Source organism: Mesorhizobium sp. ISC11 (assembly GCF_037162595.1).
Classification (GTDB): Bacteria; Pseudomonadota; Alphaproteobacteria; order Rhizobiales; family Rhizobiaceae; genus Mesorhizobium; species Mesorhizobium ciceri.
In genome coordinates, this window is sequence record NZ_JAVSPW010000001.1 from 1,572,497 (window position 1) to 1,627,315 (window position 54,819).

A 54,819-nucleotide genomic window follows, 5' to 3' on the forward strand; every position below is an offset into this window, starting at 1 on the left:
ATTACACTTCTGCTCAGCCTCGGTAGCCCGCTGGGTGCCGTCGCTGCCATCTTCCACATGATGAACCACGCCACGTTCAAAGCCTCGTTGTTCATGGCCGCCGGTATCATCGACCATGAGACCGGAACGCGCGACATGCAGCGGCTGGGCGGGCTTTTCCGTGTCATGCCCTACACCGCGACGCTCGCCATGGTGGCAAGCGCGGCCATGGCTGGCGTCCCCCTCCTCAACGGATTTCTCTCCAAGGAAATGTTCTTCGCCGAGGCGATCGAAACGCACGCCGATTCCATTCTCGATACCGCCGCGCCCTATGCTGCCGTCCTGGGCAGCGCTTTCGCTGTTGCCTACTCGGCACGGTTCATCCACAGCGTGTTTTTCCGACCGCTGCCGGCTGAGCTGCCTCGCGAACCTCACGAACCGCCGTTTTTCATGCGGTTTCCGATCCAACTTCTTGTGCTTGCCTGCCTCCTGGTTGGGACCGTTCCCGGCCTGACCATCGGTCCGTTCCTCCACACCGCCGTCACCTCCGTCCTGGGACCCGCGACGCCACAGTACAGTCTGGCTATCTGGCACGGGTTCACAATTCCTCTGTTCATGAGCGTGTTGGCGCTTGCCGGTGGCGCAATCCTTTATCTGCTGCTGAAGGACTATCTGGCGCGCTGCGAGGACGGCCCTCCCTACTTCCGCCGTCTCAGGGGCCAGCGCGTCTTCGAGCGCGTGTTGGTGGTGGTTTCGTGGAGAGGTGCCCGCTTCCTGGAAAGGTTTCTCGGAACGCGTCGGCTCCAGCCGCAACTTCGCTTGCTGGTCGTCGTGGCCTTCATCGCCGCCGCTTGGCCGCTCTACAGGCTAGGTTTCGATCCTGGTCGACTGACAGTCCAAGGCGTCGACGTCACCTTCGCCGGCATCTGGGCAGTCGGCGTCGTGTGCGCCCTTGGCGCCGCGTGGCAAGCCAAGTTCCACCGGCTGTTCGCCCTTGTCCTGCTCGGCGGAGCCGGACTTGTCACCTGCACCACCTTCGTCTGGTTTTCGGCGCCGGACCTCGCGCTCACTCAACTGCTCGTGGAGGTGGTGACCACGGTTCTCATCCTTCTGGGATTGCGCTGGTTGCCCAAGCGATCGGCAGACGTCGCCCCCGGCCTGGCCACGACTGGCGCAAGACTACGTCGCTACCGCGATCTGGCCATTGCGGTGGTGTGCGGGACCGGCATGACCATTATCGCCTATGCGGTTATGACACGGACCCCGCCCGTCACTATCGCCGACTTCTTCCTGAAAAAGGCCTATTCGGAAGGAGGCGGCAAGAACGTCGTCAACGTCATCCTGGTGGACTTCCGGGGTTTCGACACGTTCGGCGAGATCACGGTTCTCGGCATCGTCGCGTTGACGGTGTTCGCCCTGCTTCGCCGGTTCCGGCCGGCGCCCGACAATGTCGAATCCCCTGAACAGCAACGCGTCCAGAGGGCATTCGACGAAGCCAGGCCCGACCGTGAGGCGGGCGATACGGTGAGCGACTATTTGCTGATCCCGGCGGTGATCATGCAATGGCTGTTCCCGGTCATCATCGTGTTCGCCGCCTATCTGTTCATGCGCGGCCACGATCTCCCCGGCGGCGGCTTTGTCGCCGGAATCGCATTGGCCGCCGCCTTCATCTTGCAATATCTGGCGGCGGGCACACGCTGGGTTGAAGACAGGTTGCGGGTCCTGCCGGTGAACTGGATCGGCTTCGGCCTTCTCCTGGCGGCCCTCGTCGGGGCGGCCTCCTGGCTGTTCGGATACCCTTTCCTGACCTCGTATTCCCGTTATGTCGAATTGCCACTGATCGGTTCGGTGCCGGCGGCTACCGCGACCCTTTTCGATCTCGGCGTCTTTTGCCTCGTTCTCGGTGCGACCGTGCTGATGCTGATCGCTCTCGCCCACCAGTCCATCCGCCGACTGCGCGCATACCGGATCGTGGCGCAAAGCAACGAGGAAATCGCGTAGTGGAGCTTATCCTTGCCATCGGGATCGGCGTACTGACAGGGTCCGGCGTTTGGCTGTTACTTCGGCCGCGGACCTTTCAGGTCATCATCGGCCTGTCGCTCATCGGCTATGGGGTTAATCTGTTCATCTTCTCGATGGGCAGACTCAGGGTGAATACGCCGCCCGTTCTCGAATCCGGCGCGGTGGTCAACCCAGCGGACTACGCCGACCCCATCCCGCAGGCGCTTGTTTTGACCGCCATCGTCATCGGCTTCGCGACAACGGCCCTGTTCCTCGTGGTGCTGCTCGTATCGCGTGGCCTGACGGGCAGCGACCATGTCGACGGCAGGGAGCCCAATTGATGGAAACGGCAGGTCATCTCATGATCATGCCGATCGTCCTGCCGCTCGCGGCAGGGGCCGTGCTGCTGCTGCTGGACGAGCGTCGCCATGTCGTCAAGGCAGTGATCAGCATCGTCTCGGCGCTTGCGCTGGTGGTCATCGCCATAGCTCTGCTTCGCTCGGTCGACAATGCCTTTGCTTCGTCAGCAACCACCGGCGTCTATCTGCTCGGCAATTGGCCGGCGCCGTTCGGCATCGTGCTCGTGCTCGACAGGTTGTCCGCCCTGATGCTGGTTCTGACCAGCGTACTGGCGCTCGCTTCCCTGGCCTTCTCGCTGGCGCGCTGGCACAAGGCAGGGCCGCATTTCCACACGCTCTTCCAGTTTCTGCTCATGGGGCTGAACGGGGCGTTCCTCACCGGCGACCTGTTCAACCTGTTCGTCTTCTTCGAGGTGCTTCTGGCTGCATCCTATGGTCTCGTTCTGCATGGCTCGGGGCCGCTCCGCGTCAAGGCGGGCCTGCACTACATTGCAGTCAATCTCGCTGCTTCGTCGCTGTTTCTGATCGGGGTCAGCCTGATCTACGGCGTGACCGGCACACTGAACATGGCAGATCTTGCGCAGCGAATCCCGGCGGTGCCGGCGGCGGATCGAATGCTGCTCGAAGCAGGCGCCGCCGTCCTCGGCGTCGCCTTCCTGGTCAAGGCGGGGATGTGGCCGCTGAGCTTCTGGCTGCCCGGCGCTTATTCGGCGGCAGCGGCCCCGGTCGCCGCGATCTTCGTGATCATGACCAAGGTCGGCTTCTATATCCTGCTGAGGCTTTCCCTGTTGCTGTTTGGCGTGGACGCCGGCGCCACAGCGGGCTTTGGCGACTCGTGGCTGCTGTTCGGCGGCATGGCCACCATCGCCTTCGGCGCTATCGGCGTGTTGGCGTCGCAGGCAGTGGGCCGGCTCGCCGGCTTCAGCATCCTGGTCTCATCCGGCACACTGCTGGCCGCGATCGGGATGGCCGATGCGAGAGTCACTGCCGGAGCCCTCTTCTACATGGTCAGTTCAACACTGACGATCGGCGCGTTCTTTCTCTTGATCGAACTCGTCGAGCGGGTGCAGGACCCAGCCGCGCATGTTCTATCGGTGACCATGGAAGCCTATCGCGACGACATGGAGGAGCCGGTGCCAGAGCAGGAGGAAGTCGGCGTTGCCATCCCCGGCACGCTGGCCGTTCTCGGCATCTGTTTCGCGGCATGCGGCCTCTTGCTCGCGGGCCTGCCACCGCTTTCGGGATTTGTCGGAAAGTTCGCGCTGCTGACCGCGATGGTGCGCCCCGATCCTGTGGCGGGTGGCGGCCTAATCGCGGGCTCGACATGGATCCTGGTCGCGTTGCTGATCCTGTCCGGCCTCTGCGCCCTGATCGCCACGATGCGCGCTGGCATCCAGATTTTCTGGGCGCCGATCGAAGGCACCGTACCTCGCGTGCTGCTCCTGGAGATCGCGCCAGTAGCCTTCCTCCTGACGCTCTGCCTGTTGATGACGGTCCAGGGTGGACCGATGATGCGCTACATGGATGCGACCGCCCAATCGCTGCATTCGCCAGCGGACTACTTGCGAGATGTTCTGTCCACCCAGCCGATACCAGGGCCCAACGCGCCGAGGGACAAATGAGCGCCCTTCTGCCTTATCCGCTGCTGACAGCTTCGCTGCTCGCGATGTGGATACTGCTCAATGGGCTGTCCATCAGCCAGGTGTTTCTCGGCGGCGTCATCGCTCTCGCAGCGTCCTTGGCCATGGCAGCGCTTCAGCCCGCTAAACCAAAAATACGACGCTGGGACCTGATCCCGCAATTGGTCCTGGTCGTCCTGGCGGACATTGTTCGCTCCAACATCGCCGTGGCGGGGATCATCCTGCAAGGCGGGCGGCATACGCGAACATCCGGCTTCGTGATGATCCCGCTCGACCTGCGCGACCGGACTGGGTTGGCCGTACTCGCTTGCATCATCACCAGCACGCCCGGCACCGCCTGGGTCGAATATCATGCCGGCAGCGGCAGGCTTCGGATCCATGTTCTCGACTTGACCGACCAGCAGGCGTGGATCGAGCTGATCAAGCAGCGTTATGAACGGCGGTTGATGGAGATTTTCGAATGAGCGGCGTCATAATCGCATGGTCCGTTACCATCGCTCAATTGCTTCTGGTCGCCGCCATGGCATGCGCTCTGCTGCGCCTCGTTCGGGGGCCGCGCGCGCAGGACCGGATCCTGAGCTTCGATGCGCTCTATGTAGGCGCCATGCTTCTCCTGCTGACCTTCGGCATCCGTGCCGGCAGCACGGTCTATTTCGAGGCTGCCCTGGTGATCGCGCTGCTTGGCTTTGTCTCGACCGTGGCGCTGGCGAAATTCCTTATGCGCGGCGAGGTAATAGAATGACCCCTCTCGCCGACCTGCCGGTCTGGGCTGCTCTGCTCACGGGGTTCTTCCTGATCGTGGGGTCGACGCTGACTCTGCTCGGGTCGGTGGGGCTCCTGAGGTTCAGAAGCTTTTACGAACGAATCCATGCGCCGACGCTGGGGACCACCTGGGGCACGGGCGGTGTTCTGATCGCCTCGATCATCTTTCATTCCGTGCTTCAGTCGAAACCTGTCCTGCACGAGATACTGATCGCACTGTTCGTGACTGTCACGACACCCGTCTCGCTTATCCTGCTGGCGCGCGCGGCGCTTTACCGGGACCGCAGCGAGGGCAACGATGGCGTCCCGCCATTCGAGACGGCCGCGCAATCCCAAGACGAACAACCACGACCACCTGGCGCTTAGGCCTCGATCAACTTCGGATCGGCGGCACCGCGAAAACATCCACGTCGACCGATCGCAGAATGCTTTCCGTCACGCTTCCCAGAAGGACCTTGATGATGCCCGAACGACCATAGGTTCCGATGACCAGAAGGTCGGGCGCCACCTCCTTGATCGCCTCCATGATTGCTTCGACGGGGCCTGCTTCCTTGATACGCAGCGACCAGTTGTCGACGCCAAAGTCGTTCGCTTCCAGAAACGCGACCAGTTCCCTGCCCGCCTGCAAACGTTCTGCCGCCACGTAGCGCGCGATATCGTCCTTGCCTATTCCAGCATTGGACATTTTTCCCTTGGCGAACGCATCGTAACCATGGACCAGCGAAAGACTGGCGTCGCCTATGAGCCCACTTTCCCTCGCCGTCCTGATTGCGCGCGCGGACGGCTCGGACATGTCCACGGCGGCCATCACCTTTTTGTAGGAATGTTCCACCTCGGCATTCACCATGAGCACCGGACGTGGTCCCGTTCGGATCACGCGTTCGATGGTCGTTCCGACAAAGATATCGCGGAGCAACTGCTTGCGGTGCGCGCCCATGACAATGAGATCCGCCGAGCTCGCTGCGGCCGCTTTCAGGATGCCGTCGAACGGGTCGCCGGCGACAACCGTGGACCTGCAGCGGAGCCCCTGCAGTTCGGGGATCGAGGCCATTTGTTCTTCAAGATATCGCTGTGCTTCGCGTCTTTCGAGCTCGAGTATATCTGCGGGCTGGTCGTCGTCGACGACATGGACAAGCGTGAGTTCGGCGCTGACGTCCCGCGCCACAAGGCCAGCTCGCCGCAATGCACGTAGCGAACGGGTGGAAAAATCTGTCGCGGCAAGGATTTTCATGGCAGCTCCTTGTTCCTCGTCCCTGAAATCATAACCGCCGGTCGTTGGGCGTACTTTGGCTAGTAATCTGGTTGACGATGCTATCGCGTATTCGAAGTGGCATCCTAGGCGGCGGCTCTACTGTGCTGCAAGGCCGCCGGAAATGCTTGATCGGCTTCTCTTGCCGCAGGCCTGGCTCCCGCGCGGCTTGACTTCGCAGATTGCTTCCCCAACTATAGGGTATGAGCACCGTCGCCAAAATCCGTCGCGATTTTCTTTTCCGGGTTTGCCCCATAGCGGGATCGTAACCCCCGGCTCGGCTGCCATGCGCGCCCCGAGCCGAGGGGTGAACATGTAAAAATTGAACATGTAACATTGGCGCAGGGTTGCATCAGTCCCTGCGGCATCGGCGCATTCAGCAACAAATTTCCGTCGCACTGACAACCGCTGACGATCCCTTGCCGGGCTCGGACGCGAGGCAGAAACATGAGTACTCAAATGCAAGACATCACGAAAAGCCGGCGCAAGCCGAACATCCGCATTTCGAAGTCGGACCACGCGCGTCTGTCGGCGCTCGCGAACACCGTTGCCGCCCGAAATCCGGAGGCGGCAGATGAGCTGTTCGCCGAACTCGAGCGCGCCCGCATCGTCGCTGATGGCTGGGTCTCCGCCGGCACCGTCCGGATGGGTTCGACCGTGACTTTCAAGCCCGATACCGGCGATCGGAAAACGGTGACGCTGGTTTTCCCTGGCGATGCGGACATCTCCGAAGGCAAGGTCTCAATCCTCACGCCGATTGGCACGGCCCTGGTCGGCCTCTCGGCTGGGCAGTCGATCATGTGGACCGCCCGAGACGGGCGTCGGCATGAACTGCTGGTGCTTGATGTGAGCCAGCCCGCTCCGGCAGGCGATGTGGCCGATCGGCGCGCGCCAGCGTCTTCGACAATCGCTGCGGGCGTCTAGACATGGGCGTTGGCATCCGTCTCCTCAATCACGCGGGCAGCCTCATCGCGGGAGTGTGACCCCTGCGCCGGCCTATCCTGGCCCGGCACAGGGGTAGCTTTCCAAACCCGATCAATTGCCTGACGCCGGACCCCTTGCACAGGGCCGGCTGGAGACGTGCCATGCCCACTATCGATAGCTGCCAACTGACCACCAAGGACTACACCATTCTTGAGGTGATGCAGGAGCGCCGACCTGCCCTCGGCGATGCCTTGTCGGCGATCCTTCAACGGAAGATTTCGAGCGCAGTTGTGATGTTTCGGGAAGACATCCCGGCAAACGTCGTGACGCTCAGCAGCCGCGTGGCTTATCGGGTAAACGACGGCCCTGCCGAAACCCGCATCGTCGCCCATGACCACATGCGCGGTCTGGTTGGCATGCTGTTGCCTATCACCAATCCGCGCGGTCTGGCGCTGCTCGGTCTGGCCGAGGGTCAGTCCATTTCCATTCCGACCTCGGACGCCAGCCTTGAAACGCTGACCGTACATGAAGTGGTTTATCAGCCAGAAGCCGCAAGGCGCGAGAGGCTGAAGCTGGCGGGCGTTGCCGAGCCGGGTTCGTGGCGACCGGACGGACCGGTTCTGCGCGTCGTCCATCGTTCCGATGAACCGCACGACGAAGCTCAGAGCAAAGTCGCGGCGGCATTCGATGCCGGGTTCGACGACCCGGGTCCATCGGCCGCCTGAGAACTCGACTGTCCCGAAGGCTGTGAAGGCGGGTGGACAAGCGTCCCGTCGGGCCTTGCCCTGTATCAATTGAGGCCAACAAAGTAGGGTCTGATTATGGATGATTACAACAACCAGAAGGGCGCCAAGCCTGAAGATGTGCGAGCCGCGTTGAGAGGCTGGGCATTCTTCGCCGTTCTAATGACCGGAATCTTTGGCCTGGCCTACGCTTTGATCGAAATGTAGATGAACCGGCGAAGCCGACCAGCTTGCCGTTGCAGTCTTTGCGATCAAACGCGAACCATGGCTTCGCGCCGGGAGCGACGCTCAATTCACAACTTGCTTCAGGCCGCGCAGCGCCTCCTGTACGTCGGCTCGCGCCTCGCTTGCTTCCGAATAGACGGCATAGGCCGGATAGGTGAATTCCGGCGCGCCTTCTACTACCTCCAGTTGCCCGGCCTCGATATGGGGAGCTGCTGCGCCCCTGCGGAAATAACCCATTCCGCCGGCGCGCAAGATGTAGCTCAGCCCCAGCGGTCCCAGGCCGACCATCAATCCCGGCTCGCCGAAGGCAGAGGAACTGGCACCATGCTGGGCCGCAAACAGCGGCCCCCAGTCGACATAGACATAGTCCTTGGAGCCGCCGGGTTCCCCGTCTCGGTCCATGGTCCGGACCAGAACGAGTTGCTCCTCAACGAGAAGCTCCACCCTGAATCCCGGCAACAACCTCGGCGCATAGAGCACCGCAATGTCAAGAACACCGGTCCTGAGTTGCTCGATCAGTTGGTCCGGTACGCCGACCTGGGCTTGGATGGCGATTTCCGGCCTGGCGTTCTTCATCCAGACCAGCCAGTCGAGCAGCAGCGGGTTCCACAAGCTGAGCTCTCCGCCAAGGGCGACGACGCTTGTCCGTCCCGATGGGATGGCGAGTTGGTGGCGGGCGCGCTCCCAGATTTGCACGAATGACTGGGCGAACCGCTCGAACTCCCGGCCCGCCGGCGTCAATTGCGCGCCGTTGCGGTTACGGATGAAGAGCTGACGTCCGAGCTCCTCCTCCAGCGTGCGAATGCGTGCGCTTACGGTGGTCTGCGTGACATGAAGGCGATCCGCAGCCTTCAGGAAGCTGCCCGAATGGACGATTTCCAAAAACGTGCGAGCGCGGTCGATGTCCATTGGGGCTTCTCGGTTCAGTGCAATAATCTTGCACCAATACAGCATTTAATTCCGTTTGCCTTCCTGTTTTACACAGCGCAACCTTGATGAGGCCGAGCGGTTTCCGCTGCGACGGTTAATGGAGCGCGCAATGCCAGATCAGGAGGATGGTCCCTTGGAAACGCAAGAGTACGCCTCTCCGCCGTGCTACATGCACGAACTTGTTCCGGGATATGGCGCGGATTCGATCGCGCAGGACACTTGGTCGGATGTCTGTCGGTGGCGCAAGGCGGAACGCAAGCGCCTGATCGACGAGCGTCTAGCCGTAGACCCCGAGGAACGCCTCGCGAAGTCTTTGCGCATCGCTTCCGCTCTCGATCTGGCTGTCGGCCGGGTGAGCGGCCGCATCGTTAGTGGCTATTGGCCTTTTCGAGGGGAACCGGACCTTCGCAACTGGGCGATCCGGGTGATCGAGCGCGGCGGGCGGATCGCGCTGCCGGTCGTCATCAAAAAAGGCTGGCCGCTCGAGTTTCGTATTTGGGGACCGGGAGACCCACTGGAACGCGGAATGTGGAATATTCTTGTCCCGTCACACGGGCCTTCGGTCCAGCCGGATGTGGTCATCGCGCCCGTAGTCGGTTTCGACCAGGCGAATTATCGCCTGGGCTATGGCGGCGGCTTCTTCGACCGGACCCTGGCCGCCGCGCCGAAGCGGCCTCTCGTCGTGGGCGTCGGTTACGCCTGCAGCAAAACCCAGACCATCTATCCGCAGCCACATGACATTCCGATGGATGTGATCGTCACGGATGAATGAATGAGCGCAGGCGAGGCTAATCCTTTGTGACGGCGGATCGCAGATGCCGTCCATTGTTGAGGCCGTCTTGCCAGCCAGCAGTGAAAGCAGGAAGCACGTCATGTCCAATCCCGCCACAACCTTGGATGATCACAAGCCCCGGTTTCTCGTCAGGTGGCTGTTTTCGACCAACCACAAGGATATCGGGACGCTTTACCTGCTGTTCTCGATCATGGCAGGCGTCTTCGGTACCGCGCTTTCCGTGTTGATCCGCATGGAGTTGCAGGAACCGGGCCTGCAGATATTTGGCGATCCGGGTGTCTACAACGTCGTCGTCAGTTCCCATGGGCTGGTCATGATCTTTTTCGTCCTCATGCCGGCGCTGATCGGTGGCTTCGGTAACTGGATGGTGCCGATCATGATCGGCGCGCCCGACATGGCCTTTCCGCGCTTGAACAATATCTCGTTCTGGCTTCTGGTGATGTCGTTTATCCTCTTCATCACCTCAATGTTCGTTCCGGGAGCACCCGGCACGCTCGGTCACGGCGGCGGCTGGACGCTCTATCCGCCCTATTCGACGGACGGCCAGCCGGGTCCCGCCGTCGACCTGGTCATCCTGTCGATCCACCTTTCGGGCGCCTCCTCTATTCTCGGCGCGATCAACTTCATCACCACCATCTTCAACATGCGCGCACCGGGCATGACGATGCACAAGATGCCTCTGTTCGCCTGGTCGATGCTGGTCACCGCGTTCATGCTTCTCATGTCGCTGCCGGTGCTCGCCGGTGCCGTCACCATGCTTTTGACTGATCGCAATTTCGGGACGACTTTCTTCGCACCGTCCAGCGGCGGTGATCCGATCCTATACCAGCATCTGTTCTGGTTCTTCGGTCATCCCGAAGTCTACATCATGATCCTGCCTGGTTTCGGCATCATCAGCCATGTCATCTCGACCTTCGCCAAGAAGCCGATCTTCGGCTACATCGGGATGGCCTATGCGATGGTGGCAATCGGTGCGATCGGCTTTGTTGTCTGGGCACACCATATGTATACCACGGGCCTGTCCCTGGACACCCAGCGCTACTTCGCCTTCGCCTCGATGGTCATCGCCGTTCCAACTGGGGTGAAAGTGTTTTCGTGGCTGGCTACCATGTGGGGAGGATCAATCGAGTTCAAGACCCCCATGCTCTGGGCTCTCGGCTTCGTCCTGCTCTTCACCATCGGTGGTGTCACTGGCATCATGGTTGCCAACCCCGGTATCGACCGCGTCTATCACGACACTTACTTTGTGATCGCCCACTTCCACTATGTGCTGTCATTGGGCGCGGTCTTCGCCATCTTCGCCGGCTTCTACTACTGGTTCCCGAAGATGACTGGTTACATGTACAACGAAACGCTCGGCAAGTTGCATTTCTGGCTGATGTTCGTCGGCGTCAACCTCGTCTTCTTCCCGCAGCATTTTCTCGGCATGGCTGGCATGCCTCGACGTTATGCCGACTACCCCGACGCTTTCGCCGGCTGGAATTTCGTGTCGTCGATCGGTTCCTACATTTCTACGGCCGGACTTATCGTCTTCTTCATCGCGGTCGCGGAGGCCTTCGCCCGCAAGCGTCAAGCTGGCGCCAATCCATGGGGCGAAGGTGCGACCACGCTCGAATGGCTGCTGCCGTCGCCGCCGCCATTCCATCAATGGGAACGGCTGCCGCGCATTGTCTAAAAGTCACCTCCGGTTCTGAACCGGCGCCCGCTTCGACATTTTGTCGGGAGAACTTCATGAACGAGACCACAGACCCAAACAACCAGATACTGCTCATGGCGATCATCGCGTTTTATTGGGCGTTTCTAGGCAGTTGGAGCAAACGTCAGTCACGTCCGGGCGATGACAAGGCAAAACCGGACGATGCGCCGACTGAGCGTCTAGCCGGAAGTAACGAAATCACGTCTTCCGGCGACACGCCCTTGGAGGTTATCCGAAAGAGCGATCCGAGTTTTGACCCTGCCACGTTTCTGGCCGGCGCCAAGGCGGCTTATGAAGTTGTCCTGTTGGCCTATGCAAGTGCGGACATCCAGACATTGAAGCGCCTTGTCGGACCGGAAGTGCTCGACATCTTCGAACGGGCGATTGCCGGGCGCCGGGATCGGGCGGAGATGCTGCAACTCACCTTTATAGGCACGAACGACGCAAAGGTCGTCGACGCTCTTGAGGAGAATGGTACCGCTGAGATTGCCGTTCGCTTCGTTTCCGACGTGGTCAGCGTTACACGCTCGGCCAACAACGACATCGTTTCAGGAGATCCCCAGCAGATCATTGAAGTGATCGATACGTGGACGTTTGCCTGTGACATCCAGTCAAGGAAGCGAAATTGGATGCTGATCGCCACAGACGGCGGCTAGCTGCTTGCGTCATTCCGGTGACCGCTGAAGGGCGACGCTTGGACGCTTGTGTGTGGCTTTCATCGCGTGCGCCGTGATTAACCTAAGAGACCGGCGGTGATGACGTTTGAAACGCATCTGCGCTGCAGGTGCGGTGGAGACATGTTGATGGCTTCCCGGCTAGGTCGGGTCTTCGGTTTGTCGCCCGCGCCTTCGTTGTAAAACGACACTTATGATTTCAACGCAATTTTCTTGCAGCTGTCTTAGTTTCGGCGGCAACGCCATGAGACTCTTTGCTGGCCTCGCTGGAACATTGCGACGAGCCCGGTATCGTGGCGAGATAGCCATCGTATTGCCCGTCGCTGTCTTTTTTGATGGCGGCCGAAATTGGGCTGGAAACGCACTGCAGAGTTACACGCTGCTTCCACGTTTCCAAATTCGGGATCGCTCACACAGGTGACAATCGGCGCCAGCCAGTCTCCTGCCTGAGTAGCGCCGGACTGGGGTTCTTCACATCTCAGTCAAGACCCAGGCCACACCAAAGATGCATCAGAAAGGCAAAAAAGCCATCCCTTAGTGCATGGCGGACATCTCGAAAGCCCGGTCCATCGACCGCACTTTCGTACAAAATTGATCGGCAACCCGTCAACGGGTTGTCACCCTCGTCCAATCCGGGATCGGTACCGCGATGTGAAGGACGATATCAAGCATCCTCATGTGCAAGACGGTGGGAAACCTAAAAAAGCATCGCCATTCAAGACAGAGTGCAATCCAGCCATGGCAGGGGCCACCACGGCTTCATCTGCGTTGGCAGACTGAACGGCGTAAGCGGGATATGAGAACTGCGGCGTTTCGGGCACGAGGTGAAGCCGTCCGGCCTCGATATGAGGCTGTACCGCGCTCATCCTGAAATAGCCGGATCCACCAACCGAAAGAATATAGCTGAGCGCAAGCGGGCCGAGATCCATAAAAAGGTCCGGCGCGACGTCAGGGAAATTCATGCCATGATGAAACGTAAAATCTGGCCCCCAGTCTATGTGCGCGTAGTCTATGCTGCCCGCCAGGCGTGCTTCCAGATCGGTTGTCACGAGCACGAGTTTTTCTTCCAGGAGCAGATCGATCTTCAGGCCGGGCCGATGCTGGGGCGCATACATGATTGCCACGTCGACGAGCCCGGATGCGACTTGGTCGATTAGGTCCTGCGGCACATCGACGTGCACATGAAGCGCGATATCCGGAAGGGATTGACGCATCCATCGAACCCAGTCGAGCAGAAGGGGCTCGGCGATGCTGATTTCGCTACCAACAGTCAGAACAGCACGACTGCCGGGTGGAACAGCAACCTGATGAAGGGTGCGCTGCCACAACTGAACGAACATCGGAGCGTGGCGCAGGAACTGCTCTCCGGCGGGAGTGAGCGAAGCGCCGCCTTTGTGGCGGACGAAAAGTTGGCGACCTAGTTGTTGCTCAAGGCTGCGAATTCGCGCGCTCACGGTTGTCTGGGCGACATTCAACCGTTCGGAGGCCCGGATGAAGCTTCCGCTGGAAACAATCTCAAGAAAAGAACGAGCAAGCTCGACGTCCATGAAAAAACATAACATAAAAACTGCATTTAAATGACAGTGAAATTGCGCTCTGAAGTGCCCCCATTTTATCGCGGCCATTCGATCAAGCCGTATCGAGTCCAATAGCAACAACGATTCGGATCTATCATAAAATCTGTATTCATTTGCCGATTAAATTCGTTTGCTACGCGGCATACGCCAGCAATACGCTCCGAGAAATCCACCAAGCTTAGCGCTGGATGCTGCGCAGCGCCGGTTGGAGCGGAGCGCAAGGCTCTCTCCACCTACCCATCGTTTTGCCTGCAGCGTCACAGGAGGAATCATGTCGAGGGAAGAAAAGGGCAAAGGCGATGTGGGGCGGCGTGATTTTCTGAAGCTGTTCGGCGCGGCTGGAGCTGCCGGAGCGGCGGCGAGCACCCTGCCGCTTGGGGCATCCGCTTCGGCGGACGAAGTCATGGCTGCGACCGCTGACACAAGACATCATCACGTTGCCGTCGCCACCGAACCTCAGGCTGGAGGCATTGGCTACGAATTCTTCAACATCGATGAGTCCGCTTTCATCGAGGCGGCTGTCGATACGCTCATTCCAAGCGACTCAACAGGCCCTGGCGCCAAGGAACTCGGCGTCGCGATCTATATCGACCGGCAGATGGCCGGCGGATACGGCAAGGGCGACCGCCTGTATCTGGAAGGGCCATTTGGCGAGGGTACGCCCGAGCAGGGCTATCAATTGCCGATGACGCCATCGGAACTGATCCGTGCTGGGATCGCCGACGTCAGCGCTTACGTACAGAAAAACCACAAGAGCACCTTCGACGGCCTTTCGGCAAAGGATCGTGCCGCGGTGATGACCGAACTCGACGGCAAGAAGGTCGAGCTTCCGACGGTGCCGACCGCGACCTTCTTCGGGCTTCTGCTCCAACTCACGGTCGAGGGCTATCTGGCCGACCCGATGTATGGCGGAAACAAGGACAGGGCGGCCTGGAAGATGATCGGTTTCCCAGGCGCCGACGCCATGTATATGGACAAGATCGAACCATTTCGGAACAAGCTCTATACGGCTGAACCGAAGGGCATCCAGGATCTCGTTTAATCGGCGAAAGAACAAGGAGACTATAACATGGCCACCAAATTGAACGCGATTGATGTCCTGATTGTCGGCCTGGGCTGGACGGGCGGCATCATTGCCAAGGAACTTGCTTCGACCAAGCTGAAAATCGTCGCCCTTGAGCGGGGAGGCCCGCGTGACACCAATCCGGACTTCATCGACCCACAGATCCATGACGAACTGCGCTACGCCGCCCGCCACGATCTCATGCAGAACGTCCGGCGGGAAACCATCACGTTCCGCAACAGTGAATCGCAAACGGCGCTGCCGATGCGGCAACTCGGCTCGTTCCTGCCTGGCCAGGGCGTTGGCGGCGCCGGCGTGCACTGGAACGGTGTCACCTGGCGCTGGCTCGAATGGGACCATCAGGCGCGCACCCGGACGGTCGACAAATACGGCGACAAGATCATCCCTTCGGATATGCACCTGCAGGACTGGCCGATCACCTATGACGATCTCGAGCCCTATTACGACAGGTTCGAAAAGACCTGCGGCACCTCCGGCAAGGCCGGCAACATCAACGGCCGAAAGATCGATGGTGGCAACATCTTCGAAGGATCGCGAAAGGAGGAATACCCCAACCCGCCGATGATCGCCGCGCAGAGCATGGTGATGTTCGAGAAGGCGGCCCGTAATCTCGGGTATCACCCGTTCCCCAATCCGTCGTCAAACGCGTCGCGCGATTACGTCAATCCCGATGGCGTGGCCTTCGGCCAATGTCACTATTGCGGCTTCTGCGAGCGTTTCGGCTGCGAGGCCAATGCTAAGGCTAGCCCGCATTTCACCGTCATTCCGCTGGCGCTGAAGAACCCGAATTTCGAGCTGCGCACCAACTCGATCGTGCTGAAGGTCAATCTCGACTCGACCCGCAAGAAAGCGGTCAGCGTCACCTATCTCGACGCACGCGGGCGGGAGTTCGAACAGCCTGCCGACCTCATCATCCTGTCAGCCTATGCGCTCGGCAATGTCAACCTGCTGCTGCAATCGGGCATCGGCGTGCCTTATGACCCGGCCACGGGCAAGGGCGTGGTCGGCCGCAACTATGCTTATCAGTGCGGTGGCGGGGCTACCGCCTTCCTCGACAAGGAAACCATCCTCAATCGCTTCATGGGCGCCGGCGCGCTCGGCACCTGCATGGATGATTTCAACGGCGACAACTACGATTTCGTGAAGGCCGGCTATATCGGCGGCGGCGGCATCAGCTGCAGCAACTCGGGCGCCCGGCCGATCCAGTCGCATCCAACACCCCACGGCACGCCGCGTTGGGGCTCCGACTGGAAAAAGGCAGTGGTCGACAATTATGACCACGCGGCCAGTGTCGGAAACCAGGGCGCGGTGATGGCCTACCGGCAGAACTATCTCAGCCTCGACCCGACCTACACCGATGTGTTCGGGCGTCCATTGATGAGGATGACGTTCGACTTCCAGGACAACGAGGTCAAGCAGATGAACGGCCAGGCCGACATCTGCGTGAAGATCGCCAAGGAGATGGGTGCGACTAAGGTTGATCGGAGCATCCCTCCCGTGCCCTATTCGATCGTGCCTTATCAAAGCACGCACAACACGGGCGGGGCAGTGTTTGGAGCCGACCCGAGCACCAGCGTCCTGAACAAATACCTTCAGGTCTGGGATGTCCCGAACGTGTTCGTGACCGGCGCTTGCGTGTTTCCCCAGAACGCCGGGAAGAACCCGACCGGACCCGTAGGCGCTCTTGCCTACTGGGCGGTGGACGCGATCAAGAACCAGTATTTGAAGAATCCCGGCGCACTGGTTCCCTCCTGAGGCAACGCCTGCCGGATCCGCGGTTCGGATCCGGCAGGCAGGGTTTGAACCCCATATCGCCAGGGCCGGGTCGGCCGGGACCAGCCCGCAACAAACGCGTTGAAAGAAGCAAACATGAAATCGACTTTGCTTGGATTGACAACCGCAATTCTCACTACAGTCGGATCGGCCCATGCGCTGGAGGCATCCCCCGGCAACGCCGAAGCCGGCGCAGCCGTCTTCAAGAGGTGCATGGCCTGCCACTCGGTCGGCCCAGACGCAAAGAACGGAGTAGGTCCGGTTTTGAATGGCATCGTCGGCCGAGCGGCCGGCGTGTATCCGGGCTACAATTATTCCGCGGCGAACAAGAATTCCGGTCTGACCTGGGATGAACCGACCCTGACGATCTATCTGCACGCGCCGCGCAAACTGGTCCCCGGCACAAAGATGACATTTGCCGGTCTCAGCAAGGACCAGGACATCGCCGACGTGATCGCCTACCTGAAACAGTTCAACGCCCAAGGACAGAAGTCGATCCTTGAGTGAGGGGCAACCGTCCGGATCGCAAAGCACGACCTTTATGAAGTTCCTGCTGCACAAGGGCCTGGGATATTCCTCGATCCATCGGATCGGTGACTACCTGCGCAGCCATGGAGCGGGTCGTCACTGGATCGAGCGATATCGCGGCGACGTCTTTCTGGTCGTATTGGACGAAGTCGACGAGGCGATCCTTGGAAAGGAATTCTCCGAACTTCTTGATGCGGTCAACGAGACGGAGGGAGACGGGACACGAGGTCGATGAGTGAAAAAATCTTCAATGACAGAGTAAAATTGAAACGGGCATATGAGAGTCCCGCTGCCGACGACGGCAAGCGAGTGTTGGTTGACCGGCTTTGGCCGCGCGGGGTCAGGAAGACCGAAGCCGCCATCGACTGTTGGATGAAGCAACTCGCGCCAAGCACCGAGCTTCGGCAATGGTTCGGACACGATCCAGCCCGTTGGGAGGAATTCCGCCGGCGATATGCGGCGGAAATCCATGAGCATCGCGATGAACTGGAACAGCTGCGCGACCTGATACGGCAGGGCACCGTTACACTCGTCTACTCGGCTCATGACGAGGCCCACAACGACGCCGTTGTCCTTAGAGAGATTTTGCTGAGACACCGATAGTGACGGGGCGCTCCTCCATTGCCATTGGGCGTGCGATCGCGGCCACGACAACAAACTCTCCGGGAACCAAAGCAGAAAACACCCATCCAATGATCGATGGGCGTTCACCTTAGAGGAGAAGACGATGAAATTCTTCGTCGATACCGCCGATATATCCGAAATTCGTGAGCTTGCCGCCGCTGGCGTTCTCGACGGGGTGACCACAAACCCGTCGCTTGTAGCAAAGACCGGACGACCCATCAGGGATGTGATCAAGGAGATTTGCCAGACGATCGAGGGTCCGGTTTCAGCGGAAGTCACCGCGACCAATTTCGACGGCATGGTCGCCGAAGGAGAGCGTTTGGCCGGCATTGCCGCCAATGTAGCCGTCAAGGTGCCATCGACCTGGGATGGGTTCAGGGCTTGCCGGGCGCTTAGTCAACTCGGCCAGAAGGTCAATGTCACCCTGTGCTTTTCAGCCAACCAGGCATTGCTCGCCGCCAAGGCAGGCGCGACCTTCATTTCGCCGTTTGTCGGCAGGCTTGATGACCTTGGGCTCGACGGCATGGAGGTGATCCGGGAAATCCGCAAGATCTACGACAACGACAAATCCTTCACGACGGAGATCCTGGCGTCTTCAATTCGCACCCCTCTCCATGTCAAACAGGCGGCGATCGCCGGCGCCGATATCGCGACCGTACCACCTGCGGTGCTCAGAAACCTCGCCAAACACCCACTCACCGACAAGGGCCTGGCGTCCTTTCTCGCCGACTGGGGTAAGACGGGGCAAGTAATCCTGTAATTCCCTGCCCGGGATCACGCGAGAGCAATCATAAATAATGCACACAACTGTCGATTAAATTCGTTTGCATGATAGCAGAGATGGCGAGAAACTACGGACAACAGACGTCCAATCGGCATCGAGTCCATGGCTGCACGTTTAGCACAAGCGGTGCCGAGAGCCTGAAGACGCACAATCAGGTGAAGGTATTCAGAGGCTGGCGGGCCTGAGTTCCCGCTTCTCGTCGGTATAGGCGATTTCAACACCTGATCGCCAAAGGAGAAGAAAATGCCTGAAGGCCATAACAAACCGAACGGGCCGGATCTGGTCCAGGGGATCGCGTTGTCCGATCTTCCCGATGGCGCAAAGCTTGTCGGCCATTGCGGCGATGAGCAGGTGCTGCTTGTGCGCCGCGGGGCGGAGGTCTTCGCCGTCGGGGCGACCTGCACGCATTACGGCGGGCCGCTCGTCGAGGGTCTTGTGGTGGAGGATACCGTCCGGTGTCCTTGGCATCATGCGTGCTTCGATTTGCGCACAGGCGAGGCTTTGCGCGCCCCCGCCTTCAATCCACTCGCCTGCTGGTCGGTGGAACAACGCGATGATCGGATATTCGTCGGCGAGAAAATCAAACGGATGGTTCCGAAACCGCGTTCTGGAGGCTCCAGCCAAGTCCCCGAGAAGATCGTCATTGTCGGCGGAGGCGCCGCGGGTTTCGCAGCGGCCGACATGCTGCGGCGCGAGCAGTTCCAGGGCAGCATCGTGATGATTAGCGAGGACCAATCGGCGCCCGTCGACCGGCCGAACCTCTCCAAAGACTACCTCGCGGGAAAATCGCCGGAGGACTGGATTCCGCTCCGCGGGGAGAAATTCTATTCAAAAAACAACATCGACCTGCGTCTCGACACGAAGGCCGTTGATATCGACCTGCGTTCCCTCGAGGTCGTCCTCGCTGATGAAAGAAGGGTTCCTTACCACAGGCTGCTGCTTGCGACCGGCGCCGAACCCGTCCGCCTGACCATCCCCGGCGCCGACTTGCCGCACGTTCACACGCTGCGCTCGTTCGCAGACTGCAAGGCGATCATCGAGCATGCCGCGACTGCCCGTCGCGCGGTCGTGCTTGGCGCCAGTTTCATTGGCCTGGAAGTTGCCGCGGCTCTGCGCGCGCGCGCGATCGAAGTTCATGTCGTGGCGCCGGAAAAACGACCCATGGAGCGCGTCCTCGGCCCGCAAATGGGCGACTTCATCCGCGCCCTGCATGAAGAGCATGGCGTCGTATTCCATCTCGAGAATACAGCGAGCAGCATCGACGCCAAGAAGGTAAATCTCAGCAGTGGCGGCTCATTGGCGGCAGATCTCGTCGTCGTCGGCATCGGCGTGCGGCCGCGGATCAGACTTGCCGAAACGGCGGGGCTGGTCGTTGATCACGGCGTTGTTGTGGACGCCTTTCTGGAAACGAGCGAGCCAGGGGTATTCGCGGCCGGCGATATTGCGCGATGGCGCGATCCCCACAGCGGTGAGAAAATTCGGGTCGAGCATTGGGTGGTTGCAGAGAGGCAGGGACGAACCGCGGCCCTCAACATGCTCGGCCAACGCGACAAATTCAACGGCGTGCCGTTCTTCTGGAGTCAGCATTACGATGTTCCCATCAACTATGTCGGTCATGCGGAGCGATGGGACGAGATCGCGGTCGATGGGAATATCGCCTCCAGGGATTGCCTGCTGCGCTTCAAGCGCGAAGGACGCACGCTGGCTGTCGCTTCGATCTTCCGCGACATCGAAAGTCTGGAGGCCGAGGTGGAAATGGAGCACCAGATGGCGACCTAGCAGAGCGCTCTCGGGCACCGCAGTTCGAAGAAGAGCGCAATCAGAAATGGCTGAGCGGAATGCCGTCATGATCGAAAGGAGTTCGAATTATGTCCACAGTGCAACAGGAACTTAGCACCACTAACGGTATGAGCACGGTCGCGCCCGCGCAACATTATTCAACGTTCGTCAAAATCATCAAGACGGTCGGCAAGGAAGCGTCCAACATGACGCCGACCTCGGTTGAAATCTTCTCGAACGGCAGCCAGTGGTACTGTCAGGTCCGTCGCGGTAACAAAACGACCAAGCCGATGGGCCCCTATTCCAAACTACAGGCTGAGCGAATCCAGGATGCCCGGCGAATGCTGATCGCAAAAAGAGGCACAGCTAATCTCGTGTTTGAGTAGGGCGAGGAGCTTTGACGGGCGGCGCCAGGCGACGAGCTGCTTCGTTGCGATGATCGGTGCGACGACGGCTCCCAGCGCAGGACGCCTTTCTAACGCCTGATACCAGTTGTCGCGGCGCATTTTCGCGGCACGTCGCCGTTCGTCCTTGGCCGAGGCTCATTACCCAATCCCGGAAGGAAGTCCAATGGCCTACAAGTCAATCGTTCTCAATCTCGACATCGATGGTATGGTTGCTCCTGTCATCAAGCTCGGTGTCGATCTGGCTCGGCGGTTCGATGCGCGTCTGATCGGCCTTTCGGCTGCCGATGTTCCCCCACCCATCGTAATGGAAGGAGGCGTCGCATTCGACGGTGAGAACATGCTGCGCCAGCGGAAGAACATCGAGCGGCGACTCGAGGATCTCCGCGCGGAATTCGAAGGTCTTGCTGGCGCGACGGTTGAGACGGAATGGCGCGGGACGGTGGGCAATCCGACCCGCTTGCTGATCGACTCGGCGCGTGTGGCCGATCTCATTGTCACAGCGTCGCCCGAAGGTGCCTCTTCTGGCAACATTCATCGTTCCACCGACCTGGGCAATCTAATCCTTCAGGCAGGACGACCTGTATTTGTCGCCTCCACCAACCAGGAAAATATCCGGATCAACAAGGTTCTTGTCGGGTGGAAGGACACCCGTGAAGCTAGGCGTGCGGTTGCTGATGCCATGCCGTTTCTGCAAATGGCCAAGGAGGTTCGTATAACCACGATCGACGATGACGCGACCGATGAAACCTCGAATAGCCTGGACGATGTTGTCGCCTTCCTTTCTTTTCACGGCGTAAAGGCGAAGGCGGAAGTGTTTCCGGAGAAATCCGATGGCGGAACGATCGCCGATGTGGCCGACGCAATGCGTGCGGATCTGGTCATATCCGGCGCCTACGGTCATAGCAGGTTCAGGGAGTGGATCTTCGGCGGGGCTACCCGCTCGCTGCTTGAAAATGATCGGCTGAACCGGGTGATGTCGAATTGATCACGTTGCTCGAACGATCGATACGCTCGGTCAAGCTGAATAACGTGACAAGGACTTTGCCCGCTGTAGGATTTTCGTCGTGCCGTCCCCCGAGCCAGTTGCATGTCCACGGTGTCGGCCTGAGTAAGGAGGCCCTTCATGAACTCCGATACACCTGATACTGACCGTCCGGACTTCGGCAAAGGCATCCCTCTGAGCCAACTCGCAGATGGCGCCATGCTCTCCGGCTATGTCGGCAACGAGCCTGTCTTGCTGGCACGTCGGGGCGAGGAAATATTCGCCGTTGGATCGGTCTGTACACACTACGGCGCACCTTTGGCCGATGGCTCCTCGTGGAGGATAATGTGCGTTGCCCTTTGGCATCACGCCTGTTTGAGTCTGCGCAAGGGGGGAAGCGGTCCGCGCCCCTGCCCTATCATCAATCCCCTGCTATGATGTCGAGCAAACTGACGCGTACATAAGGGTTCGGGTGCGGCGCCAGCCTAGGCGATGGGCAAGAACGGGTGACTGCCAAGCCTCAGCCAAATGCGCCAAAATTGACCCTACCCAGGCGGAGCACCGAGAAATGACGGAACACAAGAAGGCACCACGACGCCGACCCGCGACCGTCTCGATGACGAAAACATTTGAAGTCGGGGATCGGGTGAGTTGGAACTCGGAGGCAGGTCGCGTCCACGGAACGATCATTCGGATTCATACCCAAGATATAGACTATAAAGGCCACACGCATCACGCGAGCCCGCAGTCTCCTCAATACGAGATCAAGAGCAGCAAGACCGACCACCTGGCCCTGCACCGCGGCCAGGTGCTGACCCGGTTAAGCGACTGACGGGAGCAACGCGTGGACGGGTCTCCCTGAACACGGACAGAACTTTCGGACGATCCGGTGCCGAGTCCACCGCACGCTTATCATGCCGCCGGCTCGTGAGGAGCAGCCGCGCTGCCCAGGACAGCAGAAACCCGGGTGCGCAGGTGAGGCACCAATTCGTTCTCGAACCACGGGTTGCGACGCAGCCAGGCTGTACTGCGCCACGAGGGGTGGGGCAGCGGGATGACTGCCGGACCATAGGTGCGCCACGCGGCAACGGTCGCGGTCATCGACCTCCCCGAGGCGTGTTGCAGCGCCCACCGTTGAGCGTAACCGCCGACCAGGAGCGTCAGTTCCACTCTAGGCAAGCACGCCAGAAGCGACCGTCGCCAGAGCGCGGCACACCGGGACGGTGGCGGGTGGTCGCCCCCTTTGGGATTGGTCCCAGGAAAGCAGAACGCCATCGGAGCCACGCCAATTCGCGAATCCCCATAGAAGACACTGCGATCCAGCCCAAGCCACGCGCGCAAGCGGTCACCTGAGGCGTCGTCGAACGGCAATCCGCACTCATGCACCCGTCGTCCTGGGGCTTGGCCACAGATCAAGAGCCGGGTCTCGGAAGTGACCTGCACCACCGGGCGCGGTTCATGGCTGAATTCCCCAGCACAGGCGCGACAGGCACGAACGCTCGAAAGCAACGCGTCAAGTTGCGGCGCTTCCGACCTAGCGCGTGTTTCGGGGCTCCCCAGGCCGGGCCTAGTTGCAGCAACCTCTACCAAATCGTTCTAAACCTGTTGGTGTCTTACCCTACGATCAGTTTAACGACTGACCATTGAATGTGGGAACCAGGGTAAGATGAGACCAGCCGCCACTGGCGCAGCGCGACCGTTCGCCGCGGTGAGGCAAAGCCCCGACACCAGATTGGGCTGCGTCGACTTGTTTGGTCGACATGTCCCGCCTAGCTGTGGCCGCGTCAACCTCGCCGAACAACGGGTTCCGAAGCCAGATCTGGACGGCATCTATCCGACAAATGATTTCGATTGACCTTTTAACGCAGTTTTCATGTTATGATCGCCATGGACATCGAGCTCGCTCGCACTTTTATCGAAATCGTTTCGACAGGGAGTTTCATTCGGGCCTCTGAGCGCTTGAACGTCGCCCAGACGACCGTAAGCGCACGAATCCGTAACCTCGAGCAGCAACTGGGTCGCCAGCTTTTCGTCCGCCACAAGGGCGGCGCTTCGCTCACTCCCGCCGGCGAGCAGTTCCTGCGCCACGCCCCGATGTTCGTCCAGTTGTGGCAACGCACCCTTCACCAGGTTGCCGTGCCCTCGGGACGCCGAGCTGTTCTGACGGTCGGCAGCGAAGTCAGCCTTGCCCAACCCCTTCTGCTCGACTGGGTCCGATGGATGCGTCAATCCCTTCCGGATATCGCGCTTCGTGTGCACGTCGATGTGCCGCAGGACTTGATCAAACAAGTCGCATCCGGGCTCGTCGACGTGGCGATCATGTACGCGCCCCAGCATCGACCCGGCCTGAAAATCGATCTGCTTCTGGAAGAAAAACTCGTGTTTGCGACCACCAATTCCGAAGCGCGCCTCCTGGACGGGTCTGATTATGTCTATATGGATTGGGGTCCGGACTTTGGACATCACCACGGGATGAGTTTCCCAACTGCTGCGCCCGATCTTACTTTCGATCTCGGTCCGCTCGCATTGAACTATGTTCTTGCGGCGGGCGGCTCGGGATATTTCAGGATGAGCTCTGTGCAGCCTCACGTAGTGGCCGGCCGGCTGCACCTTGTGCCCGAAATGCCGCAGTTCTCCTATCCGGTTTACGCGGTGCAATCCGCAAATGCGGATGAGAGCGTAATAGGTCCTGCCCTGACAGGATTGCATTCCGTTGCAAGCGCCGACAAATAATAGGAGCTCTTTTTCGGCGTCTAAGTGTCCGCTTGGATTGACGGGAACAGGAGATCCACTGTTGTCCCAATCCCTGGTTCACTCCTTATCCGGATCCGACCATTAACCGCCTGCGCCAATGCCTGTACTTGCAACATCCCTATCCCGGTGCCCTTCTCACCCTTTGTGGTGAAGAAAGGATCGAACACCTTCCGCAAAACTTCCGGAGCCATGCCGCAACCATGGTCTTTGACGCGAACGCGTGCGTAGGTACCCGGCCCGGGTGGGTCAGGTGTCATGGTCGTCTGCACGAATCGCTCAGTGATGACGTGAACCTCCCCGCCACCTGGCATCGCATCTCGCGCGTTTATGACGAGATTAAGCACTGCAGCGTCGAACAGCGCTGGGTCGATCAAGCAGTCCGGGACGTCGGAACCAAGCTCCAGCTTGACGCGGACATCGGGACCGGCGCCATACCTTAAGAGGGGCGCGAAAGACTTGAGGAACTCATTCAAATTGCCAGCATGGGCATCGAGTTCCTGATGCTTTGCGAAGGCGAGTAGCTGTGACGTTAGCTCGATCCCTCGATCGATCCCTTCCCGCGCTGCGGCAATGTAGGCACGCACGCTTTCGGGTGCGTCAGCTCTCCGCTCCGCGAGCCCGAGCCCGGATTGGATTACTGCCAGGAGATTTCTGAAATCATGGGCAATACCGCCTGTCATTTCGCCCAGCGCAGCAAGCCGGTGCGTCGCACGTTCGCGTTGCTCGACTGCAGTTCGGAGATAGAGAGTCGTGTCCGGCATCGGAGTGCGCGCGTCGCGTTCGGCCCGAGATGGTCGTTGAGTTTCACACGGAAACACACAGCCTGTCATAGAAGTCGCCCCTAAAGGTCACTGACGACACCCGAGCAACCCGCGCTCCCATCAATATCGTCGTATTCTGTCTCATTTGTTGCTGAGGGCCGTACCTTTCATGAGCATGATCTAAGCACGCCGGACGACCCTTTTCGTCATAATGTCTTCGACAGTCGGGAATGCCTTGAGGGTCTCCTCCGGTAGGTCGCCATTTGCTCCGACCATTTCAGACCAGCCGTGTACCTCTGGTTCGCCGACGATGATGCGGCCGACCATCCCGGCATGCTCATGCGGGACACAATAATAATCGTACACCCCCTGCTCGGTGAAGGTAACCGAAAAGCTTTCCTTGGGCAGGAGGTAGTCGGAATCCCATGGTTTTGCCGCCTTGGGCATGCGAAGCGGTCGCTCGAAGTTTGCCGGGTGGTAGGCTGTGGTTGTGTGCGAATTGCCAGGATTGAGATTGGTCCAGCGGACCGTCTGACCCGGTTTGATCAGAATGCCAATCGGATCGAACCAGACTTGTGAACCGTCGCCGCGCCCTCGCATCTTGATTTCGACCACCTCGCCGGCCCATACCGACAGAGAAGGCAGGGAAAGGGCGGCGGCGAGACCGCCGCCCGCGCCCAATATCTCACGGCGCGTGAGTGTCATTTGGCGACCCGCGCCTCGTCTGCGGCTGGGACATGCCACAGCACAATGTGGACATGCGGCTCTTCGACGCCTGGATGACCGGCATTGTAGTAGACCTCGACATGGTCGACATTGCCGCCGGGCGCGGCGAGGTTGTCAAAGCGTTTGTCCGGATTGAGATCTTTGATCGGCAGCATATAGATGGTGCTGACAATTTTGCCGTCGTGATCATAGGCAAGGAACGGACCGGCCGGCAGTGTCGCCGGATCGACAAAAAGTTGACCCATGCCAGGTAGGAAGTCGGGCAGCTTCACAAGCTTGCTGACCTGTTGGTAAGGCGCTGCTGGCGGGGATTTGGTGACCTCAGACGCCGCCATGGCGCAAAGCGAGCTGGCCATTGTCACGACAAGTGCGAGGGCGAGCTTCTTCATAGGTTATCTCCTTGTTGAATTCAAAAGTCACGATGCCGACAATTTAGGAGACCGGTACACGAAATCGTTGTTTAGCTTGTTGATACCGCCTGTCGCGCCCTGCCAGTAAGTAGGAGGCCCCTATTTTCGTCAAACGAAATTAGCTGGCATTTCAGTGCAGTAATTCTGCTTGCGCCGCCCGCACTGTTTGCTTGATTTCCGGAAATCCTTCACTACCTGTGAATTGCCATGGATATCTTCAGCCTCCATTTCCGGCGAGAGCCAATCCACCTCAAAATGGGCTCTTAACCCGGACGCGAGAAGGCACTGCCTTCGCGGCCGGGACAGCCAGGATTCCACTTCATCCGAAAGTGAACAGAGCCCTGCTTAAGCAGTGCGACTGATCACTGCGCGTTTGGAACGACACGAAGATTGACGCTCATGATCTCCCCCATCCTGTCAGAAGAAGACATCTCGCTTGACCTTGTGACAAAGGGAAAGCAATCAGCCTTGTCAAAAATCGCGATTAGGATTGCGCGAAGAACTGGGATTGACCAGCAGGTGGTTCTGCGTGGTCTTTTCGACCGCGAGCATCTCGGCTCGACCGGCATCGGCCGTGGCGTCGCGATCCCGCACGCTCTACTCAGCACAATCTATTCGCCTGTCGCGTCTTTGACACGCTTGGCCCAGCCCATTGATTTCGAGGGCCCAGACGACGATCGTGTAGATCTCATTTACACCGTGCTCTGGCCGCGTTCTGCCACTTCCGCCTTTCTCCCTGCCCTTTCGCAAATGTGCCGGCTGTTTCGGGCATCTCAGGTTCGGGAACATCTCCGGCAGGCACGGTCATCTGATGAGGTGTTGGCGATCCTCGAAACTGAATCGCATCAGGAATTCCCTCCCAATTTGCATACTTCCCGTGTCGGACCTTACACCGCAATGTCTAGGCAGTTCGGCAACGCCTAGGTCCCCAGGCCACGTTGGGGCGGACCTTGGGAGGTTTCGCAAAGATAGATTTACAATCTATGTTTATGGCGATCATCATGGGCGAGCCAAGGCTTGAACCCGCTTGGATGGGACAGAGGAAGCCAGGAGCAAACAGATGAGCCAGAATGATCAGAGCAGGAGGACGATCGTCGTCGACGGCGTCCCATTGCCAGAGTTGCTTGATGAGACAACGATCCGCGAGGTGGTCCACGGTTTTTACGGCGAAATTCGACATGATGACCTTCTCGGCCCCATTTTCCACGATCGGATCGAGCCAGACAGTTGGCCACAGCATCTAGCGAAGATGTGTGACTTCTGGTCTGCGACGTTGCTTCGGACGTCCCGATACGAGGGGCGGCCACTGCCGCCACACCTGGCCATAGCCGGCCTCGGCGAGACGCATTTCCGTCGCTGGTTAAAGTTGTTTCGCAAGACGGTGCACCGCATTTGCCCGCCCGAGGTGGCAGCGCTTTTTATGGACCGCGCGCTTCGGATCGCGCACAGTTTCCGTTTAGCAATTGCCTTCAACCGCGGTGAGACCACGATTGGCATCGCACCTATTGTCGAGAAGGACCTTTGATGCAGACTGGTTGGTAGGGATTCTCGCGCCAACAGCAGGAGAGATGCATGCGGCTGACTGCCTTCTCAGACTACGCGTTGCGAATGCTGATGTACGCCGCCTCCGCCGGTGACCGGCTGATCACGATTGAGGAAGCTGCGCGCGCCTTCAACATATCGAAGACGCATCTGAACAAGGTCGCCAATACCCTCACCCGCAACGGCTATCTGAAAGCCATCCGTGGCCGTTCCGGCGGCCTTGTTCTCGGACGGCGGCCCGAGATGATCCGGATCGGCGACGTCGTGCGGTTGACGGAGCCGGATTTCGCACTGGTTGAATGTTTCGCGACTGATGGAAACCAATGTGTACTAACTGCCTCTTGCAAGCTTTCAGGGATGTTTGGTGAAGCGATTGCCTCGTTCCAGAGCACCCTGGACCGCTATACGCTGGCCGACATCATGCTGGCGCCGAAGGACTTCCTTGGCAGCCCGAAAAGACCCGCTGGCAACGGTGCGGCGCACAACGTCTCATGATTATTTCGTTACGTGCCCGTTTTGCTCCGATGGAGACGCCCATGCCTGAACCAAAGATGAAGGAAAAGCCGTTACCGAGAGAGATCGATTCCGGTATCGACCCCGACAACAGCCTGCTGCCAATGCTTCTTGGCGGGCTTGTGTTGATAGTCCTCGGCGCGATTGTCGTCATGATGTTTGTCTAGTTGGCGACGCATGACGCTGTGTTAGAACATCGTTCAGCAGCATTCGTGCAGTCAAGCGCCCGCGTGACGCCAATGTAGGGCGCGGGCACTCTCGTGATGTCGCCGCTGGGGACATGTTGTCGCAGAACAGAGTCCACTTGAGCCTGGTGTCCGCCGAAGACAATCGCGTATTAGGCGACAATATGGCGCCAGGTTTGCCACGGCGGTACGTGGCCGGACTGTGTACGCCATCGGTGTCGGTGTCTAAGTACAATCAGGTCCGAGACTCCTCAGTTCGATGAAGTGAGTTCGTGAGTTAAAAAAGGCCGGACTGATAAGCCCGGCCAGGTTTGAAGATAAATACCTCCTGAGGGGAACGCGTCGACGGATGGGGAGAAACGCTCGACGCAACACCTATGTGGGACGCGTAGCTTATCTTACAACGACAGGGTGATGGGCCACAATCGCTGCTCCGTCGAGCCAGGGACGCAAAGCTCGCCTTCATTTGTCGAGCAGGTGGATACCCGCGCACCACCTAGAAGAACTTTGGAATAAATGGCACTAGTTGATCTTTTTTTGAGCCCTATAAACTGCGCAAGAGATCAACATAAAAACTGCAGATATTTAATCATAAAATTCATTTGCTTCACGAAGGACTTGAGCTTTAGCCTGACCTCGATCGTTGTGAGGCGATCGCAAATCAGTTAGGAGAAAACGATCGTGAGCATCAAAATACTTTGCATGGGAGCGGCGGCTCTCACAATTGTAGCTGGCGTAGCATTTGCGGGTGCGCTTGACGAACCGGCAAAAATGGCGCCCTTTCACACCGACTCCACCATGAAGACCTTGAAATCGCAAGCCGACTTCAGGAGCGCGTGGATGGCGATGAACGACGAGGACCGAGCCGGGATGATGAAGGAGTGTGGCGACGAAGCCATAGCCAAAAATCACGACAATTTCTGCAAGATGACCAAGCAACTTGGCGGCGCCAACTGAATGGGGCTTTTTGCGAATCAAAATGGCAGGCACAATTACCTGCCATTTTACGACGGACGCGGCTCCGCCGACCCCAGGGGGGCATTTTAGGACGGTCCCGCCTGGCATACCTCCCGAAGGCTGAAAGTAGCGGACGCGACCGATATTCAGACAGCCCGGCTTTCGCGGGACGGTGATGCGTGATGATGAAACTCCGTGTTGTGACGTGCGTTGTGAGCTGTGCGCGTCAGAGGCTTTCCCATGTATGAAGCGTGGTTTTCCAAACCTGTAGCCGTTGCCACCGGCATCAGCGGCGACATCCGAAACCTTACCAACGCTCGTGAGGCTTTTGACTTGCTCAACGACAAGTGGCGCAACGAAGGAAGCGCCAAGCATCGATCTGCACTACGAGCATGCCAGCAGGCGTTGAATGGCAACGTTCCGGCTGACATCGCCAGAGACGCTTTTATTGAAGCAGCGCGGGAAGCGCGCATGTTGGTCGGGTGAGTTGCGGTGACAAGAGCTTGCCCCGCGGTTCAGCGCCCATGAACGCGTCGACCTGCTTACATACTCAGAATGAAAAACGGAAAGCCGGCGGTGAACTTCTGTGCTTCGGCTGGCGCTCGGAAAACTGAAGCAAGCAAGCCGGCACCGTTCCGTTAGAATGCATCTCGCGTCGCCTTCAGCCCAAACAAACCTATGAGGAGGACGCCGAGTGAGTATCTTCGGAATAAGCGTGGACTGAGTCTGGGCGGCAACGGCGCTTTCCGATCTATCGATCTTCGCAAAGGCCTGCAACGTGGGTTGGCGCCTTCCGGACTCCGGCAATGCGGCGGCGGTAGAGCAAATGGCATTCGTCAAGTCAGCCATCGACCAAGCTACGTCAGCGGGCAGTTTCCAACATCATTCGGCAGCTTCGACCGATCTCGATGCCGGCACGATCCGCGCGGCACAATATTTGAACTCGGGGATCTTGCCGTAAGGATCGAGCATAGGATTGGTAAGCATGTTGGCCGGGCTCTCGTTAAAGCAGAACGGCATGAACACCATGCCATCGGCGACCTCTCGATCGGCCCGCAGAATGGCTTCGACGACGCCGCGCCGCGTTTCTACGTTTATCACGTCTCCCTGCGCAAGGCCGCGGCGCCTGATCTCGTAGGGATTCATCGCAGCAATGCCGTAGGGCTCGATCGCGTTGAGCACCCCGGCGCGGCGTGTCATGGCGCCCGTGTGCCAGTGCTCCAGCAAGCGCCCGGTGGTTAGCACCAGAGGATATTCGTCGTCGGGCACCTCGTCGGGGGGCAGGAGGTCGGCGGGCACGATGCGCCCGCGGCCATCCGCGGTCGGGAACCCGGTGGTGAAGACGATCTCGTTGCCAGGAACATCAGGACCATCGGCAGGATAGACGACGGACTCCTCGCGTTCGATGCGCTCCCAGGAAATATGCTTCAGCGACGGCATTACTTGCGCCATTTCGCCGAAGACATCCGAAACGTGTTTGTAGTTCCAGTCCAGCCCCATGCGTCTGGCAAGCTCGATGATGAGATCGAGATCCTGCCGCGCCTCGCCGGGCAGGTTGACGGCGGGTCGGCCGATCTGCACCTGCCTGTTTGTGTTGGTGTAGGTGCCGAGTTTCTCCGCATGCGCGGAGGCCGGGAGCACCACGTCGGCGTGCCATGCGGTTTCGGTCAGGAAGATGTCCTGAACTACCAGATGCTCAAGCTTGGCGAGTGCGGCGCGCGCATGGCTCTGGTCGGGATCGGACATGGCCGGGTTCTCGCCCATAATGTACATGCCCCGGATCTCGCCGTCATGGATCGCGTCGACGATCTCGACGACGGTCAAGCCGCGTTTGGGGTCGAGCGCCTGGCCCCAGAAATTCTCGTACTGGCCGCGGATATCGGCATTCTCCACCGATTTGTAGTCGGGGAAATACATCGGGATGAGGCCCGCGTCCGAGGCGCCCTGGACGTTGTTCTGGCCGCGCAGCGGATGGAGCCCTGTGCCGGCGCGCCCGACATGGCCGGTGATCAGCGCCAGCGCGATCAGGCAGCGCGAATTGTCCGTTCCGTGGGTGTGCTGCGAAATGCCCATGCCCCAAAAGATCATCGAACGCTCCGCCTTGGCATAGGTGCGCGCCACATCGCGCAGCACACCGGCCTCGATGCCGCAGACGGGAGCCATCGCCTCGGGCGAGAAATCCTTCACCTTTGCCTTCAATGCCTCGAAGCCGGAGACGTTGGCCTGGATGTACTGCTGGTCATAGAGCCTCTCGTCGATGATGACGTGCAGCAGCGCGTTCAGCATCGCCACGTCGCTGCCTGGCTTGAAGCGGAGGCTGTAGGTCGCGTGGCGCATCAGTTCCTGGCCGCGCGGGTCTATCACGATCAGCTTGGTGCCGCGCTTTGCCGCTTGCTTGAAATAAGTCGCCGCCACCGGATGATTTGTCGCCGGCCGCGCGCCGATGATGATCACGCATTCGGCCTTCATGGCATCCATGAAAGGCGCCGAGACCGCGCCAGAGCCAACGCCCTCCATCAGAGCGGCCACCGATGAGGCATGGCAGAGCCGGGTGCAATGGTCGACATTGTTGGTCCCGAATGCCTGCCGAACGAATTTCTGGAAGAGATAGGCCTCCTCGTTCGAGCCCTTGGCGGAGCCGAAGCCGGCCAGTGCGTTGCCGCCATGGTCGTCGCGAATGCGCTTCAGCCCGCTGGCAGCGCGCTCCAGCGCTTCTTCCCAGGTGGCCTCGCGGAACACGGTGAGCGGGTCGACATCGCGCAGATCGATGTCGCCGGCTTTCGGCGCATCGTCGCGGCGGATCAGCGGCTTCGTCAGCCGTTCGGGCGACATCACATAGTCGAAGCCAAAGCGGCCCTTGACGCAGAGCCGGTTCTCGTTCGCCGGACCATTGCGGCCGTCGACCTGGACGATTTTATTGTCCTTGACGGCGACGCGCGTCTGGCAGCCGACGCCGCAAAACGGGCAGACCGTGTCGACAAGCTTGTCGAACGCTTGGACGACACGGGTCTTGCCGGTTTCGTCCATCAGCGATTTCTCGTAGAGCGCACCAGTCGGACAAGCCTGGACGCATTCGCCGCAGGTGACGCAGGTCGACAGGCCCATGGGGTCGTGCATATCGAAGACAGGAACCGAGTGATTTCCGCGCTCGGCCATGCCGATCACGTCGTTGACCTGCACCTCGCGGCAGGCGCGCACGCAAGCGCCGCAGGTGATGCAGGCGTCGAGATTGACGGCAATGGCCGGATTGGTGATGTCGAATTCTGGCGCTAGCCCCTCCTCGGTGAACTTGGAACGGTATCGGCTGCCCGAAATTCCCATCGAACCGGCCCATTGCCAGAACGCAGACAGGTTGTCTGGACCGTCGCTCGCCGATCGCATGTTGCTTGCGAGGAGCTCGAATACCATCTCGCGTGATTTGCGGGCGCGTTCGGTATCGGTTTTCACGACCATGCCGGCAGAAGGCTGGCGAACGCAGGAGGCAGCCAGCACGCGCTCGCCTTCGATGTCGACCATGCAGGCGCGGCAATTGCCGTCGGGACGATAACCCGGCATGTCGACATGGCACAGATGCGGAATTTTTGTACCCTGGCGCTTGGCGACATCCCAGATAGTCTCGCCAGGGGTGGCGCTTACGGTTTGCCCATCGAGGGTGAATACCGTGCTAACAGCCATCAGAGGTCACTCCGGAAATGCGTCAGCAAATGATTGACCGGATTGGGCGCTGCCTGGCCCAGGCCGCAGATCGACGAATCGCGCATGACCATTTCGAGGTCGCGAATCTTGTCTTCCGGCATCAGACCCTGCTCCTGCAAGAGAGCCACCATTTTTTCAGTCCCGTCGCGACAAGGCGTACACTTCCCGCAGCTCTCATGCTTGAAGAATTTCATGAGATTGAGCGTGACCTGCTTTATATTGTCGGCCCGCGAGAACACGACGATAGCATGGGAGCCGACGAAGGCGCCCTGCTTGGCCAGATCACCGCCGAAATCGAGCGGAATGTCGCCCAGTGTCGCTGGCAGGATACCGCCTGAGGCGCCGCCCGGCAAATAGGCCTTGAACTCATGACCGTCCGCCATGCCGCCGCAATAGTCGTTGATCAATTCGCGTACCGTTACGCCGGCCGGCGCCAGCTTGACGCCGGGATTTTTCACGCGGCCGGAAACGGACCATGAGCGGATGCCGGGGTGGCCGGGCTTGCCCTGCGTAGCGAACCATTGCGCGCCCTTTTCGACGATGTCGCGGATCCACCAGAGCGTCTCGACATTGTGGTTGAGCGTCGGTCGTCCGAACAGGCCGACCTCGGCGATGTAGGGGGGGCGGTGGCGCGGCATGCCGCGCTTGCCCTCGATGCTTTCCAGCATCGCACTCTCCTCGCCGCAGATATACGCACCAGCGCCGCGGCGGAGTTCGATGAACCCCGGCTTGACGATGCCGGTAGCTTCGAGTGCGGCGATCTCCTGACGAAGAATGGCGAGCACCGCAGGGTATTCGTCACGCATGTAAAGATAGATCCGTTCCGCCTCGACCGCGTGCGCTGCAATCAATGCACCCTCAAAGGCACGGTGCGGATCTTGCTCGAGATAGATGCGGTCCTTGAAGGTGCCGGGCTCGCCCTCGTCGCCATTGATCGACATCAGGCGCGGGCCCGGATAGGAGCGCACGATCTGCCACTTCTTGCCGGCAGGGAAACCAGCACCGCCCAGGCCCCTCAAGCCCGCATCGCCCAGGGTGGCGATGAGCTGGTCTGTGTTCAGCGTCCCAATCCGTACCTGCTGCAAAAGCTGGTAGCCTCCTGCCTGGCGATACGCCTCCAGTCCCACATAATCGGGTATGCTTACATCGGTCTCCGCTGCCGCGGCCATGCGCAGCAGGGCCTCGGCAGTTGCCTGGTCGACCTCGCGATTACCGATACGTGCGGCCGGCGCGCCAGCGCAGCGGCCCATGCAGGGCGCGCGCATGACCCTGATCGCCGGATCGGCGCCCGCTTGCAATTCGGCCAGGAGCGTCTCGGCGCCTGCCAGCATGCAACTCACTGAATCGCACACACGGATTGTCAGCGGCGCCGGCGGCATCTCGCCTTCCTTCACGACGTCGAAATGGTCGTAGAACGTCGCCACCTCGTAGACCTCTGCCTGCGACAAACGCATATCTTGTGCCAGCGCCCGCAAATGCCGCGCTGACAGGCAGCCATATCGGTCCTGGATAAGGTGGAGGAATTCGATCAGCAAGTCGCGCCCTCGCTGGCGCGCGCCAAGCAGCGCCTGGACCTCGGCGAGCGCGGCGTCATCCAGCGGCCTGCCCTTTGGTCCGCGATCACGCCGCCGCTGTTCCTGCATCGTCATGTGCTCGCCTCCCGCGTGCCCCTTACCTCGTAACGATATCCGGCGGACCATGATGTCGACTATGAGGCACGATATGTTCCCTGCACGACCAAGGCTGGGCGTTGCCAGGTCATATCGTGGAACCGCGGGAGATGTGGTGCAACCCTTCAGATCGTCGCAGCTTGCGCTTTTTCGATCACGAACACGATCCGATCGTCGTCGCGTTCCGTCGATTCAAGGCGTTCTCCCATTTCAGTGAGAAGATTTGGTATGTCGATGACCGCCAGTGGGTCCGTGCAGTGAACCTCGAGCCGATCGCCTGGCCTCAAGGCTTTCAGCGCCTTACGCGTCTTCAGTGCGGGCAAGGGGCATTTAAGCCCGGTCAGATCCAGCTTCGTCGTGGTCATCATGGCCAGCATGATGCCCGACGGGGCGTGGCATCGTCAATTGGAGCGTTGGGGTCTTGGCTCCTGCTTCTGGCGCGGCCGGACTGCTGTCACAGAAGACTGGAATAGGCGAGGAAGTTGACCGTGTGGCCCGGCTCGACATGGACTATCTCCTCACCCAGTTCGACGAGACCGTCCGTGGCGACCAGAGATGAAAGCAGTCCGGCGCCTTCTCGGGGGAACTTCGTCGCCTCGTAGGAACCATCCGCGGTCGCGTGCACGTTTGCTCGTACATACTCGCGCCGTCCCTGCTTCTTGCTGTAAGAAAAGCCGGCCCGCACAGCGATCGGGATCGGCGGTTGCTGCCGCGCCCCGACGAGCGCGAGGATCGCAGGGCGGGCAATATGGGCGAAGGTGACGAAGCTTGCCACCGGATTGCCAGGAAGTCCGATCAGCGGGATTCCATCGATCACGCCCATGGCGACGGGCCGGCCCGGCTTGATCGCGACGCGCCAGAACACCAAGGTTCCGGCGCTCTCGACAGCGGCCTTCACGCAGTCGGCCTCGCCCGTCGACACACCGCCCGAAGTCAGGATCAGGTCATGGCTCGATGCCGCTTCGCGCAGCTTTTCGGCAATCAGGCGGCTGTCATCCATAAGGATACCGAGATCGGTGACGTCGCAGCAGAGCCGAGCGAGCATTGCCGTAAGCATGAAGCGGTTCGAGTCGAAAAGCTGCGCTGGTCCGCGCAGGTCTCCAGGCGCAACGATTTCGTCCCCGGTCGAGAACACTGCGACACGTATCCTGCGCTTGACCTGGAGTTCGATGAATCCCAATGCGGCGGCCAGCGCGACATCTTGCGGCCGCAGCCGGTGGCCGGCTGGGAGGACGCCTTCACCCAGTGCGACATCCTCACCCATAGGACGGACATTGGCACCCGTTTTCAAGCCGGGCGGGAGAATGACCCGGCCAGATCCGTCCACGCTCACATCTTCCTGCATGAACACTGTATCGGCCCCCTTGGGCATTGGAGCGCCAGTGAAAATGCGCACCGTTTGGCCGGGCAGCACAGGTTCATCCGGCGCCATGCCGGCCTGAACCCTCCCGGCAACGGCGAACGCCGTTTTGACGGTTTGCGGCAGGTCGGCCCCTCGCACGGCATACCCATCGACCGCGGAATTTGTGAAGGGTGGCAGCGGCAGCGGTGCGACCATCTCCCTCGCCAGGAAGCGCCCATCCGCCAGCACGAGCGAGACCGCCTCGACCTCCTGCACAGCACTCAGTTTCGAGGCGATGAGCGCGGCGGTCTCGTCGATGGGCCGCATCGGTCCGCCGAAAGCGAAGCAGTCATCCGAGATTTGCGCCATTTATGTTCCAATTGCACGAGGGTGCCGCCTTGGCAGCAATCGCATCAATCCGAGCTTTTTTTAATTAGCTTCGGTTGAACACCTGTAAGATACATCAGGCCAGAGCAGTGGCGAGCCAGAATACGACGTCAGGAGACTGCCATGCATTTGATGAGACGCCAACCCGAACACGCCATCATCACACCCGACCCGCAAGACCGACGGCTGACCGAGTTGGTCGCGGGCGTCGACCATACAGGCGCGACGGTGGAGGTCCGCGTACCGATAGAACGTGCCCTGACGCTCTATCTCAACGCGCAGGAGATCGTCACCATGATGACGGTCAACGATTACCCTGAATATCTTGCGCTTGGCTATCTGCTGAACCAGAACATGCTTCTGCCTGACGACGTGGTGACGGATGTCGAGTATGACGAAGACCTGCAGGTCGTGGTCGTTCGCACCGAGCGCAACACCGACTACGAGCAGAAGCTCAGAAAGCGGACGCAGACCTCGGGTTGCGCCCAAGGCACTGCGTTCGGCGACGTGTTGGAGGCGATCGAGGACATCACACTTCCGCCCGCTGAGCTTCGCACCTCCTGGCTCTACGAGCTGACGCGCAAGATCAACACCACGCCGTCGCTCTATCTGGAAGCAGGCGCGATTCATGGCTGCGTCCTTTGCAGGGAGGGCACGCCAATCTGCTATATGGAGGACGTCGGGCGCCATAACGCCGTCGACAAGATCGCTGGCTGGATGTACCGCCACACCGTCGATCCGGCAGACAAGATCATCTACACGACCGGGCGGCTGACCTCCGAGATGACGATCAAGACGGTGCGGATGGGCATTCCGATATTGATCTCGCGCTCCGGCTTCACAGCCTGGGGCGTGGCGCTGGCCCGCCAGGTGGGGCTGACGCTGGTCGGCCGGGCGCGCGGCAAGCGCTTCACCGTGCTTTCGGGCCAGGAGCGGATCGTCTTCGACCAGGACCTCGCTTCGGTCGGTGAGGAAGCGCCGCGCCACCGCCGCAAGGGTGCCGAGCATGACGACTGAGGGAACCGTAACGCTGGGCGTGGTGCTCGCCGGCGGTCTGGGTCGGCGCATGGGCGGCGGAGACAAGCCGACGCGTGTGATCGGCGGACGAACGATGCTTGAGCATGTCATCGAACGGCTAGCGCCGCAATGCGACGGGCTCGTTCTTAACGCCAATGGCGACCCCGCTCGCTTCGCCCGCTTTGGCCTGCCCGTTGCCGCCGACACGATCGAGAGCTATCCGGGACCTCTCGCCGGCATACTCGCCGCACTCGATTGGACGGCGGGGAACAGGCCGGGTGTAGAATGGGTGGTCAGCGCTGCCGGCGATTGTCCCTTCCTGCCGAGCGACCTCGTTGCACGCCTCCAGCAGGCGCGCATCACAGAGAAAGCAGACTTGGCGGTGGCGACATCCGGCGGCCAGGCGCATCCGGTCATCGGGCTCTGGAAAGTCGCGCTGCGGGATGAATTGCGGCATGCGTTGACCAACGAGGGCCTCCGCAAGATTGACCGGTGGACCGCTCGCCAGCGCCTTGCCACCGTATCCTGGCCCGTCGAGCCGGTGGACCCGTTCTTCAACGCCAACACGGTCGAGGATCTTGCCGAAGCTGAGCGCCTGGCCGCGTTGCTTTCTGCTAACCCGGCCGGCTGAACCCAGCGCGCTCCAGGCCCAGAAGGACCTCGTCGGTCCGGAGAGCCTCGAGGAATGCATGCACCGAAGGCCGTTCCTTTCGCGCAGAGATCAGTGCGAAGTCGTAGTGCTCTTCGGTCAGCGCGATAAAACCGAGCCCCGCCGCACGCGCGACGGGCGCGATGGTGACACCCCAGTCGGCGCGCTCTTGCGCCACCGCTGCGGCGACGGCATTGTGCGAGCGCGGCTGATTCCAGTAGCCGTCCGGGCGCTCCACGCCGAGGAGCTGGTCGATCAGGATGCGCGTTCCCGAGCCTTGGTTGCGGTTGACCATCATGCAATCGGGGTCGGCGAGCGCCGCACGGACCGCCTCCTCCGCGCCGAGGCCCTCGAAACGCTCGTCCCCTTGGCGGAATACCAAACCTTGCATGCGCCGCCAGCCTGGCACGAGTTCGAGACCGTCACCGAGGAAAGGCGCGTTGTAAATCCGCTTCTTCGGGTCGAAGAGATGGATGGGGGCGAGATCGCACTCGCCGCGCTTGGCCGCTGCAAGACCGCCCAGGCTTCCCACAGGCAGCGAGCGCACCGAAATCCCGCGGCGCGAAAGTTCGCCAACGACCAGATCGAGGCCGACGCAATGACTGCCGATGACGACGAGGTCGGGGATGCGGACCCGCGGCGTGAACAGCGTCACCGCCACGTCGGCACCGGCAGGCACGTGATCGGCGAGTGCCTCGATGCGGATGAAGCCGTCCGCCTGGGTAAAGGATGTTATCGCTCCCGAGCCCTTGCCGGTCGGATAGGCCGTCAATCCTCCCTGCCCTTGCACAAGGGAAACCATGGCGAATTCGGTCCGCCCGAGTTCGGAAGGAATCCGCAACGGAAGGCTTGCGGTGACCTGAGTATCGACGCGCGGCGGCAGCCCCGCCATGCGCCGCAGGGCGGGTACCACCATGTCATGGAAGGTGAACATGGCCGAGGTCGGAAATCCCGGCAGGATGATGACCGGCTTGCCCTCGCACACAGCCAGGCAAAGTGGCTTTCCGGGCTTCAGTGCCACGCCGTGGGCGATGATGCCGGGCTTGCCCAGTCGGCCGATAATGCGATGCGTGACATCCCCTGCCCCTTTGGACGTGCCGCCCGACAGGATCAGCACGTCGTGGGCGGCGAGCGCCTCGCGCATAGCCTTCTCAAGTCTCGCCTCGTCGTCGGGAAAGGCGCCGAGAAAATGCGCCTCGCCGCCATTTTCAGTGACAGCCGCAGCGATGATCGGGCCGTTGGCATCATAGATGCCGGCCGGTCGCAGCGGCTCGCCCGGCTGAACGAGTTCATCGCCCGTGGAGAGCACGGCCACGCGTGGCCTGCGAGCCACTGTCAGCTGTGCGATTCCGCAGGCAGCGAGCATGCCGATCTCGCGCGAGCCGATTTCGGTTCCGGCACGCAGCAAGACTTCTCCTCGCGCCATGTCCGATCCCGCGTTGGAGACAAACTGGCCGGGCGAGATGCTGCGGCCCACCTCAATGGCACTCAACCCGGCGGGATGGGTGTGCTCCACCATGACGATCGCGTCCGCGCCGCGGGGCAGCGGTCCGCCGGTGGCGATGGACGTGGCGGTTCCGGTCAGAACGGGCAACTGCGGAACCGTGCCGCAGGCAATCGCTTCCGCATTGAGCGCAAGCCGAACGGGACGCGGTTCAGAGGCGACGGCGAGGTCGGCTGCACGCACCGCGAAGCCGTCGACATTTGAGCGGTCGAACGGCGGCACGTCGACCGGCGCTGCGACGTCCTCGGCAAGAACCAGCCCCAGCGCGTTGGCCAGCGTCCGCTTCTCGGTCGGTAGTGGGCGGGGAAACAGCTCGGCCTCGAAGCGCGCCAGTGCAGCTTCGCGCGATAGTATGGTCAGGAACTGCTCCTGGCCGCTGTTCTGCTGGGCCGATGTTGGAGAATGCGTCATGGCGGAACACCGATCAAAAGTTGCGGAGCGGAACGGCGGCGACAGGCGTGCCGGCGGCATACCCCTCGCTATCGTCAGGAACTGCAAGCCAGGCGTCGGCAAGACGCATGGCGTCCAGCGAAAAGTCGCCAACAGCGAGCGGTGTCCACACATCCCGCTCCTTTGCGAGCAGAACGATCTCGCAAAGCCCGACCGCGGATGAAATTTTCCGCGAGAGTGGCAAGATAATGCCGGACCGTTCAGATCTGCCCGACAGGCGGTCCAAGACTGGCTGGACGAGTGCAAGGAACCCCGCGAAAGCCTGTTGCGGCGATCCGGCCAATGCGACGATCGGTGTCTTGCCGAGCCGCCCTATCGCCGTTGTCCCCCCGGGCCGCAGAGCAATGCCATGCGCGAGCAGAACCCGGCGCCGCGCGAGAGCCTCGGCGGTCACATCGGCGCAGCCATCGCCAGTACCGCCGATCAGGAGCAGCAAATCGCAGGACTCGCCATCAAGAGCGGCAGCGATCGCTGTCGCGTCACGCTCGACGGCCTCTATTTCGGCAATCGAAGCTCCAGAGGCACCCAGGCTCTCGACCACGAGCCGCAGGGAGAATGTCTCGTGGCTCTCGGCAGAGACGTCGATCGCACGCACGCACGGAATCCGTACGGCAAGTTGGCTCAATCCCACTTTGCGAGCGACCAGCAGGTCAGCGACGCCGATTGTCTTTCCTTCAAATGTTGGCGGGCGGGTCGCCGCCATGTCCTCGCCCATCCGGCGCACACCCTGGCCAGGCGCGGCTTCAGATGCCGCCTGGATCACCGGTCCATCGCAATCGATAAGACCGGCCTGCAGCACACAGTCACGATTTCCAGGCATGGCATCGCCCGTCTCCACCCAGAGGGGCGGGGTCGGCAATGCTACTGGCGAATAGGCCGACGCTCCCACGAGATCAAAGGCGCGACACGCCCAGCCGTCGATGGCAGCGATATCGCGCGCAGGCTGCGCCGGCACGACAGCCGGCATCCCGGCAGCCACGCGCCCAAGAGCCTCATCGAGCGGAACCAGGCAGGTGGCGACGGGCATCACACCGTCGAGCAGCCCTGCGAGCGCCTTGTCAAGGGTGGTGAGCGCGCCTGTCGGAGAAAGTGTTCTCGTCATGGCCCGATAGTGAAGCAGACCCGAGCCGGTTTGCAACAAGCTTCAGGAACGCTCGTGCTGCGCGTTTGGGAAGAAGAGCTGCTGGCCGTCGATTTTGTACTCGCTGATCGCCTTCTGCCCCTCCGCAGAGATCAGCCAATTGATGAAGCGCTGGCCGGCCTCCGCTTTGACACTTGGATGCTTCCGCGGATTCACCAGCATGACGCCATACTGGTTGAACAGCCGCTTGTCACCCTCGACGGCAATGCCCAACTCGCCCCGATTCTTGAATGACAGCCAGGTGCCACGATCGGAAAGCGTATAAGCGTTCATGGCGGCCGCGGCGTTGAGCGCCGCTCCCATGCCCTGGCCGATCTCCTTGTACCAGGTGCCCTTGGCCGCCTCGATGTCGATGCCGGCCGTTTTCCACAGACTCAATTCGGCCGAGTGGGTGCCAGACCTGTCGCCGCGCGATACGAAGGCCGCTTTCTTGGCTTCGATGGAGATCAGCGCGGCTGCGATATCCTTGGTCCCGCTGACGCCTGCTGGGTCGCTCTTGGGCCCCACGAGGACGAAGTCGTTGTACATCACGTCGAAGCGCTTCACCCCGAACCCTTCCTCGATGAACTTCTCCTCCTGCGCCTTGGCATGGACAAAGACCACATCGGCATCGCCGCGCCGACCGGTGTCGAGCGCCTGACCGGTGCCCTGAGCGACAACCTTCACGCCGATGCCGGTCTTCTTCTCGAACAGCGGCAGGATGTGGTCAAACAGCCCAGAATCCTGCGTCGAGGTCGTTGACGCCACAACTATCGACTGCTCCTGGGCAGGCGCGCCGCTCGCGAGCATCAGAAGCACCACAAGCGCACAGAACATTCGGCGGGTCAGCATCTCAATCTCCGTCCGGTTGATTAAAGCACGAGTTCGCCGCGCACGAAGGCAGCCGCTTGCCGAGTCGCGGGACGATCCAGAAAATCGCCGGCAACGGCATGCTCGCAAACACGCCCCCGGACAAGAAAGACGACGTCTCCAGCGATCCTGCGTACTTGGCCGAGATGGTGCGAGGCCATGATGATCTTCGTGCCCGATTGGGCAGCCGTGATGATGATCTGCTCAACAAAACGCGTCGCCGCCGGATCGAGGCTGGCTGTCGGCTCGTCGAGCAGCAGGATCTCGGGCTGGCGCGCCAGTGCGCGAGCGAGCGCCAGCCGCTGCTGCTCCCCGCCTGACAAATGCCGTGCCGGACGTGCCGCCAGATCGAGAAGACCCACGCGGTCGAGCAGTTCCTCCGTGCGCGCCGCGCGAAGCCGACGCGGACAGCCGGCCGTAGCCAGGCCGTAGGCGACATTCGCGGCCACCGAGCGCCGCAGCATCACAGGCTTCTGGAACAGGATCGCACGCCGCGTCTTCGGGGAGAGGGTCCGACCGCCCCAAGTCAGGGTTCCGGCCGAAGGTACAGTAAGCCCCATGCAAAGCCGCAACAGGGAGGTCTTGCCCGACCCGTTTGGGCCGACGATCACCGTCGGCGCATGTGGCCCGATCGTCAGGTTCACCCGCTGGAGTATGGTCGTCGCGCCAGCGATAAGCGACACGTCATCGAAGACAAGTGGAAGATCGCTCTGAGCGGCCCGCATCCCCTAGCCCGCCCGTTGCTCGGACCACACCCGCACGCCCCAGGCGGCCGCGTTGATCAGCAGGATAAGAAAAATCAGAATCAGGCCGAGTCCGATGGCGAGCGGCAGATTTCCCTTTGAAGTTTCAAGTGCGATTGCCGTCGTCATGGTACGGGTGAAGCCATCGATGTTGCCGCCGACGATCATGACGGTGCCAACCTCGGCCGCCGCCCTGCCGAAGCCCGCGAGCAGAGCAGTGACGAGGCTGAAGCGGCCGTCCCACAAAAGCGTCGCGACCAGGCCCACCGGCCCGACCTCCATCGCGTTCAGTTCCTCGCGATATTCGCGCCACAGATCCTCGACCGTCTGGCGGGTCAGAGCGGCGATGATGGGCAACACTAGCAGCGCCTGCGCGCAGACCATGGCGGCGGGCGTGAACAAAAGACCGAACTCGCCCAGCGGCCCGGATCGCGATAGCAGCAGATAGACGGTCAGCCCGACCACCACCGGCGGCAGGCCCATGAAACCGTTCAGCACCACGACGATCGCCGAACGACCTGGAAAGCGCGAGAGCGCGATAATTGCGCCAAGCGGCAGGCCGGCGACCATGGCAATCGCGACAGCCGAAAGGCTGACCGCGAGCGACAGGCGCACGATGGCAAATAGCGTGGCGTCACCGCTCGCGATCAGTTGCCATGCGCCCAGCCCTTCCGACATTGCTCCTCGCAATCCTGTCCAGCGCCAATGTCCTGCAACTCCTCCGCCAGAGTCAAATTCTTGAACCGGCACAGAAATATGCATATCAATGCAGGATGGAATTGCTGACGACATCTGAAGCCGCCGACTATCTGCGCATTGGCGAACGCAAGCTTTACGAACTGATTGCGCAGCAGCGCCTCCCCTGCAGCAAGGTGGCCGGCAAATGGCTGTTTCCCCGACATGAACTCGACCATTGGGTCATGTCGGGACTGGTCCGGCCCGGAGGAATGATTCAATCCGACCCGCCGCCGATCGTCGGTGGCAGCCAGGATGATCTGCTCGAATGGAGCCTGCGTCAGTCGGGCTCCGGCCTGGCCTTTCTGACAGAAGGCACGGAAGCCGGCGTGACACGCCTGCTGCGCGGCGAGGTGTCTGTCGCCGCGATCCATTTCCACAGCGACGACCCGGACCCGAATGTCGCCGCGATTGCGACGAGGCCGCGGCTGTACGATGCGGTGCTGGTCGGATTCGCCCGCCGCGAGCAGGGCCTGCTGCTGGCGCCAGGCAATCCGAAATCGCTCAACAAGTTGACCGACGTACTTGCGACCGGCGCGCGCATTGCGGTCCGTCAACGCGGCGCAGGCGCGGACATGCTGCTCGCTTTGTTGCTGACGGATGCCGGCGCGAGCCACGGCGAGGTCAACCGACTGGAGCCCCCCTGCCTTACCGGTCCCGAGCTTGCAGCCGCCGTGCGCACCGGACGGGCCGATTGCGGAATCGCCACCCGCGCCGCCGCCTGCGCCGCCGGCCTCGATTTCGTGTCACTGGCCTGGGAAAGCTTCGACCTGCTGATGCGGCAGCGGACCTACTTTCAGCAACCGATCCAGGCGTTGCTGCGTTTGCTGCAGCAAGACACCTTCGCCAGCCGCGCCGCCGAGCTTGCCGGGTATGATCCATCGCCGGCCGGGCGGATCAGGTTCGCGAAGTAGCAGCCGAACCCGACCTCGGTCGCTGCTCACCCCAGATCGATCTCGCCCTCCACGACATGGTGCAGGCCTGCTGGCTCAGACGTGACGAGGGCCCTCACGGTCAGTCGGCCCTGTCCTTTCAGGCCCTTCTCCGCCACGGCTTTCTCGATTGCCTGCTGCGAAGTCACGCCGACCTGCTTGAGGAACTTGCGCATGGAGACGTTGAAGGGATCGGTTTCCATATTCTGGGTCATATGATTGCCTCGAACGGTTTGAACAATATGGCCGATCCAGCAAGCTTGATGCCCGCAACGGCGGCGCTGCGCCAAGGGAGCACGGAACGGCCTGGTGCGCAATGAAGACGACGCTCGCAATGTGTCTGATGGCAAGTGCTCCGTTCCTCTTCGGGGTCGCCGCGCTGGGTGCCGATCTCCGCGGTCACGGCGGACCAGTGCGGGCGATTGCCGTGACGGCCGATGGGCAAACTGCGATCACCGGTGGTTTCGACGCCAAGGCGATCATCTGGTCGATCAAGACCGGCGAAGCACGGGAGGTGCTGCTGTTTCACGATGGGCAGGTCGATGCGGTCGCAGCCCTGCCGCAAGGCCGCTTCGCCAGCGCGGGGGCGGACGGCCGCATTGCGGTCTGGGAGGCCGGACGAAGCACGCCGGTCGCCGTCCTGCAAGGCCATTCAGCGCCGGTCGTGTCGCTCGCAGTGTCGCCCGACGGCTCCACCCTCGCTTCGGCTTCCTGGGATGGCAGTGTGCGGGTGTGGCCGCTTTCCGGCGGGGAGCCGCGCGTCCTCGAAGGCCACAGGGGAAACGTCAACGCGGTTGCATACCTCTCCGACGGGACGCTCGCAAGTGCCGGCTACGACGCGGCAGTCATGCTTTGGCCGGCCGAAGGCGGAGCTCCGGTCAGGGTTGCAATGCCTGCACCCCTCAGCGCACTGGTGGCGACGAGGAGCGATCGCGTGTTCGTCGGGGGCGCGGACGGCAAGCTGAGTGAACTGAACCGCGGCGGGACAATCCTGGCCGAAGTTGCAGCTTCGTCAAGTCCGATCACCGCGCTCGCCGTCACGGCGAATGAACGGTACATCGCCGCCTCGTCGATCAAAGGTGAAATTGTGCTGCTCGACGTCAAAAGCCTGCAGCCCGTTCGCACATTTGGCACCGCGGGCGTGCCGGTTTGGGCTCTCGCCTTCTCGCCTGACGGAAAGACGCTTTTGAGCGGCGGCGGGGATCAAATGGTGGGAGAATGGAACGTCGAGGCCGGGCAACGGCTCGGAACCAAGATCGAGGGTTCGGCCGATCCGATGGCCGAATATGCCGGCAATCCGGACGCGGAGGTGTTCCGCGCCTGCGTCGCATGCCACACGCTCGATCCCCACGAGGGCGATCGCGCCGGCCCCACGCTTCACGGCATCTTCGGCCGCAGGATCGCATCCGTGCCTGGCTACCGATACTCGCCCGCTTTCAGGGAGATGGACATCGTCTGGACGCCCGAAACGGTATCGAAGCTGTTCGAGCTTGGCCCGAGCAGATACACGCCGGGCACCAAGATGCCCGAGCAGACCATTCGCGACCCCGAGCATCGGGCGGCGCTGATACGATTCCTACAGGCCGAGACCCGCAGCAACTGAGTTTAGACCCGTTTGGTTTCCGAGTTCCGGTCCCGGAGATAATCCTCTGTCGTTCGCGGGGCCGGCCGGCCAGGACCGGCATAGGGATCGAGGTCTTCGCTCATGGCGGCATCGACGCGGCAATTGTCGCACATCCGCACCAGTTCCAGCCGCCGCGCGTTTTCGCCCGAGAACATCCAGTGCCTGCCTTCCAGCTTGGCGACGATCCGCTCAATCGTACTGCGGGTCCCGAACGGGTTGCCGCAGCGGATACACTCGTAGGGCTGTTCTTCCTTGACGACCCGACGTGGCGCGCTCCATGCCGGGAAATCAATCCGCGGGGCGAGACGGATCACCTTCTCCGGACAAGTCGCAGCGCAGAGCCCGCATTGGACGCAGGCGCTTTCGGAAAAGTACAATGCAGGCTGTTGCTCGCTGTCGGAGAGCGCACCCGTTGGGCACGCCGACACGCAGGAGAGGCAGAGCGTGCAGCCCTCGACATTGATATCGAGCCCGCCGAAGGGCGCTGCCGCTGGGAGCACTACGCGCTCGACTGGCGTCGGCGCGGCGCGATGCAGTTCGATCATGCTGTTTCGCAACAGGCTGCGCTTGTCCCCCAGGGGCAGGAAGGTCGCCGGCGTCGGCGTGCTGGAGCCCGGTTGCACACGGTCGAGCGCCAACCTCAGCATGTCCGGATCGTCGGTTTCGATCAGGCCGCAGAGTTCCGACCCGTAGCCGAGCGATCGCGCGAGCAGATTGGCGATGGTGACGTTGCGGGCCAAGCCGGCGAGCTCGTGCTTGGGCTTCGCGGAGGCGAGCGCCATCACCGCCGCCGCGCCCCATGCCACCGGCGCTATCCACGCCTCTATTCCCAATTGCGTTATCTCGTTCACGGCGACTGGCAGTACATTCGCAGGCAGGCCTGGGCCGAACCGCGCGAGCGCGTCAATGAGCGGCTCGCCGTGATAGCCGTCATGGAACAGAACGACCGGATCCCTGCCACCCGCCTCTCGATATGTGACCAGGAGCGAACGCAGCCGCCGAAGCAGGGTTTGCGCATCCGGAACGGCATATGCGGCTGCACCGGTCGGACAGGCGGCCGCGCAATTGCCGCAACCGGCGCAGATTTCTGCGTCGACGATCACGTGGTCGCCGGCCGAGGCAATCGCACCGGTAGGGCACAGATCCAGGCAACGCGTGCAACCGATGATGCGGGAGCGTGAATGAGCGCACAGATCGGCGGAAAAATCGATGTAGCGCGGCTTGTCAAATTCGCCGACGAGGCCAGCAGCCTTGGCGATCACGGCCGTTACCGCGGCCCGGTCGGCGGAATCCGCTTTGAGGTAGCCCGCGCGCAGGTCGTGAGCCGGAAATAGCGGAACGCCGCCGGAGAGGTCGATCACGATGTCTGCTTTAGAGATTGCGCCGTCACGAGCCGCACCGAAGCGCAGGCGGTCGCGCGAAGAGGGAACTGGCAAGGCGAAATCATCAACGATCAGCTCGAAGGCGCCCAGATGGCCTTGTGCATTGCGGATCCTGCCCCGCACGACGGGGAAATCCCACACGCGGTTGGGTGTAACCTCCGCGGGTCGCGTCAGCAGGACGGTCACGTCCAGATCCCCGGCAAGCTGGCAGGCGACCTCCATTGCCGCCTGGTCGCGGCCATAAACCAGCACCACGCCATTGCTTCGAAGCGTGACGAGGGCGGGCGGCGAGGTCGGCTCGGCCACCATCGCGACGAGTGCCGCCGCCTTCGGCCCGGCGGATGCGGCCTCTGCCGACCAGCCTGCCGCCTCGCGGATGTTCACGAAATCGAGGTCACCCGCAAAGCCGATTTCCTCAGCGACTTCGCGGAAAAGCGGCGCCTGCTGTGTGCAGGCTATGGTGATGGCTCCCCCCTCGCTCAATCTGTTGCGGATACGCTCGATTTCGGCGCCGCACAGCTGATCGCCCGATTGCACCTGAGCGTCTTTGCATCCGCGGCGCACGCTGTCGCCAAAACCAGGCATGCTGCGCTCGCAGGAGCAGATGAAGACCGTGCGCGGTTTGTCCAGGCTCATTGCGCCTCCCCGCTACGCGACACCGCCCGCTGCGGTAGCGCCTTTACTGTAGAGACAGTATATACATTATTGGAGAATTAGGCCGCCGTCATCAAAAATGGATCGGCATCATGCCCCAGCGTGCTTCGGTCACCGACCGCGCCCTCGATCTGCCCCCGCTCTACAGCCTCACTGTCTTGAGAGAAGCCGGCGATGCCTTCGAGCACGCCCGCGCCATTGCCGGCGAGCAGGGTGCAGGGACGCTGGTCTGGGTACGGCGCTATGATCTGGCCGAGTTCGCGGTCGTCCTGGAGCCTGAACAATCGTTGGCGCAGGCCCGCCTTGCCATCTATGCCGGAATGAACGCTCTGGCCGACGCGCTTGCAGCGCGTGCACCGCCTGAAATGCCGGTCACCTTCGACTGGCCGGACGCGATCCGCATCGACGGCGCTCTCGTTGGCGGCGGACGCCTGGGCTGGCCTGAGGGAGCTCGCGACGAGGAGACGCCGGCCTGGCTCGTCTTTTCTGCCATGATCCGCATCGCGGCCGTGCGCGCTTACGAACCTGGCGAGCGGCCGCTACTCGGCGCGCTTGACGAATTGGGCTTCGAAGCCCCCGATCCTGGTGAGATCATCGCCAGCTTCTCCCGTCACCTGATGAACGCGTTCCACGAATGGGGCGAAACCGGCTTCGCATCGCTCGCCAGCCAATGGCTGCACCGCTCCTCACACCGAGGCCAGGACGTTCGGATCGCTGACAATGGCGACCTGCTGCTTCCGGGGAAGCCTTGCCCGGGAGCCTCCGAAAGGCGGAGTTTGGTGGAAGCTCTTGGCTCACCTTCGTGGCTCGATCCCGCTACGGGTGTGCCATGGCTCTAAAGCTACTGCGCACGATCCGCCTAGATCCGTCGGATGGCTTCGTCTATTCCCACGCCGCGGAACCCGGCGAGTGGGCCGTCACGGGGACTTTCCGGTTCTTCGCCGCCGATGTCGAAAGCCTCTCCGGCAAGGAACGACAAGCCTTCCGCGCCGGCTTCATGGGTGTTGAGAGCTTCGGCTGGTCCACCCTCGTCATCGTGACGGAGGCCACCGCGGAAGAAGTCGCGGCTGCGACCGAAAGACTGGCCGAGCAGCTTGTCGCCCGTTGCGGAGCGCCCGGGATGGCGGTCGCGCGCGCGGCGGCCGAGGAGGAAATCGCCTTCGCGCAGTCCCTGTGCAGTCATCCGCCGAACACCCTTGTTGCGCTGCACCGCGCTGGCGAGGAGGCGGGCATCCGTGAATCGTTCCGCGCCCTGCACCGGAAGGTGAGCCGCCTTGATCCGGCGGCCGCATTCCGCCTCATCGAGGTCGAGGGAGAAGAGGGGGCGATGGAAGAAGTCGACATTGTGGTGCTGGCGGGTAGGCACAAATGATGGATTTCTGGATTTCTTCGGGCCACCATCTGCTCGATCGCGACAAGGCAGGCCGGTTGATGGTGACTGATCCGTTCCTCAAAGTTTATTTGGCTCGCCCTGAGCTTCTGCCGCCGGAAGATGCGTGCGCGGCGGAGTTGCGGCTGCATCACGAGTTGCTGATGCACGATCCGCGCCGGCCGGTCGGGAACGAGGAGATCGCCGCGATCGACGACCCGGATGCTCGGGAAAACTGGGAGTTCATGATTGCCTTTCGCAATCGCCTTTTGGCAGCGCCGTCCCTCGAAGCCTGCTATCTCGAACTCGCGCGCGGCTCGGCTGCCGACATTCCGCCCCTGTTCATGAACCAGCTTGCGCAGCTGGTGCTGCGCAATGCGCTTGACGGGGACGACGATCCCTTCGTGCTGCGTGCGGCCGAGCTGTTTTACCGTGCCCAGCGGGTGACCCTCCATGAAGGAGCGCTGCTGCTCGCCGACGCGGAAACCATTGAAGTCCACGAGCAGAACCGTCACGCCTCCCCTCTCCTGAACATGCTCGGAGGGCCTGCCGTCACCGAGTTGCAGATCCTCGAGGAGAAGAATGCCGGCAGCTATTTCGGCAGGAGCGATGCCTTTGACATGGTGCTTGGCCTCGGCGACGTCGACAGTCCGGCGCGGCGCGGCCTTGCCGCCGCGATCGAGGCCTGGATACGCCATCTGCTGGCCATTGAGGTGAGGGTTGAGCCGGTGGAGCGGACCGAGGACGACGATTGGGCATGGTTCGTCGGTCTGGACGCGGAGGCGACGCGTATCGGCAATGCGCTGTGGACAGGCAAGGACCTTGACCCTGAGGCGGCAAAGCGCATTATAGCTTTGTTTCGGCTCGACTTCTCCGAATTCGACGAAGTTAGGCCGGAAGTGGGTGCGCGGCCGATCTGGTTGATCATGGCGATGACATCCGACCGCATGGTTCGCATGAAGCCGCAGAACCTAATCGCCGGCCTGCCGCTTCGAGCCGCCACACCCGCAAGTTAGGCATTGTGGACAGTCAGGATTCCGAATTGGTTCGGGAAACAACTCAAGTCGGTGTTGTCGTCGAGCGACGGACTCTGCAGAACCCGTGGGTCGATCATGCCTGGATGCCCGTTGCGGTGCTCGTCGGCGTTCCGGTAGCCGCAGCTTGGACGGCGCTCGATGAAACCGCAACAGTAACCCGCTATTATGCGGGAGCGGCGGACATCGAGTTCTTCGGAGCGGACACGACGATGTACCGGGAGAACTTACGTTCTCAGCAGCCGAGCCTGTGGGTATCGCTCCGGCACACGAATGCGCCTCCCGGGGTCCTGCTGCAATTGGTAACCGCCGATCCCTCGGACGCCGAGTCGCTGACGGAGTCCGGCACCGACATCATCGAGGCGGTGCCGATGCCGTCCGAGATCCAGCAGCAGCTTGCCGCCTTCGTCGAAGCCCACCATGTCGAGCGGCCGTTCGTCAAGCGCAAGCGCGATCGGGCAAACCTTGATGCGGGGCGCAATTGGCCTTCCGGAACTGGAGACAAGGAATGAGCGGCGGCAATGATAACATCTTCGCCCGCTGGTCGCGCCGGAAGCTGTCTGTGCGCTCGGCCGGACTTCAAGCAACGGACGACGAGAAGCTGGTACCTGACGCTGCGGCGGTGGATGCCGGCGCTGCCCGCCGAGCCACGGCTCAGGATGCGGGATCGACGCAAGACGAACCAGACGGACCCGCCGAGCCCCTCCCCCGCGTCGAGGACCTGACGCCTGAAAGCGACATTACGGCCTTCTTGAGAAAAGGCGTCCCTGCGGCGCTGAGGAGCGCCGCGACGCGCAGGATGTGGTCTCTCGATCCGGCAATTCGCGATTATGTCGGTCCCTCCGAATACGCCTGGGACTTCAACCAGGCGGGTTCGATGGCAGGGTTCGGCCCGCTGGACGCGAAGGAAGCAGTCGTCAGCTTTCTATCAAGGATGGCTTTACCCATCGAAGCGAATGAGCGGGAAACAGCCGCAATTCCCCGGCGTTGGCCCGCCCGGGCGCCCGGCGAAGCGCACGCCCAATGGCCGGAGAATACGCCGCCAGTTGGCGAAGCTGATACCGATGCGCCAGAAGCCCAGACCGTCGAGCCTACCGAGGTGAGGTCGCCAGTTGACGGAGCAGGTGAGATAGAGGCGGCGGACGCGGGCCCTGTCTCTCCGCCCTCGCGAAGTACCGAGGTCCTCTCCCGGCCGCGCCACGGCAGAGCGATCCCGCGCTGACGCCGGGACCTGCTGCACCCGTAGCGCAGAGCCACGATAGCTCACCCAATCAGGGGCCCACGATCAAGGTCACACGACCAACACCGACTTGCTACTAGACCAGCCGCACGAATTCGTCAGACTGCTGTTGCAATCGTTCGGGGTGGGGCTACAATCGATGACCTAATCTCGGAAGCACGGTCAAGGTCACACGATGAACCCGGACTTGCCCCTGGACCAGGCGTATGGATCGTCGGATGGAGCGGATGCTTCAATCATCGATTTCGATGGCGCTGATCTTGACGATATCGATCAAGCCCGCGCCGACGAATATGCCCTCTTCGCGTTGCTATTGCTCAAGCCACCCGATAGCGGCTTCCTGACCCGGCTTGCCCGCCTGCAAGACAGCAGCGACACGCCGCTCGGTCGCGCTCACGCTGCCTTGGGCCGGGCAGCGGCCTGCACCTGCGCGGATGATATCAATCGCGAATATTTCGAACTTTTCATCGGCGTGGGACGCGGAGAGCTTCTCCCCTACGCTTCCTACTATCTCACGGGCTTTCTCAACGAACGGCCACTCGCCCGCCTGCGCCAGGACATGATGCGCCTGGGCATGGAGCGAGCCGCCGGCCACTGCGACCCGGAGGATCATCTCGGAACGCTCTGCGAGATCATGAGCGGCTTTGCCAGCAATCATTTCGAGGTGGCGGCCGGCGAAGAGCAGGCTTTCTTCGAACGGCACCTCGCGCCATGGGCCGGACGTTTCTTTGGCGATCTGGAAAGCGCAAAAACGGCGAAATTCTACCGATCGGTCGGCGTGGCCGGTCGAACCTTTATCGACATCGAAACTGAAGCCTTTGCCATGGAGACGCGGCGAAGCGCATAGGAAATGCAAGCGGGCCGGATGCCCTGACAGATGGAGGTTGCAATGCAGGAGGAGCGATCGACGGGACTGAGCCGGCGCAGCTTCCTCCGGGCGTTCGGCGGCGCCTCCACCACCGCCGTTGCGGCGGCACTGGCTCCGAGCGAAGCGCAAGCCTATGACCCCGGTGAAGACGAGATGCGGGCCCGCTACCGGGAAACCGATCACATCAAGGCCTATTACCGCGTGAACCGCTACCCTGAAAAGAAGTGAGGCCGCCATGCTGACGAAGCGCAAAAGCGGACAGGCAAGCCGCACAAGACTGCAAAGCCTCCTTGCTGGCACGGATTCGGCTCCATTCGACCGACGGACATTCCTCCGCCGCTCCGGCCTCGCAGTTGGCGGAATAGCCACGCTCGGCTCGTTTCAGTTCGGCACGGTAAGCAAAGCCGCGGCGATCAGCCCGCCGCAGCCGGGAGTGCCGACCGAGTTGAAGAAAAGTGTCTGCACACATTGCGCTGTCGGCTGCACGGTCACCGCGGAAGTCCAGAACGGCGTGTGGACCGGACAGGAGCCATCGTGGGACAGCCCCATCAATCGAGGCTCGCATTGCGCCAAGGGCGCAAGCGTGCGCGAGCTGGTACATAGCGACCGCCGCCTGAAATACCCCGTGAGGCTTTCCGGCGGCAAGTGGGAGCGCATCTCCTGGGATGACGCCATCAATGGGATCGGCGACAAGCTTCTCGACATTCGTGAGAAGTCCGGACCGGAATCGGCCTACTGGATGGGATCGGCGAAGTTCTCCAATGAGGGGACTTACCTCTTCCGCAAGCTTGCGGCCCTGTGGGGAACCAATAACCAGGACCACCAGGCGAGGATCTGCCATTCGACGACGGTTTCGGGCGTGGCCAATACCTGGGGCTACGGCGCGATGACCAATTCCTTCAACGACATCCGCAATTCCAAGACGCTCATAGTGCTGGGCGGGAACCCTGCCGAAGCACATCCAGTCGCCATGCAGCATCTGCTCGAAGGCAAGGAACTCAACAAGTCCAACTTCATCGTGATGGATCCGCGGTTCACCCGTACGGCCGCGCATGCCACCGAGTTTGCTCGCATTCGGTCTGGCACCGACATCGCGGTGCTGTGGGGCTTGCTCTGGCACATTTTCGAGAATGGTTGGGAGGACAAGGAATTCATAGCCCAGCGCGTTTACGGGATGGACGAAGTCCGCAAGGAGGTGGGGAAATATCCGCCCGACGAGGTCGAGCGCATCACTGGTGTGCCTGGCGAGCAGATGAAGCGCATCGCCGAGATGTTCGCCACGCAAAAGCCATCGACGATAATCTGGTGCATGGGGCAGACCCACCACACGACCGGAACAGCCAACGTCCGCGCCAGCTGCATCTTGTGCCTCGCCACGGGCAATGTTGGCAAGCCGGGCACCGGCGCCAACATCTTCCGTGGACATGACAACGTGCAGGGCGCGACCGACATTGGATTGGATGTGGTGACCCTGCCCTTTTACTATGGCCTGACGGAGGGCGCCTGGAAGCATTGGTCGCGAGTCTGGCAAATTCCATACGACGACCTTCTGCGCCGGTTCGACTCCAAGGAGGCGATGGAGACACCCGGTATCCCGCTGACCCGATGGTTCGATGGGGTCGTGCTCCCCAAGGAGGACATTCAGCAGCGTGACAGACTGCGGGCGATGTTCGTCCAGGGCCACGCCAGCAACAGCATCACACGCATACCGGAATCAATGAAGGGCCTGGCCGGCCTCGAACTGCTCGTCGTTGCCGATCCGCACCCGACGACCTGGGCATCGCTGGCAGTTCAGGCCGGGCGCAAGGACAACGTCTATCTGCTGCCGGTCTGTACGCAATTCGAGACTTCCGGCTCGCGCGTCGCCTCCAACCGATCTCTGCAGTGGGGAGAGCAGATCGTTAAGCCGAGCTTCGAGCAGAAGGACGACTATCAGGTCATCTACCTGCTCGCGAAGAAGCTCGGCCTTGCCGACTGGATGTTCAAGAACATCGCGGTCGAGGGTGACCGGCCGCAACCGGAGGACGTACTGCGTGAGATGAACCGCGGAAGCTGGTCGACCGGCTACTGCGGTCAATCGCCGGAGCGCCTCAAGGCGCATATGAAAAACCAGCACAAGTTTGATCTTGTGACGCTACGCGCGCCGAAGGACGATCCGGAGGTCGGCGGCGA

At 61.3% G+C, this 54,819-nt stretch carries 60 protein-coding genes (2 of these 60 only partly in view); 42 read left to right on the forward strand and 18 right to left on the reverse strand.

Annotation, left to right across the window (positions count from 1 at the left end):
• The 6 genes in view from RPF88_RS07985 to mnhG are tightly spaced (each overlapping or abutting the next) and all read left to right on the forward strand, a layout consistent with a single transcriptional unit that may run on beyond the window.
• On the forward strand, positions 1–1,980 hold the 3' portion of the coding sequence (locus RPF88_RS07985) for a monovalent cation/H+ antiporter subunit A (RefSeq protein ID WP_127370786.1). Its footprint begins 939 nt before the window's first position; the window shows 1,980 of its 2,919 coding nt (coding positions 940–2,919); its start codon lies beyond the left edge, outside the window; it ends in the stop codon at positions 1,978–1,980.
• A complete protein-coding gene (locus tag RPF88_RS07990) occupies positions 1,980–2,321 on the forward strand; it encodes a Na+/H+ antiporter subunit C (RefSeq protein WP_064994278.1) in 342 nt (113 codons plus the stop codon). The genes RPF88_RS07985 and RPF88_RS07990 overlap by 1 nt, the downstream gene beginning before the upstream one ends.
• Positions 2,321–3,961: a monovalent cation/H+ antiporter subunit D gene (locus RPF88_RS07995; protein ID WP_224674317.1), complete on the forward strand. Its 1,641-nt coding sequence runs from the start codon at positions 2,321–2,323 to the stop codon at positions 3,959–3,961. The genes RPF88_RS07990 and RPF88_RS07995 overlap by 1 nt, the downstream gene beginning before the upstream one ends.
• Complete coding sequence (locus RPF88_RS08000; RefSeq protein ID WP_224674318.1) at positions 3,958–4,443, forward strand: Na+/H+ antiporter subunit E; 486 nt, start codon at positions 3,958–3,960, stop codon at positions 4,441–4,443. Before RPF88_RS07995 ends, RPF88_RS08000 begins: the two co-directional genes overlap by 4 nt.
• Positions 4,440–4,721, forward strand: a complete 282-nt coding sequence (locus RPF88_RS08005; RefSeq protein WP_140569688.1) for a K+/H+ antiporter subunit F — start codon at positions 4,440–4,442, stop codon at positions 4,719–4,721. The genes RPF88_RS08000 and RPF88_RS08005 overlap by 4 nt, the downstream gene beginning before the upstream one ends.
• Positions 4,718–5,107, forward strand: a complete 390-nt coding sequence (gene mnhG, locus RPF88_RS08010; protein WP_337122125.1) for a monovalent cation/H(+) antiporter subunit G — start codon at positions 4,718–4,720, stop codon at positions 5,105–5,107. The genes RPF88_RS08005 and mnhG overlap by 4 nt, the downstream gene beginning before the upstream one ends.
• Positions 5,108–5,114: 7 nt before the next feature.
• Here the strand turns inward: mnhG and RPF88_RS08015 are convergent, their stop codons facing one another.
• Positions 5,115–5,972, reverse strand: coding sequence for a universal stress protein (locus RPF88_RS08015; RefSeq protein ID WP_337122126.1), 858 nt, complete (start codon positions 5,970–5,972; stop codon positions 5,115–5,117).
• Positions 5,973–6,449: 477 nt separating this feature from the next.
• Here RPF88_RS08015 and rnk point away from each other — a divergent pair, with 477 nt between their 5' ends.
• From rnk to RPF88_RS08030, 3 genes are all read left to right on the forward strand, one after another.
• The gene (rnk, locus tag RPF88_RS08020) at positions 6,450–6,914 is read left to right on the forward strand and encodes a nucleoside diphosphate kinase regulator (RefSeq protein ID WP_064994272.1); all 465 of its coding nucleotides are present in this window, start codon (positions 6,450–6,452) and stop codon (positions 6,912–6,914) included.
• 161 nt (positions 6,915–7,075) lie between these two features.
• Positions 7,076–7,639, forward strand: coding sequence for a nucleoside-diphosphate kinase (locus RPF88_RS08025; protein ID WP_064994271.1), 564 nt, complete (start codon positions 7,076–7,078; stop codon positions 7,637–7,639).
• Between the two features lie 96 nt (positions 7,640–7,735).
• Complete coding sequence (locus tag RPF88_RS08030) at positions 7,736–7,864, forward strand: hypothetical protein (protein WP_263499052.1); 129 nt, start codon at positions 7,736–7,738, stop codon at positions 7,862–7,864.
• Positions 7,865–7,945: 81 nt separating this feature from the next.
• Here the strand turns inward: RPF88_RS08030 and RPF88_RS08035 are convergent, their stop codons facing one another.
• Complete coding sequence (locus RPF88_RS08035) at positions 7,946–8,791, reverse strand: LysR family transcriptional regulator (RefSeq protein ID WP_064994270.1); 846 nt, start codon at positions 8,789–8,791, stop codon at positions 7,946–7,948.
• A gap of 130 nt (positions 8,792–8,921) precedes the next feature.
• On the opposite strand from RPF88_RS08035, the gene RPF88_RS08040 reads away from it, so the two are divergent.
• The 3 genes from RPF88_RS08040 to RPF88_RS08050 all read left to right on the forward strand — a co-directional run bounded on the left by RPF88_RS08040 (position 8,922) and on the right by RPF88_RS08050 (position 11,957).
• A complete protein-coding gene (locus tag RPF88_RS08040; protein ID WP_128368933.1) occupies positions 8,922–9,584 on the forward strand; it encodes a 5-formyltetrahydrofolate cyclo-ligase in 663 nt (220 codons plus the stop codon).
• A gap of 100 nt (positions 9,585–9,684) precedes the next feature.
• The gene (gene ctaD / locus RPF88_RS08045) at positions 9,685–11,280 is read left to right on the forward strand and encodes a cytochrome c oxidase subunit I (protein ID WP_064994290.1); all 1,596 of its coding nucleotides are present in this window, start codon (positions 9,685–9,687) and stop codon (positions 11,278–11,280) included.
• Between the two features lie 56 nt (positions 11,281–11,336).
• Positions 11,337–11,957 (forward strand): Tim44/TimA family putative adaptor protein, encoded by a 621-nt coding sequence (locus RPF88_RS08050; RefSeq protein ID WP_337122127.1) that lies wholly within the window; start codon positions 11,337–11,339, stop codon positions 11,955–11,957.
• A gap of 692 nt (positions 11,958–12,649) precedes the next feature.
• On the opposite strand, the gene RPF88_RS08055 is transcribed toward RPF88_RS08050, so the two are convergent.
• Entirely contained in the window at positions 12,650–13,600 is a 951-nt protein-coding gene (locus tag RPF88_RS08055) for a LysR family transcriptional regulator (RefSeq protein WP_245485169.1), read from the reverse strand.
• Between the two features lie 223 nt (positions 13,601–13,823).
• Between RPF88_RS08055 and RPF88_RS08060 the strand changes: the two genes are divergently transcribed.
• From RPF88_RS08060 to RPF88_RS08105, 11 genes are all read left to right on the forward strand, one after another.
• Positions 13,824–14,594 (forward strand): gluconate 2-dehydrogenase subunit 3 family protein, encoded by a 771-nt coding sequence (locus tag RPF88_RS08060; protein WP_337122128.1) that lies wholly within the window; start codon positions 13,824–13,826, stop codon positions 14,592–14,594.
• A 27-nt stretch (positions 14,595–14,621) separates the two neighbouring features.
• Positions 14,622–16,391, forward strand: a complete 1,770-nt coding sequence (locus tag RPF88_RS08065) for a GMC family oxidoreductase (RefSeq protein ID WP_337122129.1) — start codon at positions 14,622–14,624, stop codon at positions 16,389–16,391.
• A gap of 99 nt (positions 16,392–16,490) precedes the next feature.
• Positions 16,491–16,916: a c-type cytochrome gene (locus RPF88_RS08070; RefSeq protein WP_224674324.1), complete on the forward strand. Its 426-nt coding sequence runs from the start codon at positions 16,491–16,493 to the stop codon at positions 16,914–16,916.
• Between the two features lie 34 nt (positions 16,917–16,950).
• Positions 16,951–17,172 (forward strand): hypothetical protein, encoded by a 222-nt coding sequence (locus tag RPF88_RS08075; protein WP_064994265.1) that lies wholly within the window; start codon positions 16,951–16,953, stop codon positions 17,170–17,172.
• Entirely contained in the window at positions 17,169–17,540 is a 372-nt protein-coding gene (locus tag RPF88_RS08080) for a DUF488 domain-containing protein (RefSeq protein ID WP_127369255.1), read from the forward strand. The genes RPF88_RS08075 and RPF88_RS08080 overlap by 4 nt, the downstream gene beginning before the upstream one ends.
• Positions 17,541–17,664: 124 nt before the next feature.
• The gene (gene fsa / locus RPF88_RS08085; protein WP_337122130.1) at positions 17,665–18,321 is read left to right on the forward strand and encodes a fructose-6-phosphate aldolase; all 657 of its coding nucleotides are present in this window, start codon (positions 17,665–17,667) and stop codon (positions 18,319–18,321) included.
• 267 nt (positions 18,322–18,588) lie between these two features.
• Positions 18,589–20,124 (forward strand): FAD-dependent oxidoreductase, encoded by a 1,536-nt coding sequence (locus RPF88_RS08090; RefSeq protein WP_337122131.1) that lies wholly within the window; start codon positions 18,589–18,591, stop codon positions 20,122–20,124.
• A gap of 89 nt (positions 20,125–20,213) precedes the next feature.
• Positions 20,214–20,510: a hypothetical protein gene (locus tag RPF88_RS08095; RefSeq protein ID WP_064994261.1), complete on the forward strand. Its 297-nt coding sequence runs from the start codon at positions 20,214–20,216 to the stop codon at positions 20,508–20,510.
• 184 nt (positions 20,511–20,694) lie between these two features.
• Positions 20,695–21,516: a universal stress protein gene (locus RPF88_RS08100; protein WP_127369643.1), complete on the forward strand. Its 822-nt coding sequence runs from the start codon at positions 20,695–20,697 to the stop codon at positions 21,514–21,516.
• Between the two features lie 216 nt (positions 21,517–21,732).
• Positions 21,733–21,951 (forward strand): Rieske 2Fe-2S domain-containing protein, encoded by a 219-nt coding sequence (locus tag RPF88_RS33325; RefSeq protein ID WP_442921291.1) that lies wholly within the window; start codon positions 21,733–21,735, stop codon positions 21,949–21,951.
• 178 nt (positions 21,952–22,129) lie between these two features.
• Positions 22,130–22,345 (forward strand): DUF2945 domain-containing protein, encoded by a 216-nt coding sequence (locus tag RPF88_RS08105; protein ID WP_337123866.1) that lies wholly within the window; start codon positions 22,130–22,132, stop codon positions 22,343–22,345.
• 80 nt (positions 22,346–22,425) lie between these two features.
• On the opposite strand, the gene RPF88_RS08110 is transcribed toward RPF88_RS08105, so the two are convergent.
• Positions 22,426–23,073, reverse strand: coding sequence for a uracil-DNA glycosylase family protein (locus RPF88_RS08110; RefSeq protein WP_442921292.1), 648 nt, complete (start codon positions 23,071–23,073; stop codon positions 22,426–22,428).
• A 318-nt stretch (positions 23,074–23,391) separates the two neighbouring features.
• On the opposite strand from RPF88_RS08110, the gene RPF88_RS08115 reads away from it, so the two are divergent.
• Positions 23,392–24,246 carry a LysR family transcriptional regulator gene (locus RPF88_RS08115; protein WP_245485175.1) on the forward strand — a complete coding sequence of 285 codons (855 nt, stop codon included), beginning with the start codon at positions 23,392–23,394 and terminating at the stop codon, positions 24,244–24,246.
• Between the two features lie 20 nt (positions 24,247–24,266).
• On the opposite strand, the gene RPF88_RS08120 is transcribed toward RPF88_RS08115, so the two are convergent.
• From RPF88_RS08120 to RPF88_RS08130, 3 genes are all read right to left on the reverse strand, one after another.
• Positions 24,267–25,028: a two-component system sensor histidine kinase NtrB gene (locus RPF88_RS08120; RefSeq protein WP_337122133.1), complete on the reverse strand. Its 762-nt coding sequence runs from the start codon at positions 25,026–25,028 to the stop codon at positions 24,267–24,269.
• 180 nt (positions 25,029–25,208) lie between these two features.
• On the reverse strand, positions 25,209–25,733 hold the full coding sequence (locus tag RPF88_RS08125; RefSeq protein ID WP_164753808.1) for a plastocyanin/azurin family copper-binding protein: 525 nt from the start codon (positions 25,731–25,733) through the stop codon (positions 25,209–25,211).
• On the reverse strand, positions 25,730–26,143 hold the full coding sequence (locus RPF88_RS08130; protein ID WP_337122134.1) for a DUF5602 domain-containing protein: 414 nt from the start codon (positions 26,141–26,143) through the stop codon (positions 25,730–25,732). The genes RPF88_RS08125 and RPF88_RS08130 overlap by 4 nt, the downstream gene beginning before the upstream one ends.
• Before the next feature lie 420 nt (positions 26,144–26,563).
• Here RPF88_RS08130 and RPF88_RS08135 point away from each other — a divergent pair, with 420 nt between their 5' ends.
• The 6 genes from RPF88_RS08135 to RPF88_RS08160 all read left to right on the forward strand — a co-directional run bounded on the left by RPF88_RS08135 (position 26,564) and on the right by RPF88_RS08160 (position 29,847).
• Positions 26,564–27,088 carry a PTS sugar transporter subunit IIA gene (locus RPF88_RS08135; protein ID WP_224674386.1) on the forward strand — a complete coding sequence of 175 codons (525 nt, stop codon included), beginning with the start codon at positions 26,564–26,566 and terminating at the stop codon, positions 27,086–27,088.
• 136 nt (positions 27,089–27,224) lie between these two features.
• Positions 27,225–27,689: a group III truncated hemoglobin gene (locus tag RPF88_RS08140; RefSeq protein WP_337122135.1), complete on the forward strand. Its 465-nt coding sequence runs from the start codon at positions 27,225–27,227 to the stop codon at positions 27,687–27,689.
• 47 nt (positions 27,690–27,736) lie between these two features.
• Entirely contained in the window at positions 27,737–28,201 is a 465-nt protein-coding gene (locus RPF88_RS08145) for an RrF2 family transcriptional regulator (RefSeq protein ID WP_337122136.1), read from the forward strand.
• Positions 28,202–28,242: 41 nt separating this feature from the next.
• Positions 28,243–28,386, forward strand: a complete 144-nt coding sequence (locus RPF88_RS08150; protein ID WP_337122137.1) for a hypothetical protein — start codon at positions 28,243–28,245, stop codon at positions 28,384–28,386.
• A 699-nt stretch (positions 28,387–29,085) separates the two neighbouring features.
• Positions 29,086–29,361: a hypothetical protein gene (locus tag RPF88_RS08155; RefSeq protein ID WP_064994255.1), complete on the forward strand. Its 276-nt coding sequence runs from the start codon at positions 29,086–29,088 to the stop codon at positions 29,359–29,361.
• A gap of 240 nt (positions 29,362–29,601) precedes the next feature.
• Complete coding sequence (locus RPF88_RS08160; RefSeq protein ID WP_064994254.1) at positions 29,602–29,847, forward strand: DUF982 domain-containing protein; 246 nt, start codon at positions 29,602–29,604, stop codon at positions 29,845–29,847.
• A gap of 396 nt (positions 29,848–30,243) precedes the next feature.
• Here the strand turns inward: RPF88_RS08160 and fdhF are convergent, their stop codons facing one another.
• From fdhF to RPF88_RS08180, 4 genes are all read right to left on the reverse strand, one after another.
• On the reverse strand, positions 30,244–33,036 hold the full coding sequence (gene fdhF, locus RPF88_RS08165; protein ID WP_337122138.1) for a formate dehydrogenase subunit alpha: 2,793 nt from the start codon (positions 33,034–33,036) through the stop codon (positions 30,244–30,246).
• The gene (locus RPF88_RS08170) at positions 33,036–34,706 is read right to left on the reverse strand and encodes an NAD(P)H-dependent oxidoreductase subunit E (protein WP_337122139.1); all 1,671 of its coding nucleotides are present in this window, start codon (positions 34,704–34,706) and stop codon (positions 33,036–33,038) included. The genes fdhF and RPF88_RS08170 overlap by 1 nt, the downstream gene beginning before the upstream one ends.
• 146 nt (positions 34,707–34,852) lie before the next feature.
• Positions 34,853–35,092, reverse strand: coding sequence for a sulfurtransferase TusA family protein (locus tag RPF88_RS08175; RefSeq protein WP_064994283.1), 240 nt, complete (start codon positions 35,090–35,092; stop codon positions 34,853–34,855).
• 89 nt (positions 35,093–35,181) lie between these two features.
• The gene (locus RPF88_RS08180; protein WP_064994251.1) at positions 35,182–36,438 is read right to left on the reverse strand and encodes a molybdopterin molybdotransferase MoeA; all 1,257 of its coding nucleotides are present in this window, start codon (positions 36,436–36,438) and stop codon (positions 35,182–35,184) included.
• Between the two features lie 150 nt (positions 36,439–36,588).
• On the opposite strand from RPF88_RS08180, the gene RPF88_RS08185 reads away from it, so the two are divergent.
• The gene (locus RPF88_RS08185; protein ID WP_411970052.1) at positions 36,589–37,473 is read left to right on the forward strand and encodes a formate dehydrogenase accessory sulfurtransferase FdhD; all 885 of its coding nucleotides are present in this window, start codon (positions 36,589–36,591) and stop codon (positions 37,471–37,473) included.
• Positions 37,463–38,104 (forward strand): molybdenum cofactor guanylyltransferase MobA, encoded by a 642-nt coding sequence (gene mobA / locus RPF88_RS08190; protein ID WP_064994282.1) that lies wholly within the window; start codon positions 37,463–37,465, stop codon positions 38,102–38,104. The genes RPF88_RS08185 and mobA overlap by 11 nt, the downstream gene beginning before the upstream one ends.
• Here mobA and RPF88_RS08195 read toward each other — a convergent pair.
• Genes RPF88_RS08195 through RPF88_RS08215 form a run of 5 tightly spaced genes read right to left on the reverse strand, consistent with a single transcriptional unit; the run spans position 38,088 to position 43,487 of the window.
• Positions 38,088–40,037: a molybdopterin biosynthesis protein gene (locus RPF88_RS08195; protein WP_337122140.1), complete on the reverse strand. Its 1,950-nt coding sequence runs from the start codon at positions 40,035–40,037 to the stop codon at positions 38,088–38,090. The two genes, mobA and RPF88_RS08195, sit on opposite strands and share 17 nt — an antisense overlap.
• A gap of 13 nt (positions 40,038–40,050) precedes the next feature.
• Positions 40,051–41,217: a molybdopterin-binding protein gene (locus tag RPF88_RS08200; RefSeq protein ID WP_337122141.1), complete on the reverse strand. Its 1,167-nt coding sequence runs from the start codon at positions 41,215–41,217 to the stop codon at positions 40,051–40,053.
• 3 nt (positions 41,218–41,220) lie between these two features.
• Positions 41,221–42,048 carry an extracellular solute-binding protein gene (locus tag RPF88_RS08205; protein WP_442921266.1) on the reverse strand — a complete coding sequence of 276 codons (828 nt, stop codon included), beginning with the start codon at positions 42,046–42,048 and terminating at the stop codon, positions 41,221–41,223.
• Positions 42,049–42,068: 20 nt separating this feature from the next.
• The gene (locus RPF88_RS08210; protein ID WP_064994246.1) at positions 42,069–42,791 is read right to left on the reverse strand and encodes an ATP-binding cassette domain-containing protein; all 723 of its coding nucleotides are present in this window, start codon (positions 42,789–42,791) and stop codon (positions 42,069–42,071) included.
• Positions 42,792–42,794: 3 nt separating this feature from the next.
• Complete coding sequence (locus RPF88_RS08215) at positions 42,795–43,487, reverse strand: ABC transporter permease (protein ID WP_064994245.1); 693 nt, start codon at positions 43,485–43,487, stop codon at positions 42,795–42,797.
• A 95-nt stretch (positions 43,488–43,582) separates the two neighbouring features.
• Between RPF88_RS08215 and RPF88_RS08220 the strand changes: the two genes are divergently transcribed.
• Complete coding sequence (locus RPF88_RS08220; protein WP_337123867.1) at positions 43,583–44,458, forward strand: helix-turn-helix transcriptional regulator; 876 nt, start codon at positions 43,583–43,585, stop codon at positions 44,456–44,458.
• Positions 44,459–44,484: 26 nt separating this feature from the next.
• On the opposite strand, the gene RPF88_RS08225 is transcribed toward RPF88_RS08220, so the two are convergent.
• Positions 44,485–44,691 carry a DUF6494 family protein gene (locus RPF88_RS08225; protein ID WP_064994243.1) on the reverse strand — a complete coding sequence of 69 codons (207 nt, stop codon included), beginning with the start codon at positions 44,689–44,691 and terminating at the stop codon, positions 44,485–44,487.
• Between the two features lie 101 nt (positions 44,692–44,792).
• On the opposite strand from RPF88_RS08225, the gene RPF88_RS08230 reads away from it, so the two are divergent.
• Positions 44,793–46,079, forward strand: coding sequence for a hypothetical protein (locus tag RPF88_RS08230; protein WP_442921267.1), 1,287 nt, complete (start codon positions 44,793–44,795; stop codon positions 46,077–46,079).
• 2 nt (positions 46,080–46,081) lie between these two features.
• Here RPF88_RS08230 and RPF88_RS08235 read toward each other — a convergent pair whose 3' ends face one another.
• Positions 46,082–48,118: a 4Fe-4S binding protein gene (locus RPF88_RS08235; protein WP_337122144.1), complete on the reverse strand. Its 2,037-nt coding sequence runs from the start codon at positions 48,116–48,118 to the stop codon at positions 46,082–46,084.
• Between the two features lie 110 nt (positions 48,119–48,228).
• On the opposite strand from RPF88_RS08235, the gene RPF88_RS08240 reads away from it, so the two are divergent.
• The 8 genes from RPF88_RS08240 to RPF88_RS08275 all read left to right on the forward strand — a co-directional run.
• Entirely contained in the window at positions 48,229–48,975 is a 747-nt protein-coding gene (locus RPF88_RS08240; protein WP_128338250.1) for a biotin/lipoate--protein ligase family protein, read from the forward strand.
• Positions 48,966–49,508: a DUF6505 family protein gene (locus RPF88_RS08245; RefSeq protein WP_337122145.1), complete on the forward strand. Its 543-nt coding sequence runs from the start codon at positions 48,966–48,968 to the stop codon at positions 49,506–49,508. The genes RPF88_RS08240 and RPF88_RS08245 overlap by 10 nt, the downstream gene beginning before the upstream one ends.
• Complete coding sequence (locus tag RPF88_RS08250; protein ID WP_337122146.1) at positions 49,505–50,521, forward strand: DUF6352 family protein; 1,017 nt, start codon at positions 49,505–49,507, stop codon at positions 50,519–50,521. The genes RPF88_RS08245 and RPF88_RS08250 overlap by 4 nt, the downstream gene beginning before the upstream one ends.
• A gap of 26 nt (positions 50,522–50,547) precedes the next feature.
• Positions 50,548–51,051 (forward strand): DUF3305 domain-containing protein, encoded by a 504-nt coding sequence (locus tag RPF88_RS08255; RefSeq protein ID WP_337122147.1) that lies wholly within the window; start codon positions 50,548–50,550, stop codon positions 51,049–51,051.
• Positions 51,048–51,761: a DUF3306 domain-containing protein gene (locus RPF88_RS08260; RefSeq protein ID WP_337122148.1), complete on the forward strand. Its 714-nt coding sequence runs from the start codon at positions 51,048–51,050 to the stop codon at positions 51,759–51,761. The genes RPF88_RS08255 and RPF88_RS08260 overlap by 4 nt, the downstream gene beginning before the upstream one ends.
• 193 nt (positions 51,762–51,954) lie before the next feature.
• The gene (locus RPF88_RS08265; protein ID WP_127367123.1) at positions 51,955–52,626 is read left to right on the forward strand and encodes a TorD/DmsD family molecular chaperone; all 672 of its coding nucleotides are present in this window, start codon (positions 51,955–51,957) and stop codon (positions 52,624–52,626) included.
• 42 nt (positions 52,627–52,668) lie between these two features.
• Complete coding sequence (locus tag RPF88_RS08270) at positions 52,669–52,875, forward strand: formate dehydrogenase (RefSeq protein WP_224674348.1); 207 nt, start codon at positions 52,669–52,671, stop codon at positions 52,873–52,875.
• A 7-nt stretch (positions 52,876–52,882) separates the two neighbouring features.
• A protein-coding gene (locus tag RPF88_RS08275) for a formate dehydrogenase subunit alpha (protein WP_337122149.1) crosses the window boundary here: on the forward strand, positions 52,883–54,819 show its 5' portion. 985 nt of this gene lie beyond the right edge of the window; only the first 1,937 of its 2,922 coding nucleotides appear in the window; it begins with the start codon at positions 52,883–52,885; the stop codon falls past the right edge of the window.

What these genes read in the sequence shown, in the direction of transcription:
- RPF88_RS08135 (WP_224674386.1), top strand. Translation starts at nt 26,564, where the DNA reads ATGATCTCCCCCATCCTGTCAGAAGAAGACATCTCGCTTGACCTTGTG.
- RPF88_RS08175 (WP_064994283.1), bottom strand. Translation starts at nt 35,092, where the DNA reads ATGACCACGACGAAGCTGGATCTGACCGGGCTTAAATGCCCCTTGCCC.
- RPF88_RS08080 (WP_127369255.1), top strand. Translation starts at nt 17,169, where the DNA reads ATGAGTGAAAAAATCTTCAATGACAGAGTAAAATTGAAACGGGCATAT.
- RPF88_RS08130 (WP_337122134.1), bottom strand. Translation starts at nt 26,143, where the DNA reads ATGAAGAAGCTCGCCCTCGCACTTGTCGTGACAATGGCCAGCTCGCTT.
- RPF88_RS08225 (WP_064994243.1), bottom strand. Translation starts at nt 44,691, where the DNA reads ATGACCCAGAATATGGAAACCGATCCCTTCAACGTCTCCATGCGCAAG.
- RPF88_RS08180 (WP_064994251.1), bottom strand. Translation starts at nt 36,438, where the DNA reads ATGGCGCAAATCTCGGATGACTGCTTCGCTTTCGGCGGACCGATGCGG.
- RPF88_RS08245 (WP_337122145.1), top strand. Translation starts at nt 48,966, where the DNA reads ATGGCTCTAAAGCTACTGCGCACGATCCGCCTAGATCCGTCGGATGGC.
- RPF88_RS08040 (WP_128368933.1), top strand. Translation starts at nt 8,922, where the DNA reads ATGCCAGATCAGGAGGATGGTCCCTTGGAAACGCAAGAGTACGCCTCT.
- RPF88_RS08260 (WP_337122148.1), top strand. Translation starts at nt 51,048, where the DNA reads ATGAGCGGCGGCAATGATAACATCTTCGCCCGCTGGTCGCGCCGGAAG.
- RPF88_RS08270 (WP_224674348.1), top strand. Translation starts at nt 52,669, where the DNA reads ATGCAGGAGGAGCGATCGACGGGACTGAGCCGGCGCAGCTTCCTCCGG.
- RPF88_RS08120 (WP_337122133.1), bottom strand. Translation starts at nt 25,028, where the DNA reads ATGCCGGACACGACTCTCTATCTCCGAACTGCAGTCGAGCAACGCGAA.
- RPF88_RS08030 (WP_263499052.1), top strand. Translation starts at nt 7,736, where the DNA reads ATGGATGATTACAACAACCAGAAGGGCGCCAAGCCTGAAGATGTGCGA.
- RPF88_RS07995 (WP_224674317.1), top strand. Translation starts at nt 2,321, where the DNA reads ATGGAAACGGCAGGTCATCTCATGATCATGCCGATCGTCCTGCCGCTC.
- RPF88_RS08100 (WP_127369643.1), top strand. Translation starts at nt 20,695, where the DNA reads ATGGCCTACAAGTCAATCGTTCTCAATCTCGACATCGATGGTATGGTT.
- RPF88_RS08160 (WP_064994254.1), top strand. Translation starts at nt 29,602, where the DNA reads ATGTATGAAGCGTGGTTTTCCAAACCTGTAGCCGTTGCCACCGGCATC.
- RPF88_RS08150 (WP_337122137.1), top strand. Translation starts at nt 28,243, where the DNA reads ATGCCTGAACCAAAGATGAAGGAAAAGCCGTTACCGAGAGAGATCGAT.
- RPF88_RS08015 (WP_337122126.1), bottom strand. Translation starts at nt 5,972, where the DNA reads ATGAAAATCCTTGCCGCGACAGATTTTTCCACCCGTTCGCTACGTGCA.
- RPF88_RS08000 (WP_224674318.1), top strand. Translation starts at nt 3,958, where the DNA reads ATGAGCGCCCTTCTGCCTTATCCGCTGCTGACAGCTTCGCTGCTCGCG.
- RPF88_RS08115 (WP_245485175.1), top strand. Translation starts at nt 23,392, where the DNA reads ATGATCGCCATGGACATCGAGCTCGCTCGCACTTTTATCGAAATCGTT.
- RPF88_RS08090 (WP_337122131.1), top strand. Translation starts at nt 18,589, where the DNA reads ATGCCTGAAGGCCATAACAAACCGAACGGGCCGGATCTGGTCCAGGGG.
- RPF88_RS08235 (WP_337122144.1), bottom strand. Translation starts at nt 48,118, where the DNA reads ATGAGCCTGGACAAACCGCGCACGGTCTTCATCTGCTCCTGCGAGCGC.
- mnhG (WP_337122125.1), top strand. Translation starts at nt 4,718, where the DNA reads ATGACCCCTCTCGCCGACCTGCCGGTCTGGGCTGCTCTGCTCACGGGG.
- RPF88_RS08065 (WP_337122129.1), top strand. Translation starts at nt 14,622, where the DNA reads ATGGCCACCAAATTGAACGCGATTGATGTCCTGATTGTCGGCCTGGGC.
- RPF88_RS08025 (WP_064994271.1), top strand. Translation starts at nt 7,076, where the DNA reads ATGCCCACTATCGATAGCTGCCAACTGACCACCAAGGACTACACCATT.
- RPF88_RS08145 (WP_337122136.1), top strand. Translation starts at nt 27,737, where the DNA reads ATGCGGCTGACTGCCTTCTCAGACTACGCGTTGCGAATGCTGATGTAC.
- RPF88_RS08195 (WP_337122140.1), bottom strand. Translation starts at nt 40,037, where the DNA reads ATGACGCATTCTCCAACATCGGCCCAGCAGAACAGCGGCCAGGAGCAG.
- RPF88_RS08220 (WP_337123867.1), top strand. Translation starts at nt 43,583, where the DNA reads ATGGAATTGCTGACGACATCTGAAGCCGCCGACTATCTGCGCATTGGC.
- RPF88_RS08075 (WP_064994265.1), top strand. Translation starts at nt 16,951, where the DNA reads ATGAAGTTCCTGCTGCACAAGGGCCTGGGATATTCCTCGATCCATCGG.
- RPF88_RS08265 (WP_127367123.1), top strand. Translation starts at nt 51,955, where the DNA reads ATGAACCCGGACTTGCCCCTGGACCAGGCGTATGGATCGTCGGATGGA.
- ctaD (WP_064994290.1), top strand. Translation starts at nt 9,685, where the DNA reads ATGTCCAATCCCGCCACAACCTTGGATGATCACAAGCCCCGGTTTCTC.
- RPF88_RS08250 (WP_337122146.1), top strand. Translation starts at nt 49,505, where the DNA reads ATGATGGATTTCTGGATTTCTTCGGGCCACCATCTGCTCGATCGCGAC.
- mobA (WP_064994282.1), top strand. Translation starts at nt 37,463, where the DNA reads ATGACGACTGAGGGAACCGTAACGCTGGGCGTGGTGCTCGCCGGCGGT.
- RPF88_RS08210 (WP_064994246.1), bottom strand. Translation starts at nt 42,791, where the DNA reads ATGCGGGCCGCTCAGAGCGATCTTCCACTTGTCTTCGATGACGTGTCG.
- RPF88_RS08095 (WP_064994261.1), top strand. Translation starts at nt 20,214, where the DNA reads ATGTCCACAGTGCAACAGGAACTTAGCACCACTAACGGTATGAGCACG.
- RPF88_RS33325 (WP_442921291.1), top strand. Translation starts at nt 21,733, where the DNA reads ATGCTCTCCGGCTATGTCGGCAACGAGCCTGTCTTGCTGGCACGTCGG.
- fdhF (WP_337122138.1), bottom strand. Translation starts at nt 33,036, where the DNA reads ATGGCTGTTAGCACGGTATTCACCCTCGATGGGCAAACCGTAAGCGCC.
- RPF88_RS08140 (WP_337122135.1), top strand. Translation starts at nt 27,225, where the DNA reads ATGAGCCAGAATGATCAGAGCAGGAGGACGATCGTCGTCGACGGCGTC.
- RPF88_RS08230 (WP_442921267.1), top strand. Translation starts at nt 44,793, where the DNA reads ATGAAGACGACGCTCGCAATGTGTCTGATGGCAAGTGCTCCGTTCCTC.
- RPF88_RS08170 (WP_337122139.1), bottom strand. Translation starts at nt 34,706, where the DNA reads ATGACGATGCAGGAACAGCGGCGGCGTGATCGCGGACCAAAGGGCAGG.
- RPF88_RS08050 (WP_337122127.1), top strand. Translation starts at nt 11,337, where the DNA reads ATGAACGAGACCACAGACCCAAACAACCAGATACTGCTCATGGCGATC.
- RPF88_RS08005 (WP_140569688.1), top strand. Translation starts at nt 4,440, where the DNA reads ATGAGCGGCGTCATAATCGCATGGTCCGTTACCATCGCTCAATTGCTT.
- RPF88_RS08240 (WP_128338250.1), top strand. Translation starts at nt 48,229, where the DNA reads ATGCCCCAGCGTGCTTCGGTCACCGACCGCGCCCTCGATCTGCCCCCG.
- fsa (WP_337122130.1), top strand. Translation starts at nt 17,665, where the DNA reads ATGAAATTCTTCGTCGATACCGCCGATATATCCGAAATTCGTGAGCTT.
- RPF88_RS08185 (WP_411970052.1), top strand. Translation starts at nt 36,589, where the DNA reads ATGAGACGCCAACCCGAACACGCCATCATCACACCCGACCCGCAAGAC.
- RPF88_RS08205 (WP_442921266.1), bottom strand. Translation starts at nt 42,048, where the DNA reads ATGCTGACCCGCCGAATGTTCTGTGCGCTTGTGGTGCTTCTGATGCTC.
- RPF88_RS08215 (WP_064994245.1), bottom strand. Translation starts at nt 43,487, where the DNA reads ATGTCGGAAGGGCTGGGCGCATGGCAACTGATCGCGAGCGGTGACGCC.
- RPF88_RS08060 (WP_337122128.1), top strand. Translation starts at nt 13,824, where the DNA reads ATGTCGAGGGAAGAAAAGGGCAAAGGCGATGTGGGGCGGCGTGATTTT.
- RPF88_RS08035 (WP_064994270.1), bottom strand. Translation starts at nt 8,791, where the DNA reads ATGGACATCGACCGCGCTCGCACGTTTTTGGAAATCGTCCATTCGGGC.
- RPF88_RS08105 (WP_337123866.1), top strand. Translation starts at nt 22,130, where the DNA reads ATGACGAAAACATTTGAAGTCGGGGATCGGGTGAGTTGGAACTCGGAG.
- RPF88_RS08055 (WP_245485169.1), bottom strand. Translation starts at nt 13,600, where the DNA reads ATGGCCGCGATAAAATGGGGGCACTTCAGAGCGCAATTTCACTGTCAT.
- rnk (WP_064994272.1), top strand. Translation starts at nt 6,450, where the DNA reads ATGCAAGACATCACGAAAAGCCGGCGCAAGCCGAACATCCGCATTTCG.
- RPF88_RS08125 (WP_164753808.1), bottom strand. Translation starts at nt 25,733, where the DNA reads ATGACACTCACGCGCCGTGAGATATTGGGCGCGGGCGGCGGTCTCGCC.